Source organism: Solibacillus silvestris (genome assembly GCF_051967575.1).
Taxonomy (GTDB): Bacteria; Bacillota; Bacilli; order Bacillales_A; family Planococcaceae; genus Solibacillus; species Solibacillus silvestris_B.
In genome coordinates this window covers 1-43,829 of sequence record NZ_JBQCJW010000031.1, presented here as the reverse complement: position 1 = coordinate 43,829, position 43,829 = coordinate 1, and the positions used below count along the sequence as shown (strand labels likewise).

Here is a 43,829-nt window from a genome sequence, read left to right as displayed (position 1 = left end):
TAATTAAAAACACTTGACTGGAGGTAAGAAAGCGTCCGACCCGCAATGGAAATCAACCCCATGTTATGGTGATGAACAAAAAATAAGGTCCATCATCATTTATCATGTTGTTAAATCTTTAATGGCAGAAAAGAACTTGATTTTTAATAAAAATAATCACTTCATTTTTTATCCCTAAATAAAGAAATTTTCAGATAATAATAGAATTTGATTGATTTTTAAAAACTTTTTCTATAAAATAAAAATATTCTTATACATAGGCAAGGCATGGTGGAGTCAGTCAATTCTGGCACCGCCATGCTTTTTTTTATGAAAAAGGGGGATTTTATGTTTATTTTTCAAATTGTTATTGTGTTATTGGCAACAAAAATTGCAGGACATTTTACAGTGCGTTTAGGGCAACCGTCTGTATTAGGGAAAATTTTAATCGGGATTATTATCGGCCCGGCGATGCTTGGTTGGATAGTAGACAGTGAAATCATGCAGACGTTCAGCCAAATCGGGGTTATTTTATTAATGTTCCTGGCTGGTTTGGAAACGGATCTGGAGGACCTGAATGCAAATATGAAGGGTGCTATTTTCGTGGCGATCGGCGGTGTTATATTACCGATCGCGATGAGTTACCCGTTGGCGCTGGCATTTGGCTTAACACAAGGCCAGGCAATCTTCGTCGGATTAACATTAGCCGCAACATCTGTTAGTATTTCCGTTCAAACATTGAGCGAAATCGGCTGGCTAAAAAGTAAGGAAGGCTCCGCGCTTTTAGGAGCTGCCGTGTTGGATGATATTATCGTCGTTGTGTTAATTGCGATTGCGATGAGCTTCTTGGTAGGCGATGATGTATCCATCCCGGCATTAATCGGCGGGAAAGTGTTCTTCTTCATTTTATTATTTGTCGTAATGAAATGGGTAATTCCGCCATTCCTAAAAGCATTCAGCAGGTTAAGAGTAACCGAATCATTATTGAGCGGAGCCCTCATTGCCTGTTTTGCTTTAGCTTATGTTGGGGAGCATTATTTTGGAATCGCGACAATTATTGGCGCATTCTTTATCGGAATTGCGATTGGGCGCACACCATTTAAAGAGACGGTGGAGCATAAAGTGGAACCGATTGCGAGCAGTTTATTTGTGCCATTCTTCTTTGTAAGCATTGGTTTGTCTGTAACGTTTGCCGGCATTACGGAAAATATTTGGTTTTTAGTCGTATTCTCTATCGTAGCGATTATATCGAAGCTGATCGGTTCAGGTATTGGCGCAAAGTTGGCAGGCTTCAGCTGGAAGTCTTCCACGGGTATCGGAGCAGGTATGATTTCGCGCGGGGAAGTTGCATTAATTTTAGCGGGCATGGGGCTATCGAGCGGACTTTTGCCGGCCGAGGATTATACGCCAATGGTTATCGTCATTATTATCACTACTTTAGTGACTCCGCCAATGCTAAAAGGAATTTTCGGCGATCGCACACATTATCAAAAATAAAAAAGGTTGAATGGCTGCCGGATTTATTGTATTCTAGTATTCAGGTGCCAAAACCTCGGTGGAGATTTAGTCTTCACAACAAAAGATTCCGCAAACAGCACGGATTTGCTGGGAAACTTTTGAATTGTGCAGGGAGATGAGCCCCTGCACACCTATTACATAGTATATTAACCTAGTATTGTCCTTGAGGCGGTACTAGGTTTTTTGTTGTTGCTAGTGTACGCCAATCCTTTTAAAATCCCTCAAAATAATATAGCAGGTGCTGCTTTATCATTTTTGCCCTTTTGCATGACCTTCAAGCATTCGTTATGATAAAATGCCGTTATATTACTTGAACTGTGAGCTGAAGAAAAAATGATTGAAAGCCAAAAATATGCGATTGTCGATATTGAAACGACAGGCCATTCACCTGCAACCGGCGATCGTATGATTCAGATTGCCATCGTCATCATGAAAGATTGGAGCATTGTAAAAAAATACTCTACATTTATCCATCCCGGAAAACCGATTCCGTTATTTATTCAGGATTTAACGAATATTACAGATGAGGATGTAAAAGAAGCGCTACCTTTTGAGGCATATGCGCATACAATTTATGAACTGCTGCACGATGTTATATTTGTAGCACATAATACCGATTTCGACTTATCGTTTCTGCAAGCGGAATTTAAACGGGCAGGCTTGCCGAAATGGCATGGGAAAAAGATCGATACTGTTGAATTGGCTAAAATTTTATTCCCGATGTCATTAAGCTATAAATTAGCCGATTTAGCGAGCGACCTGAATATCCCATTGCAAAGCGCACATCGCGCTGATGATGACGCGCTGGCTACGGCATTTTTGCTTAAGGAGTGCTGGGAAGAGCTTTTAACATTGCCATTAGTTACATTGGAACAGCTGCATAAGCGCTCGTTTCGTTTAAAAACGAATTTGGCGCAGCTGTTCTTTGATGCTCTCGTCATAAAGCGCAATAAAGCTTTAACAGACGAAGCCCATATTTATTTCCATAAAATCGCAATCCGTAAAATGGCTCCAACAAGAAAGGATAATGATGAAACCGTTGTTTATCCGCAAACTACCGAACAGAAACTTGCGCTCTTGCTAAAAGGCATACCCAATTTTGAGGAACGCCCGCAGCAGTTTCAAATGATGGACAGTATTTGGGAGGCGCTCAACTATAAAGAGGAACATGTAATTGAGGCTTCTACAGGTATAGGGAAAACAATGGGCTATTTAGTGCCTTCGATTTTTTATGCCAAGAAAACGAATCAAAAGATAGGGATCAGTACGTATACATCCCATTTACTCGACCAGCTTATGCAAAATGAAATCCCGGTTTTAGAGCAGGCACTTGGCCAACCGATTAAAATCGCCTTATTAAAAGGAATGAATCACTATATCGATATAGAAAAATTCGAGAAACAGTTAAAAACGCTTGATGATTCGTATGATGAAACATTTACAGTTTTGCAAACACTCATTTGGCTTGCAAAAACGGAGACAGGCGACTTGAGTGAATTGAACGTTTCGGGGGGCGGGCAGCTACTGCTCGACAAAATACGAAAAACGGAGCTGCCGAAAACGACAATGCCGTTATATGACTTTTATTCGCGTGCGATTCAAAATAGTCGGCAGGCAGATATTATTGTGACGAACCATGCGATGCTATTAAGCGATTTAGTGCGCAACGAACAAATTTTTGACTCCCTCGGCGGTTGGATTATTGATGAGGCACACCAGTTTATACAAGCGGCGATCAATCAGGATGAAAAAATTTTTACGTATATGAACTGGAAGTATTTATTCGGTCAAATTGGACTAAATGAAGATGAGCAATTATTTCATAAAGTTCGCCGTGTCGCATTAAAAAAACAGTTGCTCAACAGCCAAACACTCGATCAGCTGGAAAAGCGCTATATTCAAATGGTGCATGCGTTTGACACAGCGATTGCAGCATTGATCCGCGAGGTAAAGGCATTTGACAAAAGGCAGCAAAAGCAGCTTCAAAAAATCGCGCTCTTTATTACAGATTTGGAGCTGGCCCATGAAGTTTTTCTGAAAGTTTCCTTATCAGTGCAGCAGTGGATAGACGATGCTACATCTCTTATTAAACAGTTTACGTCAGGTGTGGAGGAACTTGCGCCGGAGCATGAACATTTAATCGGACAATGGCAATATATCGTCAATGAATTTACGATAAAACTTGCAGAGTGGGATGAAGTGTTTTTGCAGCAAGATGCGAATTATTCGTGCTGGCTTGAGCTAGATCGCCGCAGTGTTCCAGGAAGTATCCAGCTATACAAAAAGCCGATCGATGTAACTTCGACGATAGGAAAGCTGTTTAGTCCTATTCGCGAAAAAGCTGCCATCGTTTGGACATCCGGAACATTGACAGTGCCGAGCAATGAGCGATTCATCACGAACCAATTAGGCATTCATGCGTCTATTCCAATAGAAAAACTGCATGCAGATCCGGGCTATTATGATGGGGCGGAAGTGTATATTGTGAATGACATGCCGGATGTTCAAGCCGTTTCGCAATCCGAGTATATCGAGGAAGTGGCACATGCAGTGACAAATGCTGTACGCATGACAGATGGGCGGTGTTTCGTGCTATTTACGTCCCAGGACATGCTGCGCAAAACTGTCGACCTTATTCATGAGAGCGAACTGCTGAATGAATATATGATTTTTGCGCAAGGGGTGACATCGGGAAGCCGTATGCGCTTGCTGAAATCTTTCCAGAAATTTAAGCATTCGGTGTTATTTGGCACGAACAGCTTTTGGGAAGGCGTCGATGTGCCGGGTGACGGATTGGCGGCGGTTATCGTTGTGCGATTGCCCTTTTCTTCGCCGGAAGAGCCATCTTTTAAAGCGCGCGCAAGCTATATATCGCAGCAAGGACGCAATTCATTTACCGAGCTTGCATTGCCGGAAGCGATTATTCGGTTTAAACAAGGTTTTGGTCGTTTAATACGTTCAAGCCATGATAAAGGGGTATTTATCGTGCTTGACCGCCGAATTGAAACGAAATCTTATGGACAACAATTTATCGAGTCATTACCGCCAATTTCTATACAAAAACTGCCTCTTCACAGTATGGTGCAAAGCTTGCAGAATTGGTATAATGATAAGCGATGAGGAAGGAAAGCAGGTTGACAAATATGATGAAATTTTTCGAAAAACGCACAGGTAATTTTCCTGAGCGAACAAAAAAACCGGATTGCAAGGTGCAGTCATGAAAAACTGGATTATCTTTTCGGTTGTCTTTATCTTATCTTTGTCGCTTGTTATTTCAGTGTTCGTATTTTTGAAAGCCAATGCGCCGTTCAATGAAATCGAACAAAAGGCGGAAAAATTTGTGCTTGATACGAAAGCACTTGCTGTTGTTGAACATTCCTATGTATACAATGGGAATAAGCCCTATGTCACTGTATTTGGAGTGGATGAGTATGGGAAAGAAAAAGCAATCTTCGTCCCAATGAGTTTAGACGAGAATTCAATGCAAGAAGTATTTTTAGCAGATGGCATTACGGAAGAGCAGGCATTATCTGTCTTTTACGATGGCACGTCTGTCAAAGAGGTTCTTCATACGAAGTTAGGATTTGAGGAGCCGGGCGCAGTATGGGAAATTACATACATTAGTGAATCCGGCAGCTTAAATTATGTTTATCTTATGTTTGAAGACGGACAATGGTGGAAACGCATATTGAATTTGTAGAGGAGAGAACAGCATGAAACAATTGTTGGCAAATCGTGTAAAAACTTTAACACCATCTTCAACTTTAGCTATTACAGCTAAAGCAAAAGAGCTGAAAGAGCAAGGGATTGATGTAATTGGTTTAGGTGCAGGTGAACCGGACTTCAATACGCCGGAAAATATTTTGAATGCCGCAAAACTATCAATGGATGCAGGGCTGACAAAATATACGCCGGCAGGGGGATTACCGGCATTAAAGAAAGCGATTATTGACAAGCTTGCCCGCGATAATAACCTTACATATAAAGCAAATGAAATTATCGTTGGTGTTGGGGCGAAACACGTTCTGTATACATTGTTCCAAGTTATTTTAAACGAAGGCGATGAAGTGATAATCCCAATCCCGTACTGGGTGTCCTATCCGGAACAGGTGAAGCTAGCAGGCGGTGTGCCCGTATATGTTGAAGGAACACAGGAGCAAGGCTATAAAATTACGGCACAGCAATTGCGAGATGCCGTAACGGAAAAAACAAAAGCGGTCATTATCAACTCACCATCCAACCCTTCTGGCATGATTTATACGAAGGAAGAATTGGCCGAGCTTGCACAAGTGGCGGAAGAAAAAGATATTTTAATCGTTTCAGATGAAATTTATGAAAAGCTTGTTTACAATGGAGTAGAACATTATTCAATTGCGGAAGTTTCCGAAGCAATAAAAGCGCGTACAATTGTTGTAAATGGTGTTGCAAAATCGCACTCTATGACAGGCTGGCGTATTGGATATGCTGCAGGCGATGCGGATATTGTGAAAGCGATGACAGATCTGGCTTCCCATTCGACTTCAAATGCAACGACGACGGCTCAATATGCTGCGATTGAAGCATATAATGGCGCCCAAGATGCGGTACAAGAGATGAGACAAGCGTTTGAAACACGTTTGGACGCAATATTCCCAAAAGTGGCGGCTATTCCTGGTGTGAAAGTGCTAAAACCACAAGGAGCGTTTTATTTATTGCCGGATGTTGCGGAAACAGCTGCAAAAACAGGCTATCTTTCCGTGGATGATTTTGCGGATGCATTATTAACAGAAGCAAATGTAGCGGTTATTCCAGGTTCGGGCTTTGGCGCGCCTGCGACAATACGTTTATCGTACGCGACATCATTACAATTACTAGAAGAAGCAGTTAGTCGAATCGATGCCTTTGTAAAAGCGAAATGGCAAGATTAAATAAAGCTGCAGCTTAAGTTTTGGAGGACTCTATGAAGAAAATTATGATTAAAGATATGCCAAATTGTATTGGCGAAACAGTAAAAATGGGTGTTTGGCTGGCAAACAAACGCTCAAGCGGTAAATTGGCATTTTTGCAATTACGTGATGGTTCAGGCTTCGCACAAGGCGTTGTCGTGAAAGAAGAAGTGGGCGAAGAGCTATTTGCCGTAGCGAAGGGCATGACACAGGAAACATCGATGTACATTATTGGTGAAGTGAAAGCGGACGAGCGCTCTTCATTCGGTGCAGAGCTGAATGTTACGGGTATTGAGGTGATCAGTGCAGCAAAAGATTACCCGATTACACCGAAAGAGCACGGCACGGAATTTTTAATGGACAACCGCCATTTATGGCTGCGCTCTCGCAAACAGCATGCCATTATGAAGGTTCGTAACGAAATTATCCGCGCGACATATGAATTTTTCAACGAAAACGGCTTTACGAAAATGGATCCGCCAATTTTGACAGGTTCTTCTCCTGAAGGTACGTCGGAGCTATTCCATACGAAATATTTTGACGAAGATGCATTCCTTTCTCAATCTGGTCAGCTATATATGGAAGCGGCGGCAATGGCATTAGGGAAAGTGTTCTCATTCGGCCCGACATTCCGCGCGGAAAAATCAAAAACACGCCGCCATTTGATCGAATTCTGGATGATTGAGCCGGAAATGGCGTTTGTAGAGCATGATGAAAGCTTGGAAGTGCAAGAGCAATATGTAGAGCATATCGTACAATCCGTGCTGAAAAACTGTAAGCTTGATTTAGAGCGTCTAGGGCGTGACACGTCGAAGCTGGAAAATGTGAAAGCGCCATTCCCGCGCATTTCATATGATGAAGCAATCGAATTTTTACATGAGCAAGGCTTTGATGATATTAAGTGGGGCGATGACTTCGGTGCACCACATGAAACAGCGATTGCAAATCACTACGACAAGCCTGTATTTATTACGTGCTACCCAATCGGTATTAAGCCATTCTATATGCAGCCGCACCCAGAGCGTGATGATGTCGTATTATGTGCGGATTTGATCGCTCCGGAAGGCTATGGGGAAATTATCGGCGGCTCTGAGCGTATTTACGATTATGAGCTGATGAAATCTCGTTTGGAACAGCATAATTTATCAATGGATGCATATGCATGGTATTTGGATTTATGTAAACAAGGTGCGGTGCCTCACTCGGGCTTCGGCTTAGGCTTGGAGCGTACAGTCGCATGGATTTCCGGAACTGAGCATATCCGTGAAGCCATTCCATTCCCGCGTTTATTAAACCGTTTATACCCATAATTATTAATAATCTTTACGATGAGAAAGCGTCCGGAATCTTGCCGGGCGCTTTGTCGTTACGAGCGAACAAAGGGGGATTCTACTATGTCGACAAACTTCAATCGAATCCGCGTTTGGACGGAGCAGCTCCAAATTACTATCCCGCAATTATTTTTTAAATATTATAATGAATTGAACATTCAAGATGAGGAAGCGTTGATTGTTTTGCATCTGCTTAGCTTCGAGCAAGAGGGCATTGATTTCCCTACACCAAACGATTTAATGCAGCGCACAAATTTTCAGCTAATGACCATTTCCCAGATTTTGCAGCGTTTAATGCAAAAAGGGTTCGTCGAAATTTCGCAAAGCACAGATGATTCAGGCCGCATCACGGAAAAGTATTCCGTCTATCCATTATGGGAGCGTTTGCTTGAGCTATTGCAATCAAAGGAGCAGCAACAGCTCGCTACAGCAAATAAAATGGATGAGGCGAAAATTTTCCAATTATTTGAGCAAGAGCTGGGGCGTTTACTATCACCGATGGAAATTGAAACGATCGGAATGTGGATGGACTTGGATCAGCATAGCCCTGAAATTATTAAAGCGGCATTAAAAGAAGCGGTGCTGGCAGATAAAGTGAATTTGCGCTATATTGACCGGATTTTAATCGAGTGGAAGAAAAGAAATATTAAGACGCTCGCACAAATTGAAAAGCATAGCGAGCAATACCGCAAAAATACGATGGCCCAATCGTCCATCCATCAAATAAAGCACCAAGAAACAATCCAGCAAACGAAAAAAGTATCGTTTTATAATTGGCTGGATGAGCGAGAATAGGAGGGCGCTTAATTTAATATGTTAACAAAAGCAAAATGGAATCACTTTTTGGACGAAATGGATCACATGTATCCAGATGCACATTGCGAATTAGTGCATGACAATCCATTTGAACTGACGATTGCCACATTGCTGTCGGCTCAATGCACCGATGTCCTCGTCAACAAAGTGACGAAACAATTATTCCAAAAATACAAAACACCGCAAGACTATTTAAATGTTACGATTGAGGAGCTGCAAAACGATATTCGCTCCATTGGACTTTATCGGAACAAAGCGAAAAATATTCAATTATTATGTGCGCGTCTTATAAATGAATATGGCGGGGAAGTGCCTGCATCCCGTGAAGAGCTTGTCACATTGCCGGGTGTAGGGCGCAAAACAGCAAATGTTGTGTTATCCGTTGCGTTTGATATACCGGCGATGGCAGTTGATACACATGTGGAGCGCGTTTCAAAGAGATTAGGTCTTTGTCGCTGGAAAGACAGCGTATTGGAAGTAGAAGAAACGATCATGAAAAAAACGCCGATTGAACGCTGGAGCCGTGCGCACCATCAAATCATTTTCTTCGGGCGCTATCATTGCAAAGCACAAAACCCGGGCTGTGCCGCCTGTCCATTATTGGACGATTGCCGTGAAGGCCAAAAACGTTTGAAAAAAGGTTTGGTGAAGGCATGATTTCAGTAAATGCGGATGCCATTTCAAAAGAAGTGGTCGATGAGTGGTATGCAGAGTGGGAGACACTGCGAGAAGTGATCCATGCAGCACATGACCGTCGCGACGGTTCGGCTCTGCGATTCATGGTAAAAGGCATCGAGCATTTTGAAGCATTTATCGCCGGCAGTTCTATGACGGATAATGCCTTTATGGAACAAAACGACTATGAGCTAATGCCGATTAATGGTATGGAGCGCTTGCGATTCATAAAAATGCGTCCAGCCCAATATGCCTGCTACCGTCAGCTGGATGAGCTTTATAAAGAGACAAAAAAGCGCTGTGCCCGGTTGAGGGTGAAAAGATAACAATCTAGCATGAAAAAAGAGCCGCACATTATTTTGCATTAATAATGTGCGGCTCTTTGATTTGTTCAATTGTTTATTCGTCCTCTGAATCTTCCGGATTTGTTTCATTGCCGCCTGCTGCAGGAGGGCTAGGTTGATTTGGTGTTGATGGGGACGGATTGGATGGCTCCGGCTCTACGGTATTGCCATTACCATTACCATTGCCATTACCATTATTGCCGCTATTCCCGTTCCCGTTGTTTCCGTTGCCATTCCCCTGATTTTGGTTGCCATTGTTCCAGTTGTTGTTGCCATTATTATCCGGTTGTGCCGGGTTTTCCGTATTGTTCGGATCTTCCACACCGTTATTCGGATCTTCAGGCTCAGCAGGTTCTGTTGATGTATCACCTTCAACAAATAATGTTACTGCAGCAGGTTCGCTTCGCAGCTCTCCCGAAATGGCCGTGACAGTGAATGTATATACTTTCCCCCGCTCAATATTAGGCACTTGAATGGAAGTCGCGCTCGAGACGGAAACGACTGCTGCCGCGTTTCCATCCACAGCCATCGACACTTCATATGTGATTGGATCAAGCGTTTGTGTTGCCGTATTTTCTTCATTATCATTCGCTTCATTTAATGATGGGTGTGACCATGTTACATCCGCAAGCTGTGCGACTTCATTAAATGTAGCCTGCAAACCAGTTGGCGCTTCCAATGTTTGAGGGACAAACTCCTCTGAATATTGTGTAGGCTCTGTTCCTTTAACGAATAATTCCGTCGTACGCTGATTTTGAGGGGTAAACTCATTTGCCAATTTCAATGGGTTCGACCCGATGACGATAGAAGCCGATACGACAGAACTTGGCTGTTTAAACGTTGAAGCTGGATTATGCTGATTCAGATCGGTCATAATCGACTTGAACAAATATTGTGGCATCCAACGCTCTTCCCATGTCGTAATGGCATCTTTACGGTGTTCATAGCCGCCCCAAATGGCGATCGAATAGTTTGTCGAATAGCCAGCAAACCATGTATCAGGTACTGAGCTGCTTTTCAGATTATATTTCTTGAACTCATCTGATGAATAGTTTGTCGTTCCTGTTTTCCCCGCGATATCAACACCTGAAACCATTGCGCGAGGTGCGGATGCATTTTTCTTGTTGCTTACTACATCTCGTAAAATATCAGTTACCATATATGCCGTATAATCGCTCATCGCTATTTTTGGTTCCGGTTTATATGATTTTGATGTTTTCCCATCCCGGAAAACGATTTTGCTAATTGAATGCGGATTATTATATGTGCCGTTATTGCCAAATGCGGCATAGGAAGCGGCCATTTGAATTGGCGAAATATTGATGCGTCCGCCACCAATTGCTTCAGACTCCGTTAAGCCCTTTGATTGGATACCTAAATTGGCCAGGAACTGCTGTGAGCGGTCTGGTCCGACTTCACGGAAAGTTTTGACAGCCGGAATATTGCGGGATGTATAAAGCGCTTCACGTACAGTCATTGTCCCTAAATATTTCCCGTCCCAGTTTCCGATGACCTGCTTTGAACCTGAGTATGTGATTTTTTCATCAACTGTTGTTTCACCTGTTGACCATTTTAAATACTCGAAAGCAGGGCCATAATCAATCAATGGCTTTAATGTAGATCCAGGCTGACGGGTTTGTAAATCATATGCGTAGTTATAGTTAAATGCCACATAATTGCGCCCGCCGCCAACTGCACGCAATTCACCAGTCTGTGTATCGACGACTGCAACACCTGCTTCGATATTTTCGGTAGGGAAGTTGCTGTCATTGTTCATCAGATTTTCGACAACTGTTTGAGCTTTTGGATCTAGAGTTGTATAAACTTTAATGCCTTCAGCGATATATTCGCCATCGCCTTTTTCTTCAAGCTCTGAAAGAACAACATCCAAAAATGCCGGATATTTTGTTGTTGCATTTGCAACGCGTTCTTCTTCCGGCAATAATCCGGCTGTTATATTTGTTGCCTTCGCTTCTGTGGCTTCTTCTTCGGAAATTTTGTCGTGCTGAACCATAAGCGATAAAACGATATTCCGGCGTTTTTTAGCACGATCCGGCTTTTTGTATGGATTGAAGTTGTTCGGGCTTTGCGGCATGCCGGCTAATTGTGCTGATTCCGCCAATGTTAATTCGCTTAATTCTTTCCCGTAGAACTCTTTCGCTGCAGTGCCGAATCCATAAATTCTTCCGGACATTAGCACTTTATTAAAGTACATTTCGAAAATTTCCTCTTTGCTATATTGACGTTCCAATTGAATGGCAAGCCATGCTTCCTGTGCTTTACGCTCCAATTTTTTCTCGTTTGTAAAGAAGGAGTTTTTAACAACTTGCTGAGTGATCGTACTTGCCCCCTGTGCACCAAATCCATCGCGGAAGTTTGCAAGGACGGCACCGCCAAGACGCCATAAATCGATACCGAAGTGCTCAAAAAAGCGTGAATCTTCTGTTGCGATAATTGCGTCGCGCATTTGCTTGGGAATATCTTCATATTTCACATATTGACGTGTTTCTGCCCCAATTGTCGCAAAAAGCTCGCCATTCACATCGTAAAACTCCGATGAAATTGGATCTTTCAATAATTCTTCATCTAGTTCGGGGGCTTTGCTTACATAGTAGCCGAATAATGCGGCCCCGCTTAATAAACCTAATACCCCGACTAATACGATTGTCAGTACAATTCGTTTTATCCATTTTCCAGCAGAAGTTTTTGTTTTTTTAGATTTATTTTTTAATTGACGTTCGCGTTTTATATCTTCGCGTGTTCTTCTATTTTCCGTCACGTTATTTCTCCTCACTTTCACAAACATCCGTGTCTGCGATTAACTTTTTTACTGCCTGCAAATAATCGAGCCTCGGTAAATAGCCTTCTTGAATCTCGATGGCATATTGCTCGAAAACGGCTAGCGGCATTGATTTTCTTCCACCCTCATGCATTGCTTGAAACGATTTAGCTACGACATTATAGGAAATGACAAAATTACGCTTTAATGTACTGAACCGTATAATGAAAAATGCAATTCCCCGCTGGTTGCTCACCGACTCCATATGGCTTATTTGGTGAGGGTGAATATTTTTTAACGGAAAGGATGTTTTGCTATCTGTTTCCTTTGCTTCAAAGTCGATGTAATAACCATTCCATACGCCATTATAATCCGTTGTGGAAGGTGTGCGGAAGTAGGCCTCTTTAATAACCGCAGCACTTCTTGCCGGATAATCTACTTTGACGATTTGAATCGGAACAGGTTTCTTGTGTATATTTGCCAAATTCCTTTGCAAATAAAACAAATTTGTTTCATTTAAGTCATCTTCTAAGCTTTTTCCACGATTACTGTAGGAAACGGCTCTTTTTTTCGCTTCTTTAGCAACCGTTGGAGATTTTGAAGCTTCCTTTTTGCTTTCTTTATTCGGCGCGCTTTCATAAAGCTTTCCGTTTGGGTAACGAATGACCATGGAATCACCTTCTTTCCTAGAAGAATTAATACTTTAATAGTGTATCATAAAGTGAAACTCCAATCAGTGACAGTATTGCCTAGTGTGCGCTCTCGCTAATCGGGCTTTTCCTTCAAGGCTTCCATCTATGCTTCCCGGCTTTCTTGATCTCTGAGGCGGTAATCTTTTTTTCTTTAATGCATGATAAACAATATACTCGCTAATATTAAAAAAACGTATGCAAATTATAACATCTTTTAGCGAATGAACACTATTTTTGCCGGTTGACAAGGATTCGAAGAAAAAAGCAAGAATCATTGTGAAAAGGGGGCATTATATGTCGAAATTATCACGATTAATCGAGCAAATTGAAATGGCACAAACATTGTTATCATTGCAGATGGAACGCGAACAGTTACGTATGAAAGTAGAGCATTTGACAAATTTACTTGGTGTTCACCAGAAAGTTAGCTTAGCAGAAACGAGGAGTCAAGTAAAGAATACGTGTTCGCATATTAGTAGAACAAACGAGGAGAATTTGATACACTAAACGAAAAAACAGATAAAATCATTCGAGGTGCTCTTATGCAATTATTGGACGAAACAAATAAATTAATAGAAGAGTGTGAGGCGTGTCTACACCGTTTTCAGGAAATGAGACGTTTGGATATGGAGCCTGATTTTTTCGCTGACGTCAAGCCTCATGCCGATTATATGCATACACTCATCCAGGAATGGCAACAACTTGCAAATCGTTGGATAAAAAATAAGCACCCTAAAAACTTATACGTACAGCAAATTGATCACGCAGCAGATGCGATGGAGCAATTTGTTGTGCAATCTTTTTATAAAGGAACGAGTAAAAAACGTTTTATTCAATCGATTCAATCTGCCCAATATACGCTAAAGCTGCTCGTTTCAAAGATTGAGGAAGGTGAAGACATTGTTAAATAAAAAAAGAACTATTTCGCAGCTTGTGGAAGAATGGCAATATGATGAGGAAATGAAGCAAAACATTGTCGCGATGCATACTATTGACGAAAAACAAGCCCAGTATGCCAATTTTCCGCCCGATCTCCAACCGTCCATTGAAAAGGCTTTGAAATTGCGCGGCATCTATCAGCTTTATACACATCAGCGCCAGGCTTTTGACTATGCTGAGCAACAGAAGCATTTTACGGCCATTACACCGACCGCTTCGGGAAAGTCGTATTGCTATCATTTGCCTGTCCTGCAGCAAATTTTGGAAGACCGGTCAAGCCGCGCCATTTATCTATTCCCGACAAAAGCGCTTGCCCAAGACCAAAAATCGGATTTAAACGAACTGATCGAGTTGATGGATGAAGATATTTTGAGCTACACATATGATGGCGATACCGCACCAGGCATTCGGCAAAAAATAAGGAAAGCAGGGCATATCGTGATGACAAATCCCGATATGCTGCATTCAGGTATTTTGCCGCATCATACGAAATGGGTATCGCTTTTTGAAAATTTGAAATATATTGTCATCGATGAGTTGCATACGTACAAAGGTGTATTCGGCTCGCATGTCGCACATGTTATTAGACGACTAAAACGCATTTGCGAATTTTACGGCAGCAACCCGGTTTTTATATGCACGAGCGCCACGATCAAAAACCCGAAAGAGCTTGCGGAAACATTGACAAACTGCAAGCATGAGCTCATTGAAAAATCTGGTGCGCCGGTCGGGAAGAAAACGTTTATTTTCTATAATCCGCCCATCGTCCACCCGACATTTGGCGTTAGACGCAGTGCGGTGCTGGAAGTTCGGGACATTTCCAAACGTTTATTTGAAGCGGGCATTCAAACGATCATATTCGCGAAATCGAGAGTCCGGGTCGAAATGCTTGTGACATATTTGAAATCACTGACAGCGAAAAAAATATTGGATGATTCGATTCAAGGCTATCGCGGCGGTTACTTGCCGAGCGAACGCCGTGAAATAGAAAAAGGGCTGCGCACAGGCTCGATTCAGATGGTCGTCAGCACAAATGCGCTTGAATTAGGTGTGGACATTGGTCAATTGCAAGCATGTATTATGACAGGGTATCCCGGCAATATTGCAAGTGCATGGCAGCAGGCGGGCAGAGCAGGCAGACGTCAGGATGAAGCCCTCATCGTCTATGTTGCCCAATCGACAGCATTGGATCAGTACATTGTTCAAAATCCTAGCTATTTGCTCGGGAGCTCGCCTGAAGAGGCACGCATAAATCCGGAAAATATTTTAATTTTAATGGAGCATTTGAAATGCGCGGCGTTTGAACTGCCGTTTTCGATGGAAGATACATATGGGGAATATGAAGTGCAGCAATTATTGGCGTATTTGGAAGAGGAAGGCGTTCTTGTGCGTACAAGCACGAAATGGCATTGGATGAGCGACCGTTTTCCGGCGCATGAAATATCTTTGCGTTCCGCTGCCCAGGAAAATGTTGTCATAATAGATATTTCTACGCCGGCAAATACGAAGGTGATTGGGGAAATGGATACATATAGCGCGATGACGCTTTTGCACGAAGAAGCAATCTATTTGCATCAAGGCATTCAGTTCCAAGTCGAAAAACTCGATTGGGAAGAGAAGAAGGCATTTGTCCGGGAAGTTGATGTCGATTATTTCACTGACGCCAATTTAGCAGTCGAGCTGAAAGTGCTAAGCGAAGATAAATCCGCCCCTTTTAAAAACTCGACTGTTAGCTATGGTGATGTCAGCATTTTAGCCATCCCGACGATTTTTAAAAAGATTCGTTTTCACACACATGATAATATCGGCTCAGGTCCGATTTCCATTCCGCCTATGGAAATGCATACAAATGCGGCATGGATGAGCTTTGATTTGCCTGATAATTGGACAGAGGACCAGCTGACGGATGCATTGACGGGTGCGGCCTATGCGATGGGAAGCTTTATTCCGCTATTCATTCACTGTGATCGATCAGATGTATCGGTCGTGCCGCAAGTAAGGGCAATCCATAATGAAAAGCCGACATTATATATATATGACAGCTACCCAGGCGGCATCGGCTTAAGCGAACGTGTTTACGATTTGCTGCTGTCATTGCTTGAAAAAACGGCAAAGCATGTTGCAAGCTGCCCATGCCAGCAAGGCTGTCCGTCATGTATAGGGGCACAGGATAGTCTGGGAGAAAGCAAAAAACAAGTATTGAAAGTATTGAATATTTTAATAAATGAAATGATGTGAAGACATGTCGTATGAAAATAAGCTGTTACAAATGAAAAAAATGCTCGGCAAAAAAACGGAGCATAAGCAGGAAAAGCCGAAGTTCATAAAACCGGAGCCGCCTTTGTATAGTGAGCAGTGGCAGCAGGCAGGACTGAAACGAATCGAAAATGAATTCGGCATGCTTTTTAAGCGTGAAGTGCATTATCCATTTGACTATCAGCATGGAAATCACAAGCTCGGGGAACTTTTTCATGCGCTCAAACGTTGGAAGTCCCAGGCAGATGATCACCCGTTTGCGATTTCTGAACAGGAAACGATTATGTTCTTCGATACAGAAACGACTGGTTTAAAAGGTGCGGGAACACATATATTTCTGCTAGGTTTTTTGCAGGCGGATGAGGAAGGCTTTTTGCTCACACAATACGTATTAGCAGATCCATCAAATGAAGCGGCATTCCTTTTTGAATCTAAACTATGGCAACGTGAAGCAACGATCGTGTCGTATAACGGGAAAAGTTTTGACTGGCCGCAGCTTCAAGTGCGCTGGACATTAAACAAGCAACATTTGCCGCCATTAAAAACACAGCGTCAGATTGATTTATTGCATAGTACGAAACGACTTTGGAAAGATGATTTGTCACGCATGAAACTTATACAAGTCGAACAGGAGAAGCTAGGTTTCTACCGGAAAGGGGATATTCCAGGTCATTTAGCCCCAATCATTTATTTTGATGCAGTGAAAAGCGGGAGTGCAGAAACATTGATTAAAGTGCTTGTGCATAATGAATGGGATTTATTGTCGCTTATAACATTGTACATTCATTCGACAAATTTATTGTTTGATGCGATAGCGATGGAATCCGCCACGACATATACAAATATCGGAAAATGGTTTGGCGACTTAAAAAAGCGGAAGACGAGCACGGAAATTTTACAGGCTGTCACAAAGCATTTCAACACGAATGAGGCCGGCTATGCCCATTTTTATTTAGCTTACGAATTAAAGCGCACCGGGGAAACTGATTTGGCAATCGAATCTTTCCGGTCGGCAATCCCTGCTATTTCAGCACGGAAGCAATTACAGGCATATGAGCAATTAGCTATGCTTTATGAACATCAAGTGAAAGATTATGAACTAGCTTTTATGTATTCGGAAAAAGGGCGTGACCTGCTCGATAAAATATCGTTCCAAAAGGAAATACAACTCCAAAATCAACAAAAAAATTGGCAAAAAAGGCTTGTTCGATTAGACAATAAGCGCAACAAAAATAATGGTGACAAACCTTGAAAAAATTTTCGTCAACTGTAACATATGTATTCGTACGAAATGTCTGACCTATGCTATAATAAAACAAAGAAGTTGCGTGACGGAAGGACGATGAATAATGGATATTAAATTAACGGCTGACTATATATTAGAAAAAGAATTTAAAAAAAGCATGAAAGGCTACAATGTCGATGAAGTGGATCAGTTTTTGGATTTGATTCGCGAAGATTATGATGCATTTACAGCAAAAATCGCCTCATTGGAAGAGGAAAATGAACGATTGAAACATGAGCTGACAAACTCGAGCCGCAAATCGGCTGTCGCACCGCAGCCGACAGCAAACAGCACGAATTTCGATATTTTAAAACGCCTTTCGAATTTGGAGAAACATGTATTCGGAAGCAAACTATACGAATAGTTAAACTATTTGCAGCAATATTGTATTTTTCCTATAAGTACAGTATAATTTGTGCATACATCAATATTCGAGTAATCGCTGCGATTTCGTATCGTAGAGGAAAGTCCATGCTCACACGGTGCTGAGATGCCCGTAGTGTTCGTGCTTACTGAAAAAATAAGGTAAGGCAAGAGAATCTTCTCTTGACGGCGGAAGGAACTCCTAAGTCTTTAAGATATGGACGAAACTTCCTGAAAGTGCCACAGTGACGGAGCTTATAGTGAAAGCTATAAGGTGGAACGAGGTAAACCCCATGAGTGAGAAACCCAAATTATGGTAGGGGCACTCTCCAAAAGGAAATGAACGGATGGAGGGACGGTCATATTGGCCGTAGATAGATGATTACTACCTAGTCGTACGAGGCGCAAGCTGTTTGAGTACTTAGGAACAAAACATGGCTTATTGATTATTGATGCTTTTTTGAACATGTAAAAAGGCTCTCCATTGTATAGTGGAGAGCCTTTCTTAGTAGATAAAATAGTTGGAATGCGGAAAATGCAGGTTCAACTTATTTAATTAAGGGAATACAACATTGATTAGAAAACAAATCACCGCAAAGCGGGAAATTAAAATGCAGAAGAAAAATTAAATAATGTTCTATAAGAAAATAAGGGTGATATGTATTGAACGAATCGATGCCGAAATTATCAATCGTACAAGAATTGACATTGTCACAGTTTCCAAAAGAATTAATCGAAAAAGTTTTTGAAAATATTGCGGAAGGCATTATGATTACAGATCGGCATAAAAAGATTTTAACGATTAATGTAGCGTTTGAATTTGTCACTGGCTTTAAATTGGAGGAAGTTCAGGGGGAAAAGCCATCCATTTTACAATCCGGTGTGCATGACAAAACTTTTTATATCGATATGTGGAAGCAAATTGATAAAGAAGGAATTTGGCAAGGCGAAATTTGGAACAGACGCAAAACGGGGGAATTATACCCCGAATGGCTGACAATAATAGAAATAAAAGATAAGTCGGGTGAAGTGACAAATTACTGCGGAATATTCACTGATTTATCCGAGCGGAAAATTGTGGAGGATGAGCTGGAAAAAAGGGCGCTCCATGATTCATTGACAGATGTTTGCAATCGTTTCGCCTTTATCGAGCGCATGAAAGTACTGCTGGAAATGACAGAGCAAAAAAAGCTGCCGATTCAGCATGCCGTCTTCTTCATGGATTTGGACCGCTTTAAGCAAGTAAATGATACACTGGGACATGCAATTGGGGATCAATTGCTTGTGGAAGTATCAAAGCGCGTGAAAAGCCTGCTGAAAAACAAAGATATTTTAGCCCGCTTTGGCGGCGATGAATTTGTCATTACATTAGCGAATATTCAACATCCGAGGGAAGCGGCGAAATTTGCGGAAACAGTCATTCGCGCTTTTGAGAAGCCGATTAAAATTCGCGATCAGGATATTTATGTGTCGACGAGCATCGGGATCAGCATTTATCCGGAGGACGGTACGACAACCGAGCAGCTGCTGAATCGCGCAGATCGGGCAATGTCGTTTTCAAAAGAAAATGGACGCAACTGTTTTTCGTTTTATTTTGAAGAATTGAAAACAGATTCCAATCGTGTCTTATTATTGGACAGCGAATTGCGCAAAGCGATTGAAAACCGTGAATTCACGCTGGCATATCAGCCGAAAATCTGTACACAAAAGAGCGAAATTGTCGGCATAGAGGCATTAGTACGTTGGGATAGCGAAAAACTAGGCTTTGTCTCTCCTTCAGAATTTATCGATCATGCAGAGGAATCGGGTTTAATAATCCCGTTAAGCGAAATTATATTTGAGCTTGCGTGTGAAGGGTATCATAAACTAGTTGCAGCAGGTTATCCTAAAGTGCCTATAGCCATAAATGTATCGAGCATTCATTTTCAACAGCAAAGCTTTTTGGAATCCGTGCAAACGATTCTGGAAAGAAATAATACATCTGCCCAATGCTTTGAAATCGAAGTGACAGAGCGCACAGTTATGAATAGCGCGCAAGAAACAATCAGTAAATTAGTGAAACTCAAACAATTAGGTTTCAAGCTTTCGATTGACGATTTTGGGACAGGGTATTCTTCGTTAAGTTATTTAGTGCGGTTCCCATTGGATGTATTGAAAATTGACCGTAGCTTTATTCAACATATTTGCTCGCTCGATGATAAACAAGCGATTGTCGATGCGATTATTCAAATGGCGCATCGCCTGCAAATGAAAGTAGTAGCGGAAGGTGTTGAAACGAGTCAACAAGTCGAGCTGCTAAAGTCAATGGGCTGTGATTTTATTCAGGGATATTATTACAGCAGGCCATTGCCGATGGAAGAATTAATTGACTTCATACATTTCTGGGAAGTCGAGCATCAAGGAAGGATATAAAAGCATGACAAAATTTAAATTAGTCGCAACTGCGGCGATGGGCTTAGAAGCAATCGTGGCAGACGAAGTGCGCGAGTTAGGATACGAAACGCGTGTCGATAACGGCAAAGTGTATTTTGAAGGGGACGAAATGGCGATTGCACGCACGAATTTATGGCTGCGTGTAGCAGACCGCGTAAAAATCGTCGTAGCGGAATTCCCGGCAAAAACATTTGACCAATTATTTGAAGGGGTTAAAGCTGTTCAGTGGGAAAAATATTTGCCGGTTGATGCAAATTTTCCTGTTTCGGGCAAATCTGTAAAATCTAAATTATTCAGTGTGCCGGATTGTCAGGCAATCACGAAAAAAGCGATTGTGGAACGCATGAAAGCCGCATATAAACGTTTAGGGTTTTTAGATGAATCCGGCCCGACATTTAAAATTGAAATATCGATTTTAAAAGATGTGGCGACATTGACGATTGATACATCGGGTGTCGGCTTGCATAAACGCGGTTACCGGACGACACAAGGTGAAGCGCCTTTAAAGGAAACACTAGCTGCCGCATTAGTTAAAATTTCAAAATGGTCGCCAAGCCGCCCGTTCGTAGATCCGTTTTGCGGCTCGGGGACAATCGCTTTAGAAGCGGCGATGATTGGACAAAATATCGCACCAGGCTACAATCGCGAATTTATTTCCGAATCATGGCCTTGGATGAAGCAGGACATTTGGGATAAGGCGCGCGACGAAGCGGATTCTTTGGCGAATTATGATCAGGAATTAACGATTATCGGTTCTGATATCGATCACCGCATGGTAGCAATCGCCCAAGAAAATGCGCTGGAAGCTGGGTTCGGCGATTTGCTGACATTCAAGCAAATGCAAGCAACCGATTTTACGACGAAGCTGACAGATGGTGTTATCGTGACAAACCCGCCATACGGAGAGCGTATCGGCGAAGTTGAGGAAATCGAAAAAATGCTGCGTCAATTCGGTCAAGTAATGCAAAATTATCCTACATGGTCTGTATATATGCTATCATCAATGGAAGACTTGGAAGTGCATTACGGCAAAAAGGCGACGAAAAAGCGTAAATTATTCAATGGCTTTATTCGCACTGATTTTTACCAATATTGGGGCCAAAAATCGAAGCGTGAAAACTAATAGGACAACTACATTGGTCATAAACTAATGTAGTTTTTTTAATGCTTAACAGTAGGATTTTTTTTATATTTCGTTGTATAATGATAAGTACGGAATTTTTTTATCGACTCTAATTATATTGAGAGTATTTGCGGAAGGAATGGGTGAGCGTTCCTTCCGCTTCATATTGAGGGGGAGCATCCATTTGAGAAAATCTTTGCCTTTTGAATTATCAAGGGAGAAAACTTTTTTCGACTCATTAGGAGATTGGCTAGGCGATGTCCTGTATGACGAATTACCAGAACGAGGCTTTGAATACCGTGATGAGCAAATTTTCATGGCTTACCAAATAGAACAAGCATTAAAAGAAAAAAATGTATTATTCGCTGAAGCAGGGGTAGGTACGGGAAAAACGATTGCCTATTTATTACCGGCAGTATCGTACGCACGCTATACAGGCAAACCGGCATTAATCGCCTGTGCAGACGAAACATTGATCGACCAGCTCGTAAAAGAGGGCGGTGATATCCATAAACTGCGTGAGATATTAGGATTGGATATTGATGTCCGTTTAGCAAAATCACGTGACCAATATTTATGCTTAAAACGTTTTGAAGAAGCCGAAAAAACAGAAACGGAAGAATGGATTGACGATGTTGCGTTTTCTATTCCCGATGGCGTATACGCTCAAGGCAGCATGATTGCAGTGCAGCCGTACGGGGAGCGCTCGGATTATTCAGCGGTGAGCGATGAAGACTGGCAAAAAGTGAATTATAATTCCATTATGCAATGTGCGGTGTGCGATTTGCGCAATCGCTGTGGCCAAACATTGCACCGGGCGCATTATCGTAAATCAACGGACTTGATTATTTGTTCGCAAGATTTTTTAATGGAGCATTTGGCGACAAAGGAATCCCGCGAGCGTGAAGGACAGCTGCCGTTATTGCCGGAAGTTTCTATGATTGTGCTCGATGAAGGGCATTTATTGGAATATGCGGCGCAAAAAGCTTTGACATATAAAGTGCAGGCATACACAATCGTTGAATTATTGGAGCGTTTAATGGTTGACGGTGTTCGTGAGCGCACATTATATGCGATGGAGCATCTACAAGACCACCACGAACTATTTTTTGACCAGCTGCGCGAGGATGTCGTAGTGTCGGAAGAAGACCGGAAACGCATTGACAAATCCGGGCGCCTTATTAAATTGGGCGAGCGTGTCATTGCGGATGTGGAACAATTGCTGGAAGAATTTGTATTTGAATCAGAGCTCTACATGATTCCGGAATATGAGCTGAATATGGCAGAGGAATTTTTGGAGCATTATGCTGCGGCAATCCGGATTTTTGTTGCCCAGGGCGATGCGGTTGATTGGCTGGAGGATACAGATGGGGAAGAAACATTGGTTATTATGCCGCGCCTTATTACAGATGTCCTTTCTGAAACATTATTCTCGAAAAAAATGCCGATTGTATTTTCATCCGCAACTTTATCGGTGAATAAAGACTTCAGCTATATTGCTTCAAGCTTAGGCATTGAAAAATATCAAAGCTTTAGTGTGCCATCGCCGTTTGATTATGAAGAAGTAATGAAAATCTACTTGCATGAACTTTCGCAAACTGAAAAAGTAGCGAAAGTAGAGCAGCTATTAAAAGATGAAAAGAAAACATTAATCTTATTTAAATCCAAGCAAGCGATGAATCAATTTAAATCAAACTTGAGTTTAATGGTGCGCTTAAATGTGTCGTTTGAAGGAGACCGCGAGCTATCGGCAATTGTCCGTGATTTCCAAAGCGGCGATATCCAAACATTATGCTCATACCACTTGTGGGAAGGACTGGATTTGCCGGAAGAGGCGTTAACGCGTGTCATTATTTTCGACTTGCCATTCCCGCCGCATGATCCATTATTCGATGCGAAACGCTCTTTTGCACAAAATGCATTCGAGGAAGTGGAGCTGCCATTTATGCAGCTTCGTCTTCAGCAAGGAATGGGCCGTTTAATACGTACATCAAATGACCATGGCGACATCCATATATTATTAAATGACGAAGAGGCAAACGTAAAACAAAGCTTTGTCGACATTTTAGCAGTAGATCCACAATAAGCTATGTCACCCGTTCGAATGTTCGAACGGGTTTTTTAGCCGTTTGGGAGGCCGGGGGTTCAAACTTTTTTTAAAATAAAGTGAGGCAAAAGCAAAAATCGTCCGTCTATAGTGATAAGGAGGTGGAAAACGCATTGCCAATTGAACGAATATACATCTTATACAGTGAAAATATTTATCAGTTCATTTATTTTTTAGTGGGAGACGAGGAGTTAGCGAAAGATTTGACACAGGAAACGTTTATGAAAGCAATGAATAGCCTATCGCAATTTCGCGGCCAAGCAAGCGAAAGGACATGGCTCACAAAAATTGCGCGCAATCTCGTTTATGACCATTTCCGACGTAAAAAACTATTAAAATTCATCCCTTTACTAAAAGAACATGAGCAAATAGATTATACATATTCACCAGAACGATGGCTCCATGCAAAAACTGAACAATTCGAACTGTATGAAGCATTGGGGAAACTGCCGCACAATTATCGTGAAGCAATCGTACTGCGTAAAATTGAACAGTTTTCCATTAAAGAAAGCGCGCAAATTTTAGGATGGACAGAGGCAAAAGTTAAAAATTCAACAGAGCGCGGCATGAGAAAAATGAATGAGCTGTTAGGAGGGGAGAGAGATGCTTGAAACAAAATTAAAATTAATGGAGCGGAAAACTTTTGATGAAAAAACGAGACATGCCCAACTTCAACAATTAAGACTGAAAAATAAAAGACAAATTAAAAAGCAAAAACTCAAATATAGCGCAACACTCGGGCTTTTTGCAATACTACTATTTGTATTATTCCAAACACTCGGGCAATCGCCAAAACCGATTCAGTCCCAAGTACAAACGAATTTTGAGCTTGGGGAGTTAACAGAAGCGTCTTATCTCTACACAAAACGTCCAGAACGGATTTATGATTTAACTTCACCGTTTTATAGTGGGAAAATATTTACTGCTGATCAATCGATATTGAGGGAATTTGAATTGCTCTTTGAAAATGCTGAAGTGAAACCATTCGACGGACATTTGACGAATTATGAAAGTTCGACTGATTATTTATTTCAATTGAGCAATGGCGAAAAAGTGTACTTAAAAGAAATTTATGATAATGGGCAATCTTTCTTCGTCAATCCGAATACAATGATGCAAATTGAGCTACCGGAAGAAAACTTAAAGCAATTTAATTTACATTGGATGCATATTTATATGGAAAAAAATGATTTCCCGGCATGGAAACTTGTCCTTCTAACATTACTTTTTTTATTGATTATTTATGAAGCGATTAAATATAGCAAAAAGCATGTTTCCAAACATAAAAATTCACCAGTCATTAATTTGAGTTGCTTAGGCCTTGCGTATTTTATTGTATTTAAAATGACTGATTTTCTTGGTGTAAATCATTTGCTGTATATGTTTTTAGTTATCACCTTTTTTATGACTTTGCAGGAATATTTGTATATTGTTATAAAAAAACAACAGCCAAACTGGAAAAATTATATACGGTCAGCATTATTGGCAAATCTTTTTATCCTTGTTTTATTTCTATAAAAAATACCTATCCACTTTTCGTACAGCGGATAGGTATTATAATTTTACTCTTCATCATCATCAATTGTATAAAGGATAATAATATCTCCCGCGCCTTCCAATGTTGCGGGGATTTTAAATGCTTGCTGGAAACCATATAACTTTGTATGTCCTACCATTACTGTAGGCGGTGTAATATCCAGCTCCAAATCATATTGTCCAGTATATGTACATAGATTGCCTGCGATCATATTGCCGAGTTCGCCTGTAAATGATTCAAGCATAGGACCTTCCAAAGGCATTCCGAACATTGCAGAGCCAATCGCACCGAAAATTTCCGGTGTGCCATCAATGATAATACGCCCCTTTAAATCACCGACTAAACCGATCAGCACACCCATTTCTTTTTGTTCATAGGGCTCATTTGCTATTGCAGGAGATTTTACATCTATATTCATAGGTAAAATAGATTTTAATGAATGAATTGTACCGTTTAAAATAGTTTGAATATGCTTTGAAGTGCTCAAATGAAACTCACCCTCCCCGGACTTTTATTACATATTAACATGTTACTTTAGTATCTGTATAGTGTAAAAGTCAAGGATGCTCAAAATGGCCTATTTGCTTTTTTCAGTATACATCTATGTTTTTTTAGAATAAGTTTTCCTTTTCTTGGCATGCTTGACGCTTTATCGGCTGTGATATACAATGATATTGATAATTATTATCGGTATGTAGGGGCGGTGTGTGAAATGCTTTATACGTTTATTGGGGCAACGGTTATCGTGTATTTAGCTATTGGAAACTATGTATTGAAAAATGCGGCCAAATAATGACACTGTACAATTTATTCGACTTTGCTTGACTAATATTAAATTTCCATCGTGAAGCTCTTAATAAAAAGAGCTTCACGATTTTTTTCGGGAATATCGATTATGCAATTATCTGAAAATAGCAATTTGCAAAATGAAACATATAAAAACCGTTAAAATGCTTAAGAAAAACAATAAAAACAATAATTTTTAAGAAATACTAGCCGATTTTCTTAACTAATCATGATACTATAGAATTGTGACGAATTTGAGACAATCATATATCAATTATGCCTCGAAGCAATTGTGTACAGATTTTGATTTTGGGCTTATGTGACGCTGGTCGATCAGCTGTTGTCGCAGGACAAGATGGTTTTAGGCTGACCACCCATAGCCAATCCTTTAAAAATCTGGGGCATATGGCAGAGGCTTCTCTCAATCAGCAGGAGCTTAGACGCCTGCCGAATATTACAAACCAAGCATTTAACACCCGCTTATATAGAGGTGAGTGTTCTCTGCGGAATTAAAATAAAGGGGAAAGAAACATGACTTTGTTTGACGAAAAAATACAGGGATTGTTGCAGCAATCTGCATTACAATACATAATTTATAAAGAGAATGAGGATACAGAAAGAATCGAAAAGCTTAATCTGTTTGCGCGCAAGCTTCTGCAGAAAGAGTTCGTCATCGGTTTTGCGGGTCACTTTTCCGCTGGTAAATCGAGTATGATCAACGCGCTTTCAGGTGAGAATATTTTAGCGACAAGCCCAATTCCGACAAGTGCCAATATTGTAAAAGTACATAAGTCCGATGAAGATTATGCGATTTTGTATTTACACAATGAAAAGCCGGTGAAGTTTGAAGCGGGCTACGATATTAAGCAAGTAAAGGAATTGAGCAAAAACGGTGAATTAGTGTCGCAAATTGAGATTGGGCATAGTGCATCAAGCTTGCCTGCGGGAGTTACCGTCATGGATACGCCGGGTGTCGACTCGACGGATGATGCGCACGCAATGAGCACGGAATCGGCTCTTCACATTGCGGATATGGTGTTTTATACAATGGACTACAACCATGTGCAATCGGAGCTCAATTTCCAGTTTACGAAGCAATTAATGAAATACAATCCGAATGTTTATTTAATCGTCAATCAGATTGATAAACACCGTGAAGCGGAACTATCATTTGAAGACTTCAAGCAATCGGTTCATCATTCATTCGCGGCATGGGGCGTTTATCCGAAAGATATTTTCTTCACATCATTGCGCGAAAAACAATTGCCGAACAATGATTTTGACAAAGTGAAGAAAATCGTTATGGATTCAATGAACGATTGGCAGGAGCAATTAATTTCAACGGCGGAAAATACGCTGACAAAATTACAGCACGAACATGATAGTTATTTGATGGAAGAAAAGCAAGATCGCTTCACGACATACGCGGAGGTCGTATCAGAAGATGATTGGCAGCACCGTGACGATATTTTGGAGCAATATGAAAAACTGACGCGACAAACAGAGTTGTTCTCGTTTGATGTCTTTGACAAGCAGTTCGATGAAAAACGCAAAGAATTGCTTTCAAACGCGGCGATTATGCCAGCGGAAGTGCGTGAAAAACTGCGCAGCTATTTAGAATCCCAACAGGAAGATTTTAAAGTAGGCGGTCTTTTCACGGCGAAAAAGAAAACAGCGGAAGAGAAGGTACGTCGTCAAGAAGAGGCATATGCAGGCTTTAACCATGTCGTGCAATCTCAAATCACGGGACATATGAAAGCTCTGATGAAACAGGCACTAAAAGATGTCGGGGCATTGAATGATGAACGCGCGGCAAGTATCGATGCGAAAGAATTCAATTTCCCATTTTCAATCATTGAAAATCAAGTACAAAAAAATGCCGTCATTACAGGGGATGCGGTATTGAATTTTGCAAACCGTGTTGCAGAGGCGACGAAGCGCTATTTTATCCAAGAGACAGATGCTTGGAAAATCGGACAAAAGCAAATGTTGGAGCAAGTAGCTGCTGAAACAGCTGCACCAGTGAAGCTGAAAATCAATGCGATGTCGGAAAAAGTTCATGCGCTGGAGCATATTTTGCAAATCGAGAAGTTCCAAGCGTTCAGCAATACATTAATGAAGCAAGTATCAAATGAAATTCGCGCGGAGTCTAAGATTCATTTGGAAAATTGGATACATGCACATGAGCAAGCATTAAAGGATATCAGGCCATTTGATGAATCAATGCTGCAACTGCAACAACATGAAGCCGAAATCGATGAACAGCAAGAGCAGGAAAAAGCAGGAACAGGGCTGAATGTTGATGCGGTTATCGGGAAAGCATTAAAAACTGCGCATATTATTAACGATGTCCAAGGCTTTAAAGAAGTGTCGAATTTCTTGACGAAAAAGGTTGAGCGTCTTCAAAAACGCGACTTTACAATTGCATTATTCGGGGCATTCAGTGCGGGGAAATCAAGCTTTTCGAATGCTTTGATGGGCGAGCGCGTACTGCCAGTATCACCAAATCCAACGACAGCAGCGATTAACAAAATCCGTCCTGTCTCACCGGATCACCCGCACGAGACAGCAGATGTGCATTTAAAAAATGAAGCACAATTACTCGAAGATATTCAAGGCTCCTTTAAAGCAATCGGCTTAAATGTGAAATCGCTGGAAGAAGCGTATGACCGTGCTGAAGAAGGTTTGGCCGTCAAATTATCGGACGAGCGTTTAAATGTACATAAATCATTCATTCGCGCGTATTCAGAAGGATATGAAACATTTATGCCGAAGCTCGGTACAACATTGCGTGTCAACCGGGAAGACTTTGAATTGTATGTGGCACAGGAAAATCGGTCGTGCTTTGTAGATAATATCGATTTTTACTTTGATTCGCCACTCACTCGCATGGGTGTAACACTAGTCGATACACCAGGTGCGGACTCAATCAATGCGCGTCATACAGGTGTGGCGTTTGACTATATCCGAAACGCGGATGCGATCCTTTTTATTACGTATTTCAACCATGCGTTCGCAAAAGCGGACCGAGAATTTTTAATTCAATTAGGACGGGTGAAAGATGCGTTTGAATTGGATAAAATGTTCTTTGTTGTCAATGCGATTGATCTCGCTTCAACAGCGGAAGAAGAGGAAGAAGTAAAGGGCTATGTCCGTTCAGAGCTGCAGCGCTTCGGCATCCGCTTCCCGCGATTATACGGAGTGTCGAGCTTGCTCGCATTAAAGGAAAAGCAGGAGCGGCAAAATCACGGATCAGGGATGCCGCCATTCGAAGATGCTTTCCATCATTTCTTGAACGATGAATTAATGGGAATTGCCGTTCAAGCACTACAAGAGGAAGTAGAAAAAACAGAGGCTCGACTGCATGATTTGATTACGCAAACGGAAGAAAATCTGAAACGTAAAGACGAGCGACTAGAGGAATTGGCACATTTGGAAAGGCTTGTGCGTTCTAAGTACCAAACAACACAGACTTCAATGCTGGAAAGTGAAACAAAGCAGGAACTGGATGAGCTATTGTACTATGTATTGCAACGTGTATACTATCGTTATCCTGACTTTTTCCGTGAAAGCTATAATCCGTCAACCTTTGCGCAAATGCCGGCACAGCAGGCATTACAGACGGCATTGAAAGAAGTGCTTCAAGCGTTAAGCTTCGATTTTGCTCAAGAACTGCGCGTAACGAACTTCCGTTTGGCACAATTTATCGAGAAAAAGATGAAAGAGCGATTTAAAGATGAAGCACGTGATTTAAAAGAGCTGAATCCAAGTTTTGCGTTTTTAAGCTATGAATCAAAAGAGCCACAGCTGCTGGAATTTACTGGACCTTTCAAAGAGCCGACTCCGTACGAGGGAGTAAAAACGCATTTTAAAAATGTGAAAGCCTTCTTTGAGAAAAATGAAAAAGAGCAATTGCGTGATGCGCTCGAGCAATTGACAAAACCCAATGCGCAAAGCTACTTGGATGTTGAAAAAGCTAAAATAACGAATTGGGCAGCAAGCTTTATCGCGATTGAGGCGGAAGGGCTGCGTCAGCATATACTTGAACAGGCAGTGGAGCAAATCGAAACAGAGCGCTTATTGCTGCAGGAAGAAAGCCGTTTAGCCGTTTGGAAAGATATTTACGTACAATTAAAAGCGTAAGGGGGATCTTTTTATGCCGAATATTTTTGTGACAGCCGATAAAATGGAGCGGACAGGCCGCTTTATCGACACAAGATTTGATTTAAAAAATACGGATTTAGGCAGAACTTTATATGATGAAGGCCATATCGAAGGCGCAGTATTTTGGGATTTGAATGAAGATTTATCAGATTTGACAAAAGATGAAGGGCGTCATCCGCTTCCGGACAAAAAACAGCTCCAGTCTTTATTTGAAAAAAGCGGGCTGCAATATGATGATGCAATCTATATTTATGACCAAGGTGCAGCAGCATTTGCGACACGTGCCTGGTGGATTTTGAATTATGCTGGATTTAAACACGCATATGTTGTCAATGGCGGCTTTGAAGCAATGAAGGATGTGGGCTTTTCTGTTACGACAGAAGTGCCGGTATTTCAAAAAAGCACTTTAGATTTGCAGTGGAATGATGACATTTTAGTTAAGCGGCAGGATATTTTGCATATTATTGAAGGTAAGAGAAAGGCGACTTTAATAGATGCCCGTGCAGCCGATCGTTACAGCGGCGAATTTGAACCATTCGATAAAGTGGCTGGGCATATCCCGACGGCCAAAAACTATGATTGGGAACAATTGCGGGATGGCACAAAATTAGTTATTACATCGTCGATTCTGCAAAAAGTGCCGAAAGACGAGGAAGTTGTCGTATATTGCGGCTCAGGTGTAACTGCAACCCCGGTTTATGCGATTTTAAAAGAAGCAGGCTATGACAACCTGAAAATTTATATGGCCGGTTACAGTGATTGGGTAAATCACCATCCAATTGCAACAGGAGAAAACCAATAACTAATAAAATAAGCTATAAGAAAAGTTTAATCGCTTTTCTTATAGTTTTTTGTTTGAAGGAAATTATAGGCTTTGGCGTTCAGGCTAACTTTGCAGGAAGGTGTTGTCCCAGTCCAGGCAAAACGCTCCAACATCTTGGCCTTTTAAGAATTGGACGGACAATCTAATATTTTTGTTCTTGCAAGGAATTTTATTTTTCGTTTTTATGGATTTTATTATTTGAGGTAGAGGATATCTTTACTTTTGCAAATTACTTTTGGATTTGTAAAATTCAAACAATTAATGAGCCGCCATTCATTAATTGTGTTATAGTATATTTGTATAGAAAAAGGGGATAAAGGAGTGAAAAATCATGTTTTTCAAGAAAAAAACCGAACGGCAATCGCAATCTGGGGTGAATATGATAAATGGCTTTGTAGCATTTCAGTCAGTGAAATTGAATGTTCACTGCTTTGAAGTGGACGGTGTTTTAATTGATACAGGCTCTGCTTCACTCCTTGAACAGTTTAAACCATTTTTCGAACAAGCCGACATCGATCAAGTTATGCTGACACATTACCATGAAGATCATTCAGGCGGTGCGCATTATTTACAAACAAAATATGGTGTCCCGATAAACATGAGTGATTTGCGGAGGGAAGAATGCACAAAAAAAGCGGCATATCCGATGTACCGTAAGCTTTTCTGGGGGAGTCGCGCACCGTTTGAGGCCGAAGCGATTGGCGAGCGTTTCGTATCACGTTCAGCAAATTGGCTTGTTATCGAAACACCAGGACATACAAACGATCATTTATCATTTTTGAATGAGTCGACAGGTCAGTTATTTACAGGGGATTTATACGTCTCGCCTAAAACAAAGGTCGTGCTACGCGAAGAAAGCATCCCGCAAATTATTAATTCTTTAGAGCGGGTACTTTCCCTTGACTTTCAGGAAGTATTTTGTAATCATGCAGGCCATATCGAGCAAGGAAAGCCAGCGCTGAGAAAGAAACTGGAATATTTGAAAGAGCTGAGCGGAAAAATAGAATTGATGAACGAAGAAGGCATGACTGCCACGGAAATTAAAAAGATGCTTTTTGAGAAAAAATATCCCATTACAAAATTGTCGTTGGGAGAATGGGATTCAGCGCATATTGTATCATCCGTTTTAAACAAATAAAACGGAGAGTCATAGCTGTCTAGCAGGGGGAATTCTGCTAGGCAGCTTTTTTGGGTGATAATATTCAAACAATCGGCTATTGGAAATCTTGCCTGAAAATATCCATATATATCGTAATATTATGTTTACAATTCCTTAACAATTAACATTGCATAGAAACGGGTATAAAACGATGAACAAATTTTTCATGTGTGAAATTTATCGGAAATGTCGAAAAAAGGCATATTATCAATAATATTTTAATGCATTCTGAATATTTCATTTTAGAATAGATAAAATGAAAACAAGATTATGGAGAATCTATGTTTTTTAATTGTAAAGGTTTTGTAAAGAACATAAATTAATGTTGAAGATATTGAAAAATCGGTGTTATGATTACCTAGGTTTTGATTTACAAACTTCATTTTAGGGGGATTTTATTCCATGTTCAACTCGAAAAAACCAGATCCATTTTTTGAAGGATTATTAAATATCGCAAAAAATGTACAACAAGGTGCGAACTATGCAAAAGAATCGACAATTACGACTGTATCTGACTTAAAACAAATTCAAATTAAAATGAAATCCTATGAAACAGCCGGCGATAAATTAATTCATGAATTGATCGTGAAATTGAATGACTCCTTTATGACGCCAATCGAGCGTGAAGATATTTTAGCATTGGCTATTAAATTAGACGATATTTTAGACGGCATCGAAAATACGATTGCGCATTTTGAAATGTACTCGTTTACAGAAGTGAATCAATATATGCGCGATTTTGTGGACTATATCGCCAAATCTTCCGATGAAGCAGTAAAAGCAATGCATTTATTAAATAAAAAAGATTTAATCGGTATGCGCCAACATGCCATTTTAATTAAAGATTACGAGCGCGAATGTGATGAGCTTTTCCGCAAGTCCATTACTGAATTATTCCAAGTTGAAAAAGATCCGATTCGCTTAATCATTTTTAAAGATTTATATGAGCAATTAGAAGAAATTGCCGATTACTGCCAAAATGTTGCGAATACAATCGAATCAATTATTATGCGCAATGCATAATTAAAAAGGAGTAAACTATGAATACGTTATTAATCATTACCGTACTCGTTGTCATCTTTGCATTGGCATTCGATTTTATTAATGGTTTCCATGATACAGCGAACGCCATTGCAACGTCTGTATCGACGCGTGCGCTAAAGCCCCGTGTAGCAGTAATTTTAGCGGCAGTGATGAATTTCGTTGGTGCAATAACTTTTGTAGGAGTAGCGAAAGCGGTGGCATCCGGAATTGTTGACCCATTCTCCTTAAACGCATTTGAAGGGGACGTTACAGGCTCTGTTGTTATTTTAGCGGCATTAAGCTCAGCGATAACATGGAACTTATTAACGTGGTATTTCGGAATTCCTTCAAGTTCATCACATACGTTAATCGGTTCAATTGCAGGTGCGGCGGTTGCATCGGCAGGTTTCAGCATTTTAAATTACGAAGGTTTCGCGAAAATTTTACAAGCGCTGATTATTTCGCCTATTTTAGCATTATCACTTGGCTTTATTGTAATGAAGCTCTTCAAATTTATATTCCATCGCTCGCCATTATATGGAACGACAAAAGCATTCCGATTGACGCAGATTGGGACTGCTGCCTTACAATCGTTTACACATGGTACAAACGATGCGCAAAAAGCAATGGGTATTATTACGATGGCATTAATCGCGGCAAACTGGCAATCTACAGATGAAGTACAAGACTGGGTTCGCCTTGCCTGTGCATTAGCGATGGGCCTTGGTACATCAGTAGGCGGTTATAAAATCATCAAAACAGTAGGCGGCAAAATCATGAAAATCCGCCCTGTGAATGGAGTAGCGGCTGACTTGACGTCTGCATCAATCATTTTCGGCGCGACAGTGATTGCGTTGCCAGTTTCGACGACACATGTTATTTCATCAGCGATTATGGGTGTTGGTGCTGCACAGCGTGTTAAAGGCGTAAAGTGGGGCATGGCGCGCAAAATCGTCATTACATGGTTCATTACATTGCCAATCTCAGCGGTCATGGCTGGCTTATTCTACTTATTATTCAGTGTTATTTTCTAACAGCAAATACAGCGTCTATTATTTTGGCGCTCCCGCAAAAACGATGGACTTTTAAAATCAAATTGTTTTTCATATTTAGATAAGGCGCTTTTTATTCGATTTGAATAGAAAGTGCCTTATTTTTTGGGAAGAATTCTGCTCATTAAGGAAAGTAAGCGGAAATATTCCGGTTATTTGCGCAGTCGGACTCGTTTCGGGCTAGATAAAGGGAGATTTTCCGGTTATCCAAAGCAAAACCCGCCATTTTCTTGTATTTAGAAACGATAAGCGGAATTTTTCCCTCTATTTAGGCAGTTTTTTAATTATTTTTCCAAATAGGCGGAATTTCTCCGTCTATACAGCGAATAAAACCTTTAACCCGCTCCCCCCCGGCTCATAAGAACGGGAGCGATCCCTCTACCTCATGTAATTAGCGCTACTTCAATGTTTTAAATAATCCTGGAATTGTGCATGGACATTTTCGATAGGGATGAATAAACCAACTTTCCCATGCCCTTCGCGAGTACCTGTAGCAAAGACGATGCCAATCACTTGCCCGGCTTCATTAATGACAGGGCTTCCGCTATTGCCGCGATAAACAGGTGCATTCATCATAATGATGTCGGTTTGAATGCCATTTGCGTTTGTATAATCCAATATTTTCCCTTCATTTGCAACTCCGCTGAATGCTAGCGGATTACCGATGAAATAAACATGCTCGTTTTTACGGAATTCACTAGTTTTTGCGAGTGATAAGTACGGCAAATTTAGCGCATCGATTTTCAATAACGCTAGATCATACTCTTCATATGCCTCTATAACTTGGGCCTTGTAAAGTGAATCATCAGGGAATATGACAGTAATCGTTAAAGCATCGTCAATCACATGGTCATTCGTTAAAATGTAGCCGTTTTCCGATACAGCAAATCCGGTTCCTTTTCCTGAATCGGTATTAATCGTCACGACTGATTGCTTGTACGTTTGAATATTTTCCTGACTCGAGAGCTTTGCCGACGCTTTTAAAAATTCAATTGCTGGGATGGAATATATATTGAAAATGACGGCGAATGTATTGAAGGTCAATGTCAATGCCATTAGCCAAACGACAATACGTATGCCCGGTTTTTGCTTTTTCGGCTTTTTTGATTTTTCGTTTAGACGATTTTCACGATCTTTTGCAAGGGCCTTCTCTTGTTCTTCTAAAACAAGCTCCAAAAATTCCTCTTCTGTCAATTGCTCGGTATTTGTTTTATCTGTCATTTTTACCCCTCCACTATGTATAAGTTTATCAAAAATATGAGAAGTTTGTGATGGAAAGCTTTGTGACAACTTACTGTAAAATAAACTTTGTGAATATTTTCATATTACGATAGGAAAAATATTTCGTGCATTTCATCACATACTTTACCCTGATAAAGCACACTTTTAAAAATGACAGCCCTTACATTTTATATTTTAATATAATTTATTGTGTATGAAATCACAAACTATAATAGATGGATAAAATAACTTGAGCTACTGATATAACAGCGTTTTTGGATGTTTCATCTAAATAGGAGAAAAAATAAAAATTATTGTTGACAATGGAATTTTAAAGGGCTAACATACGTAAATATAAAGAAAATTCTAAAAATTAGAAAGGGCTGGTTAAAATGGATTTAATGAAAAAATCGCTGGAAATGCATGAACACTTTGGAGGGAAGATGGAAATACGCGCAAAAGTACCAGTGCAGGATAAATATGATCTAAGCTTAGCCTATTCTCCAGGAGTAGCCGCGCCTTGCTTGGCAATTGAACAAAATCCTTCAACAGTGTACGACTATACGATGAAAGGCAATTTAGTGGCGGTCATTACAGATGGGACGGCTGTATTAGGGCTGGGGGATATTGGCCCTGAAGCTGCCTTGCCAGTGATGGAAGGGAAAGCATTGTTGTTAAAGCGCTTTGCAAATGTGGATGCAGTGCCGGTTTGCTTAAACACGAAGGATGTCGATGAAATTGTCCAAGTCGTAAAAGCGATCTCTCCTACATATGGAGGCATCAATTTGGAAGATATTTCAGCTCCTCGCTGCTTTGAAATTGAAGACCGTCTGCGTGCAGAGTGCAATATTCCCGTATTCCATGACGATCAGCATGGTACGGCAATTGTTGTTGGTGCGGCATTAATCAATGCATTGAAAATTGTTAAAAAAGAGCCGAAAAATATGAAAGTTGTCATTAATGGGGCAGGGGCAGCCGGAATTGCGATTTTGCGTATTTTAATTCAAATGGGTTATGTCAATGTCGTGATGTGTGATACGAAAGGCATTATATATGAAGGTCGCCCTGAAGGCATGAATCCGATTAAGGAGCAAGTGGCCAATTTAACGAATCCGTATCAATTGCGCGGCACTTTGGATGAGGCGCTGGTGGATGCAGATGTCTTTATTGGTGTATCGGCAGCGGATATTTTAAAGGAGCAGCATATCCAGTCAATGGCGAAAGACCCGATTATTTTTGCATTGGCAAACCCGAATCCGGAAATAACACCAGACAATGCAAAGAAATGGGGTGTACGTATCATCGGTACCGGACGCTCGGACTATGCAAATCAAATTAACAATATGCTTGCATTTCCGGGCATTTTCCGTGGGGCGCTAGATGTGCGTGCAACGGATATTAACGAGGCAATGAAACTTGCGGCAGTCGAAGCCATTGCGTCCCTTGTAACGGATGAAGAACTGCGCGAAGATTTTATTGTGCCAAGCTCGATGGATGAACGGGTCGCAGGGGTTGTCGCTAAAGCGGTCGGTTCAGCTGCAATTGAAACCGGGGTATCAGTACTATTCCAGCAAGAAGCTGTTCTGAAGCAATCGATTGCAATGTAAAAAAGCGATGAAGACCGGCATAAAGATTTTCATCGCTGTGAAGGAATATAATATTCTTCATACTGTGCATAGCAACAATTTTTTAGTCTAAAGTCGCCGGCCCCGAGCTTTTTTCGATTCTTCCTGTGAAAGTGATGGAGTACCTGCTTTCTTGTATGGTTTGTCGAAATTTTCGGGGCTGCATGGCCGCTTTAGCGTTTTGCAAGGCTGCTTCTATATTAAACTGCCTGCAATTCTTCTGTTAATTGCTCAAGTTGTGTGATTAACTCACCGATGAAGGCGATTGTGTTACGCAACGGCTTTTCGGTTGTAATATCAACGCCCGCCATTTTCGCTAGCTCAACAGGTGTTTTCGTGCCGCCTGCTTTCAATACTTCGATCCAGTCCGCAACAGCTGACTCATCACCGTTTGCAATACGTTCATATACTTGTGTGGAGATTGTCAGGCCTGCTGAGTAAGTGTATGGGTATAAGCCCATGTAATAGTGCGGCTGGCGCATCCAAGTCAGTTCAGCACCTTCATTGATTTCCACCGTGTCGCCCCAGAATTGCTCCAATACTTCGCGTTTTAATTCATTTAGCTTAGGAGCATTGACACTGCCCCCTGCATCAATAATTTCGTATACTTTGCGTTGGTATGCAGCTTCAAGTAAGTGCGTCACAAAGTTATGGTAGTACGTACGGCTAATAATCGTTGAAATAACCCAGCGTTTAAAGCGAGCATCCGTAGAATTTTTTAATAGATGATTCGCCATAAGCATTTCGTTCATTGTTGATGGTGCTTCAATGAAATAAAGTGAAGGACGCGCATTGAAGATGTTTTGCGCATCGTTTGCCAAATAGAAGTGACCCGCATGGCCTAATTCGTGTGCAAGAACGAACACTTCATTCATGCGGCTAGTCCAGGAAATCAATACATATGGATGCACACCATAAGGGCTGGAACAAAATGCGCCTGTTGATTTTCCGGCATTTTGCGCGAAGTCAATCCATCGCTCATCGAAAGAACGATCGACCATGTTTGTATAATGCTCGCCCATAATGGCTAACCCGTCCTTCATATACTGGCGAGACTCTTCAACAGTAATTGTTGGCTCATACGATGGGTCCAATGAGATTTTAAGATCCGCAAACGTCATTTTGTCCAATTGATGTGTTTTTTTCAGCAGCTCTGCATAGCGGCGCATATGTGGTGCAAGCTCATTCATGATCAAATCAATTTGACGGTCATACATCGAGCGGTCCACACGCTGTGATTGCAATAATGAATCGAAAATATTGTCATAGCCGCGCAGATCCGCTTCTGTTTTTTCAATCGTCAAATGCGAGTTATAAGTTTTGGCAGTCGTATGCTGATAGTCGCGCAATTTTTTTGAAAACGCATCAAATGCAGCACGGCGTTTTTTCGTGTCAGTTTCGAGCTCCCAATCGCCTTCGAATAAGTTGTAGCTTAATGGAAACGATTCGCCATCCACTTCAAAGTTCGGGAATTGCATATCGACCAATTTTGTCGTGTTGTAAAGCTCGTATGGTGCGTTAAACGTTGCGCCGAATGCTGCTAAAGCTTTTTCCGCTTCCGGGTGCAGCTGGTGCGGTTTTTGAACTAATAATTTATCGATAAAGTTCTCGTATTCCGGTTTCAAATTTTGTGCTTCTTTTAATACGCTCCCATCTAAAGCCAATAAATCACTTGTCACAAATGATAGCTTTGTCGCTATGCTTGCAGCTAATGAACCATAGCTTGCTGCGCGCATTTGGTTTTCCGTGCTCGTTTGGTCAACACTATGCGAAAGACTTGCATATGTGCCGATTTTCACCATTTTTTCCTGAATGTTTTTAGTTGCTTCTATTGCCGCGATAACGCCTTTTGCATCTGTAATTGTGCCCGCCAGCTGTTCGGCACTCTTATCGACAAGCAGCTTCATTTCTTCGATTGCTGCCGAATAAGCTTCTTCTGAAGAGAATAAATCATTTAAATTCCAAGTTTCTTGAATGGGTACTTCACTGCGTTTCAACATTGACATAAGTTGCCTCCTAATATTACGATATTCGAAATAAATAATAACATATTTCTGAAAATTTAGGAAGTAAGGAGAATGAGAAACATAGCAAACTTTTTGTCACCTAAAAAATTAAATGTATACTAAAATAGAGAGGCATGGAAACAAGAAAAGAGAGTGATGACAATGCATGAAGTGAAAGATTGCAGTTTAATACTGGAAGGCGGGACATTCCGTACGGTTTTTACGGCAGGGGTGCTGGATGCCTTAATGGAAGAGAAAATCAAGATGCCGTATATTGCGGCCATTTCTGCAGGGGCGATTAATGCAGTGTCGTATATGTCGAATCAGCCCGAGCGTACGATGCGTGTGCTGACAACATACCGCAATGACCCGCGATATATGGGCGTACGCAATTTTATAAAGGAAAAAAGTCTTTTTGGATTGGATTTTGCCTATAACATTGTGCCAAATGAGCTCGATTTATTTGATTGGGAAACGTATTACAACTATCCCGGCGAAGTGGAATTTGGATTAACGAATGCTTTTACAGGCAAGGTGGAATATAAAAGCGCCCACAGTATGACGAAAACCTGTGATATTTTGCAGGCTACTTGTGCCATTCCCGTAATATTTCCGGAAATTAAAATTGATAATGTACCATATTATGACGGGGGATTAGCCGATTCGATTCCTGTAAAACGGGCGGTCGAAAAAGGATTCAACAAACATTTACTTATACTGACAAGAGAGCCTGGCTATGTAAAAGGGTCCTCGAAGTCAAATCAATGGGCGACAAAGCTTTTCCAAAAACGCTATCCAAGACTCGCAGCAGCGATGAAACAGCGTGCGAATATGTATAACGAAACAATGCACTATATCGCGGAATTGGAAAAAAGCCAGGAAGCTTTCATTTTCAAACCGGACCGTGCGATAAAAAGTTTCGAAAGCAAGGTCGACCAAATGAAAGCAAACTATGCAATCGGCTATGAACATGCGATCAAACAAATGCCTGAGTTGAAACAGTTTTTGGGAATTTCGCAAGGTTAGGGGAATTGTAAAAGACTTGTAAATAAAGAATAGGGTATTTCAATTATTTCGCGAATAGGAGCAGCATGGCTAATTTATTGGTCATGCTGCTCTGTTTTTCAAATGCTATATTTTTTCCTTATCAAGCCATCAGAACTAATAGGGGAAGTTGCACTAATGCCCAATTTTATGGGTAGCCATTAATCGGAAATTCCGAACCCATGTATAGCAACAAGTTAACAAATGGTTAATATTCTTTTTTATAAACCATGTCCAGAAAGATTGAAATAAACAATACTTCTAAAATCGCTAACATAATGCTTGTTTCTTGAAGTTCTTCGCCCGCTCATCTTTTGCCGTAAAATGTAATGCTGAATAAGCTAAGCAGATTACTTTTTTTGTTAAAATAAGTACAAGTCATTGGGGTATTCGCTGTCTAGACATCATATGTATAAAAAGTGGTCTATGACTTAATTCAAGCAACATTACTCGAACAGATATAGTGATTGAATTATGCTAATATTGAATCAAATTGAAATTGAAGGGGGTTTTAGTTATTGGAGAAGCAACAGAAATCATACGTATTATATATCCTGTTGCACTGGCAGGCGCGATTGGATTATTTGTTATATTACGGCTTAAAAATAAACATAGTAAAAATAGTCTAGGGAAGAAACAGTCAAAAAGCGCTCAAACTTTATTGGATAGTCTAATACCGCTAGGATTACTATTTGGCAGTCTTGTCGGGATTGTTTTAAGTATATTTACCTCAATGCCGCTATTATCTACAGTAAATTTAGGCGCTGCAACAGGTTTGCTGGCAGGGTATTTTGCCTATGAAATTTATAGCAAAAAAGAGGGAACTTCCTCTCAATAGCAATGTTCTGGCTAACAGGCATTCAATGTTGGATTGGTTTTACGTTAATTCAGCAATTGTATTTCATCCAATGTGCGAAACGGCAAAATCCAAAAATAATCACTATTTTAAATTGAACGATGAATGTCTGTTTTATGATAATCAGCGGATATCTGAATGCCCGCTGAGTTCCGGAACTTAGCTTGAGCTTCGCGGTTTGTAACATCGGCTTAACTATACCCATTATAGTCCATATCAAAAAATCTGAAAGCAATTATGCCAAGGTGCAATTGCTTTCAGATTTTTTTAAGGGGATAAATAAATGATCTTTACTAACTTTTATGCAATTTCCGGGGTTTTAAACTGCTTGTAAAGATATTTAAGCTGAGTAATAAAATCAAGCCGATGCCAATAATACTTACAGTTTGGTTATTACCAGAGAATACAGAGTAATACATGAGTCCGAAAATAAGTAAGACGAGCAGAAATATGATGAGAAAATATAATTTATATAACGATTTTAATAATACATATTTTTGTCCATCATCATACATGTTTAATGAATCTAAAACAGGCTCCTTTTTATTTGGTGTAGGCGGGGAATAATTCGAAAAAATAATAGATGCCATTTTTGAATCTGACATGGAAAATAATACTGAAATGACACCAAGAATAAAAGATGCTAATACAATTTGCGGATGTTCTTCTCGTAAAAAAATAAAGCCTATAACAGTTGCGATAAAAGCAATGACCAATGATGTTATGATTGCATTCGGGATCCGATAATACTTTCGTTCAAGCGAGTGAAAAAAAATATCTTCATCGTCAGTAGATGGATAGCTCAATGCGCGTGATACTTTTAAATTGTAGGAAGCGGCGAAAGCTAATAAAAGACCGCTACTAATATTGCAAAGAAATAAAAGCAGTTCGGTTGTAGAAATAACGGAATAGGATACCCATAATTGTTGTAGGCTGTAAAAAGTAATAATTAAAGCAGTTGTTAACAAAATCATTCAAGTTCCTCCTTTTCAAACATAAAAACTTTTTCAATCGGTTCATTAAAAACATACGCGATTTTCGTGGCGATTAATAAAGATGGCATATATTCATTTCTCTCAATCAGACTAATTGTTTGGCGAGAGATTTTTGCTTTTTTAGCCAAATCGGTTTGGTTCATGCCTTCCCTTGCACGCAGCTCCTTTAATCTGTTTTTCATCTAATCACCTCATAGTAATTGTAAATGATGGATGTCAAATTGACAATGATAATAGTCAAAAAAGACGTTATCAATGTCAATTGAATTTGAAGTATTTTAAATTGAGGTTTAGTAAGATTGAAAAAAATGTAGTATATAGCCTTTATAAGTATAAGGTTTTCAAGGAAATGGCAATGGATATATATCGTGTTATACGATATAATCGGTATTATCGATAATAAAAGGGTGGTTTAATGGATAAAGAGATAAAATTATTAAATCAGTACTGGACTGATATTTATTTTGCCCTTCACTATGTACATGAAGAACAAATTTCACATCAGGCGGTGAGAATTTTGCAATGGATTGATAAAACGAATTCAAGTAGTGTAGGAAATATTGCAGATTATTTGAAAATCTCGCATAATACTGCTTCAGAGCATATAAAAAAATTAGTGGAAAGAAAATATCTTTTAAAGTCTAGAAGTGCGGAAGATGAACGGAAAGTTGTTCTTCAACTTACAAAATTGGGAGAAGTGGTTCTCAAAAGAAATACGAGTCTCGATGAATCAAAGCTTGAAAAAATTATGCAATCGCTGAGTGATCAAGAAAGATTAGATTTAATCAATAGCCTAAAATTATTGAGTGAGCGCGCTCAATGATGTATACAATTGCAAAAATTTTAGTTTCGGCAATAATTATCGGACTCGTAACAGAATTTGCAAGAAAATTTCCGACATATGGGGGAATCATTGCAGCATTGCCATTAGTAAGTATGCTTAGTATTTTATGGTTATCAATACAGGGAGAACAAGCGGATACATTAAATAAATTTATAGTGGGGGTCTTGCTCGGTCTACCAGCAACGGTCGTTTTATTAATCATTGTTTACATAGGAATGAAAAATTCGTTGCATTTATTTTGGTCAATCCTTTTAGGGATAGGGGGATGGGGCATTTTTTTAGTTGTTCAAGATTACCTTATTAAAATTATTAAGAATATTTGATGGAGACTTTATTAAAATAAACATATTACGAATGTGATATTTGCGAAGTTCTAACCGCATGGACAGCAATTGTTTTGTTAATATAAAATATAAATGGATGCTATGTTTGAACAAATGTTTATTGAATATAAGAGCATTAGGCAAATGATTGATGCTTATAGATAATTTTGAGTTATACCGGTCAATTTTTACTAGGTCATATACATATACACAATAATGTATGGATATTTTAAGATTCCTGAAATTCAAACTAGTTGTTCATTTGGTGTTTTAGAACATACATACTTGTTTAAATATTTATAGAGCATTAGTTTTTATTTCATTAAAATCCTTATAAAAGGTGAATTTAATAATTTATTTAATCACTTTATCTTCCTATTTTATTATTTTAAGCTAATTATATCGAAAGAAATATTTATTGGATCTGAAGTCTTATATACTTATATTTGAGTAATACAGTGTAGATCCTATTATATTTCGATAATTCGCAAAAAATGGTAGGAGGTATTCTAATGGAAAATATAATTAAAAGAGCGTCAATTATAGCTAAACAGGCTGTTATTGAAGCAGGGAACTTAGCAAAAAGTAAATTTGGTCAAACTTATGAAACTGATTATAAAGGTATGAATGAGGATTTAGTTACAGAAATAGATATTATGGCTGAGACAATTATAATGAGTGCTATTAATAAACACTTTCCTACCCATAGAATACAAAGTGAAGAAATGGGCGGTGTTTGTCAATATAGTTGTCGCATCAAGCTACTTAACTTTTCTATCAAAATCAAAATCTGTTCTATTAAAATC

General features: G+C 40.3%; 36 protein-coding genes and 1 other RNA gene. 30 read left to right on the top strand and 7 right to left on the bottom strand.

The window, feature by feature from the left end; translation table 11 throughout:
* The first annotated feature begins 327 nt into the window (after nt 1-327).
* From ACTHOQ_RS15430 to ACTHOQ_RS15395, 8 genes are all read left to right on the top strand, one after another.
* Nucleotides 328-1,476, top strand: coding sequence for a cation:proton antiporter (locus ACTHOQ_RS15430; RefSeq protein WP_440497040.1), 1,149 nt, complete (start codon nt 328-330; stop codon nt 1,474-1,476).
* 354 nt (nt 1,477-1,830) lie between these two features.
* Nucleotides 1,831-4,617: an ATP-dependent DNA helicase DinG gene (gene dinG / locus ACTHOQ_RS15425; protein ID WP_440497039.1), complete on the top strand. Its 2,787-nt coding sequence runs from the start codon at nt 1,831-1,833 to the stop codon at nt 4,615-4,617.
* Between the two features lie 97 nt (nt 4,618-4,714).
* Nucleotides 4,715-5,197, top strand: a complete 483-nt coding sequence (locus ACTHOQ_RS15420) for a cell wall elongation regulator TseB-like domain-containing protein (protein WP_440497038.1) — start codon at nt 4,715-4,717, stop codon at nt 5,195-5,197.
* A gap of 13 nt (nt 5,198-5,210) precedes the next feature.
* Nucleotides 5,211-6,404 carry a pyridoxal phosphate-dependent aminotransferase gene (locus ACTHOQ_RS15415; protein ID WP_440497037.1) on the top strand — a complete coding sequence of 398 codons (1,194 nt, stop codon included), beginning with the start codon at nt 5,211-5,213 and terminating at the stop codon, nt 6,402-6,404.
* A gap of 32 nt (nt 6,405-6,436) precedes the next feature.
* Entirely contained in the window at nt 6,437-7,732 is a 1,296-nt protein-coding gene (gene asnS / locus ACTHOQ_RS15410) for an asparagine--tRNA ligase (RefSeq protein WP_440497036.1), read from the top strand.
* 84 nt (nt 7,733-7,816) lie between these two features.
* The gene (locus ACTHOQ_RS15405) at nt 7,817-8,548 is read left to right on the top strand and encodes a DnaD domain-containing protein (protein ID WP_440497035.1); all 732 of its coding nucleotides are present in this window, start codon (nt 7,817-7,819) and stop codon (nt 8,546-8,548) included.
* 18 nt (nt 8,549-8,566) lie between these two features.
* On the top strand, nt 8,567-9,226 hold the full coding sequence (gene nth / locus ACTHOQ_RS15400) for an endonuclease III (protein WP_440497034.1): 660 nt from the start codon (nt 8,567-8,569) through the stop codon (nt 9,224-9,226).
* Entirely contained in the window at nt 9,223-9,570 is a 348-nt protein-coding gene (locus ACTHOQ_RS15395) for a YpoC family protein (protein ID WP_440497033.1), read from the top strand. Before nth ends, ACTHOQ_RS15395 begins: the two co-directional genes overlap by 4 nt.
* A 73-nt stretch (nt 9,571-9,643) precedes the next feature.
* Here ACTHOQ_RS15395 and ACTHOQ_RS15390 read toward each other — a convergent pair whose 3' ends face one another.
* Both ACTHOQ_RS15390 and recU read right to left on the bottom strand, forming a co-directional pair.
* Nucleotides 9,644-12,367, bottom strand: a complete 2,724-nt coding sequence (locus ACTHOQ_RS15390; RefSeq protein WP_440497032.1) for a transglycosylase domain-containing protein — start codon at nt 12,365-12,367, stop codon at nt 9,644-9,646.
* A gap of 1 nt (nt 12,368) precedes the next feature.
* Nucleotides 12,369-13,037 (bottom strand): Holliday junction resolvase RecU, encoded by a 669-nt coding sequence (gene recU, locus ACTHOQ_RS15385; protein ID WP_440497031.1) that lies wholly within the window; start codon nt 13,035-13,037, stop codon nt 12,369-12,371.
* Between the two features lie 316 nt (nt 13,038-13,353).
* Between recU and ACTHOQ_RS15380 the strand changes: the two genes are divergently transcribed.
* From ACTHOQ_RS15380 to ACTHOQ_RS15330, 11 genes are all read left to right on the top strand, one after another.
* Entirely contained in the window at nt 13,354-13,566 is a 213-nt protein-coding gene (locus tag ACTHOQ_RS15380; protein ID WP_440497030.1) for a molecular chaperone, read from the top strand.
* 35 nt (nt 13,567-13,601) lie between these two features.
* Complete coding sequence (locus ACTHOQ_RS15375) at nt 13,602-13,970, top strand: YppE family protein (protein ID WP_440497029.1); 369 nt, start codon at nt 13,602-13,604, stop codon at nt 13,968-13,970.
* A complete protein-coding gene (locus ACTHOQ_RS15370; RefSeq protein WP_440497028.1) occupies nt 13,960-16,236 on the top strand; it encodes a DEAD/DEAH box helicase in 2,277 nt (758 codons plus the stop codon). The genes ACTHOQ_RS15375 and ACTHOQ_RS15370 overlap by 11 nt, the downstream gene beginning before the upstream one ends.
* Nucleotides 16,237-16,240: 4 nt before the next feature.
* The gene (locus tag ACTHOQ_RS15365; protein WP_440497027.1) at nt 16,241-17,506 is read left to right on the top strand and encodes a ribonuclease H-like domain-containing protein; all 1,266 of its coding nucleotides are present in this window, start codon (nt 16,241-16,243) and stop codon (nt 17,504-17,506) included.
* A 97-nt stretch (nt 17,507-17,603) separates the two neighbouring features.
* Nucleotides 17,604-17,903 carry a cell division regulator GpsB gene (gene gpsB, locus ACTHOQ_RS15360; protein WP_440497026.1) on the top strand — a complete coding sequence of 100 codons (300 nt, stop codon included), beginning with the start codon at nt 17,604-17,606 and terminating at the stop codon, nt 17,901-17,903.
* Nucleotides 17,904-17,966: 63 nt separating this feature from the next.
* Nucleotides 17,967-18,349, top strand: an RNA gene (gene rnpB, locus ACTHOQ_RS15355) — RNase P RNA component class B.
* A 228-nt stretch (nt 18,350-18,577) separates the two neighbouring features.
* Nucleotides 18,578-20,314: a putative bifunctional diguanylate cyclase/phosphodiesterase gene (locus ACTHOQ_RS15350; protein ID WP_440497041.1), complete on the top strand. Its 1,737-nt coding sequence runs from the start codon at nt 18,578-18,580 to the stop codon at nt 20,312-20,314.
* Nucleotides 20,315-20,318: 4 nt separating this feature from the next.
* On the top strand, nt 20,319-21,458 hold the full coding sequence (locus ACTHOQ_RS15345; protein WP_440497025.1) for a THUMP domain-containing class I SAM-dependent RNA methyltransferase: 1,140 nt from the start codon (nt 20,319-20,321) through the stop codon (nt 21,456-21,458).
* 184 nt (nt 21,459-21,642) lie between these two features.
* Nucleotides 21,643-23,544 carry an ATP-dependent DNA helicase gene (locus ACTHOQ_RS15340; protein WP_440497024.1) on the top strand — a complete coding sequence of 634 codons (1,902 nt, stop codon included), beginning with the start codon at nt 21,643-21,645 and terminating at the stop codon, nt 23,542-23,544.
* A gap of 134 nt (nt 23,545-23,678) precedes the next feature.
* A complete protein-coding gene (locus tag ACTHOQ_RS15335) occupies nt 23,679-24,176 on the top strand; it encodes an RNA polymerase sigma factor (protein WP_440497023.1) in 498 nt (165 codons plus the stop codon).
* Complete coding sequence (locus tag ACTHOQ_RS15330) at nt 24,169-25,083, top strand: hypothetical protein (RefSeq protein WP_440497022.1); 915 nt, start codon at nt 24,169-24,171, stop codon at nt 25,081-25,083. Before ACTHOQ_RS15335 ends, ACTHOQ_RS15330 begins: the two co-directional genes overlap by 8 nt.
* 44 nt (nt 25,084-25,127) lie before the next feature.
* On the opposite strand, the gene ACTHOQ_RS15325 is transcribed toward ACTHOQ_RS15330, so the two are convergent.
* On the bottom strand, nt 25,128-25,589 hold the full coding sequence (locus ACTHOQ_RS15325) for a chemotaxis protein CheX (RefSeq protein WP_440497021.1): 462 nt from the start codon (nt 25,587-25,589) through the stop codon (nt 25,128-25,130).
* 830 nt (nt 25,590-26,419) lie between these two features.
* Here ACTHOQ_RS15325 and ACTHOQ_RS15320 point away from each other — a divergent pair.
* From ACTHOQ_RS15320 to ACTHOQ_RS15300, 5 genes are all read left to right on the top strand, one after another.
* Complete coding sequence (locus ACTHOQ_RS15320) at nt 26,420-30,031, top strand: dynamin family protein (protein ID WP_440497020.1); 3,612 nt, start codon at nt 26,420-26,422, stop codon at nt 30,029-30,031.
* Between the two features lie 13 nt (nt 30,032-30,044).
* Nucleotides 30,045-30,854 carry a sulfurtransferase gene (locus tag ACTHOQ_RS15315; RefSeq protein ID WP_440497019.1) on the top strand — a complete coding sequence of 270 codons (810 nt, stop codon included), beginning with the start codon at nt 30,045-30,047 and terminating at the stop codon, nt 30,852-30,854.
* 352 nt (nt 30,855-31,206) lie between these two features.
* Nucleotides 31,207-32,013 (top strand): MBL fold metallo-hydrolase, encoded by an 807-nt coding sequence (locus tag ACTHOQ_RS15310; RefSeq protein WP_440497018.1) that lies wholly within the window; start codon nt 31,207-31,209, stop codon nt 32,011-32,013.
* Between the two features lie 423 nt (nt 32,014-32,436).
* A complete protein-coding gene (locus ACTHOQ_RS15305; protein ID WP_440497017.1) occupies nt 32,437-33,057 on the top strand; it encodes a DUF47 domain-containing protein in 621 nt (206 codons plus the stop codon).
* 17 nt (nt 33,058-33,074) lie between these two features.
* Complete coding sequence (locus tag ACTHOQ_RS15300; RefSeq protein ID WP_440497016.1) at nt 33,075-34,091, top strand: inorganic phosphate transporter; 1,017 nt, start codon at nt 33,075-33,077, stop codon at nt 34,089-34,091.
* A 420-nt stretch (nt 34,092-34,511) separates the two neighbouring features.
* On the opposite strand, the gene ACTHOQ_RS15295 is transcribed toward ACTHOQ_RS15300, so the two are convergent.
* Complete coding sequence (locus ACTHOQ_RS15295; RefSeq protein ID WP_440497015.1) at nt 34,512-35,330, bottom strand: S1C family serine protease; 819 nt, start codon at nt 35,328-35,330, stop codon at nt 34,512-34,514.
* A gap of 392 nt (nt 35,331-35,722) precedes the next feature.
* On the opposite strand from ACTHOQ_RS15295, the gene ACTHOQ_RS15290 reads away from it, so the two are divergent.
* Nucleotides 35,723-36,937 (top strand): NAD(P)-dependent malic enzyme, encoded by a 1,215-nt coding sequence (locus ACTHOQ_RS15290; protein ID WP_440497014.1) that lies wholly within the window; start codon nt 35,723-35,725, stop codon nt 36,935-36,937.
* A 218-nt stretch (nt 36,938-37,155) separates the two neighbouring features.
* Here ACTHOQ_RS15290 and pepF read toward each other — a convergent pair whose 3' ends face one another.
* Nucleotides 37,156-38,961 (bottom strand): oligoendopeptidase F, encoded by a 1,806-nt coding sequence (pepF, locus tag ACTHOQ_RS15285; RefSeq protein WP_440497013.1) that lies wholly within the window; start codon nt 38,959-38,961, stop codon nt 37,156-37,158.
* A gap of 162 nt (nt 38,962-39,123) precedes the next feature.
* Between pepF and ACTHOQ_RS15280 the strand changes: the two genes are divergently transcribed.
* A complete protein-coding gene (locus ACTHOQ_RS15280) occupies nt 39,124-39,987 on the top strand; it encodes a patatin-like phospholipase family protein (protein ID WP_440497012.1) in 864 nt (287 codons plus the stop codon).
* Between the two features lie 517 nt (nt 39,988-40,504).
* Nucleotides 40,505-40,843, top strand: coding sequence for a hypothetical protein (locus ACTHOQ_RS15275; protein WP_440497011.1), 339 nt, complete (start codon nt 40,505-40,507; stop codon nt 40,841-40,843).
* A gap of 311 nt (nt 40,844-41,154) precedes the next feature.
* Here the strand turns inward: ACTHOQ_RS15275 and ACTHOQ_RS15270 are convergent, their stop codons facing one another.
* A complete protein-coding gene (locus ACTHOQ_RS15270; RefSeq protein WP_440497010.1) occupies nt 41,155-41,835 on the bottom strand; it encodes a DUF3169 family protein in 681 nt (226 codons plus the stop codon).
* The gene (locus tag ACTHOQ_RS15265) at nt 41,832-42,038 is read right to left on the bottom strand and encodes a helix-turn-helix transcriptional regulator (protein WP_440497009.1); all 207 of its coding nucleotides are present in this window, start codon (nt 42,036-42,038) and stop codon (nt 41,832-41,834) included. The genes ACTHOQ_RS15270 and ACTHOQ_RS15265 overlap by 4 nt, the downstream gene beginning before the upstream one ends.
* Nucleotides 42,039-42,271: 233 nt before the next feature.
* Here ACTHOQ_RS15265 and ACTHOQ_RS15260 point away from each other — a divergent pair, with 233 nt between their 5' ends.
* From ACTHOQ_RS15260 to ACTHOQ_RS15250, 3 genes are all read left to right on the top strand, one after another.
* Nucleotides 42,272-42,679: a MarR family winged helix-turn-helix transcriptional regulator gene (locus ACTHOQ_RS15260; RefSeq protein WP_440497008.1), complete on the top strand. Its 408-nt coding sequence runs from the start codon at nt 42,272-42,274 to the stop codon at nt 42,677-42,679.
* On the top strand, nt 42,676-43,023 hold the full coding sequence (locus ACTHOQ_RS15255; protein ID WP_440497007.1) for a DUF3147 family protein: 348 nt from the start codon (nt 42,676-42,678) through the stop codon (nt 43,021-43,023). The genes ACTHOQ_RS15260 and ACTHOQ_RS15255 overlap by 4 nt, the downstream gene beginning before the upstream one ends.
* Nucleotides 43,024-43,535: 512 nt before the next feature.
* Nucleotides 43,536-43,829, top strand: a 294-nt coding sequence (locus tag ACTHOQ_RS15250) for an inositol monophosphatase family protein (RefSeq protein ID WP_440497006.1), incomplete at its 3' end; no start/stop codon positions are given.

Bases quoted from the DNA above. Each gene is read 5' to 3' on its own strand.
- ACTHOQ_RS15290 (WP_440497014.1), top strand. From the start codon at position 35,723: ATGGATTTAATGAAAAAATCGCTGGAAATGCATGAACACTTTGGAGGG.
- ACTHOQ_RS15345 (WP_440497025.1), top strand. From the start codon at position 20,319: ATGACAAAATTTAAATTAGTCGCAACTGCGGCGATGGGCTTAGAAGCA.
- ACTHOQ_RS15260 (WP_440497008.1), top strand. From the start codon at position 42,272: ATGGATAAAGAGATAAAATTATTAAATCAGTACTGGACTGATATTTAT.
- ACTHOQ_RS15300 (WP_440497016.1), top strand. From the start codon at position 33,075: ATGAATACGTTATTAATCATTACCGTACTCGTTGTCATCTTTGCATTG.
- pepF (WP_440497013.1), bottom strand. From the start codon at position 38,961: ATGTCAATGTTGAAACGCAGTGAAGTACCCATTCAAGAAACTTGGAAT.
- ACTHOQ_RS15330 (WP_440497022.1), top strand. From the start codon at position 24,169: ATGCTTGAAACAAAATTAAAATTAATGGAGCGGAAAACTTTTGATGAA.
- ACTHOQ_RS15295 (WP_440497015.1), bottom strand. From the start codon at position 35,330: ATGACAGATAAAACAAATACCGAGCAATTGACAGAAGAGGAATTTTTG.
- ACTHOQ_RS15395 (WP_440497033.1), top strand. From the start codon at position 9,223: ATGATTTCAGTAAATGCGGATGCCATTTCAAAAGAAGTGGTCGATGAG.
- ACTHOQ_RS15420 (WP_440497038.1), top strand. From the start codon at position 4,715: ATGAAAAACTGGATTATCTTTTCGGTTGTCTTTATCTTATCTTTGTCG.
- gpsB (WP_440497026.1), top strand. From the start codon at position 17,604: ATGGATATTAAATTAACGGCTGACTATATATTAGAAAAAGAATTTAAA.
- ACTHOQ_RS15310 (WP_440497018.1), top strand. From the start codon at position 31,207: ATGTTTTTCAAGAAAAAAACCGAACGGCAATCGCAATCTGGGGTGAAT.
- ACTHOQ_RS15255 (WP_440497007.1), top strand. From the start codon at position 42,676: ATGATGTATACAATTGCAAAAATTTTAGTTTCGGCAATAATTATCGGA.
- ACTHOQ_RS15315 (WP_440497019.1), top strand. From the start codon at position 30,045: ATGCCGAATATTTTTGTGACAGCCGATAAAATGGAGCGGACAGGCCGC.
- ACTHOQ_RS15375 (WP_440497029.1), top strand. From the start codon at position 13,602: ATGCAATTATTGGACGAAACAAATAAATTAATAGAAGAGTGTGAGGCG.
- ACTHOQ_RS15320 (WP_440497020.1), top strand. From the start codon at position 26,420: ATGACTTTGTTTGACGAAAAAATACAGGGATTGTTGCAGCAATCTGCA.
- ACTHOQ_RS15280 (WP_440497012.1), top strand. From the start codon at position 39,124: ATGCATGAAGTGAAAGATTGCAGTTTAATACTGGAAGGCGGGACATTC.
- ACTHOQ_RS15415 (WP_440497037.1), top strand. From the start codon at position 5,211: ATGAAACAATTGTTGGCAAATCGTGTAAAAACTTTAACACCATCTTCA.
- ACTHOQ_RS15405 (WP_440497035.1), top strand. From the start codon at position 7,817: ATGTCGACAAACTTCAATCGAATCCGCGTTTGGACGGAGCAGCTCCAA.
- ACTHOQ_RS15380 (WP_440497030.1), top strand. From the start codon at position 13,354: ATGTCGAAATTATCACGATTAATCGAGCAAATTGAAATGGCACAAACA.
- ACTHOQ_RS15270 (WP_440497010.1), bottom strand. From the start codon at position 41,835: ATGATTTTGTTAACAACTGCTTTAATTATTACTTTTTACAGCCTACAA.
- ACTHOQ_RS15350 (WP_440497041.1), top strand. From the start codon at position 18,578: ATGCCGAAATTATCAATCGTACAAGAATTGACATTGTCACAGTTTCCA.
- asnS (WP_440497036.1), top strand. From the start codon at position 6,437: ATGAAGAAAATTATGATTAAAGATATGCCAAATTGTATTGGCGAAACA.
- dinG (WP_440497039.1), top strand. From the start codon at position 1,831: ATGATTGAAAGCCAAAAATATGCGATTGTCGATATTGAAACGACAGGC.
- recU (WP_440497031.1), bottom strand. From the start codon at position 13,037: ATGGTCATTCGTTACCCAAACGGAAAGCTTTATGAAAGCGCGCCGAAT.
- ACTHOQ_RS15305 (WP_440497017.1), top strand. From the start codon at position 32,437: ATGTTCAACTCGAAAAAACCAGATCCATTTTTTGAAGGATTATTAAAT.
- ACTHOQ_RS15430 (WP_440497040.1), top strand. From the start codon at position 328: ATGTTTATTTTTCAAATTGTTATTGTGTTATTGGCAACAAAAATTGCA.
- ACTHOQ_RS15365 (WP_440497027.1), top strand. From the start codon at position 16,241: ATGTCGTATGAAAATAAGCTGTTACAAATGAAAAAAATGCTCGGCAAA.
- ACTHOQ_RS15265 (WP_440497009.1), bottom strand. From the start codon at position 42,038: ATGAAAAACAGATTAAAGGAGCTGCGTGCAAGGGAAGGCATGAACCAA.
- nth (WP_440497034.1), top strand. From the start codon at position 8,567: ATGTTAACAAAAGCAAAATGGAATCACTTTTTGGACGAAATGGATCAC.